The organism is Cupriavidus pinatubonensis (assembly GCF_019602855.1).
Lineage (GTDB): Bacteria > Pseudomonadota > Gammaproteobacteria > Burkholderiales > Burkholderiaceae > Cupriavidus > Cupriavidus pinatubonensis.
On record NZ_CP080766.1, the window covers coordinates 166715 to 222274 of the forward strand.

55 protein-coding genes and 1 pseudogene (2 of these 56 only partly in view) are annotated in these 55560 nt (G+C 65.7%); 36 read left to right on the plus strand and 20 right to left on the minus strand.

Translation table 11 applies throughout. The annotated features are described in order from the left end of the window. The 3 genes in view from K2O51_RS00835 to K2O51_RS00845 are tightly spaced (each overlapping or abutting the next) and all read left to right on the plus strand, a layout consistent with a single transcriptional unit that may run on beyond the window. A protein-coding gene (locus K2O51_RS00835) for an FUSC family protein (protein ID WP_220630365.1) crosses the window boundary here: on the plus strand, nt 1–1548 show its 3' portion. 534 nt of this gene lie to the left of the window's left edge; the window shows 1548 of its 2082 coding nt (coding positions 535–2082); its start codon lies beyond the left edge, outside the window; it ends in the stop codon at nt 1546–1548. Next, a complete protein-coding gene (locus K2O51_RS00840; protein ID WP_041680173.1) occupies nt 1535–1747 on the plus strand; it encodes a DUF1656 domain-containing protein in 213 nt (70 codons plus the stop codon). Before K2O51_RS00835 ends, K2O51_RS00840 begins: the two co-directional genes overlap by 14 nt. Further along, nucleotides 1744–2556 carry an HlyD family secretion protein gene (locus tag K2O51_RS00845; protein ID WP_220630366.1) on the plus strand — a complete coding sequence of 271 codons (813 nt, stop codon included), beginning with the start codon at nt 1744–1746 and terminating at the stop codon, nt 2554–2556. Before K2O51_RS00840 ends, K2O51_RS00845 begins: the two co-directional genes overlap by 4 nt. Nucleotides 2557–2611: 55 nt before the next feature. Here the strand turns inward: K2O51_RS00845 and K2O51_RS00850 are convergent, their stop codons facing one another. The 5 genes from K2O51_RS00850 to K2O51_RS00870 form a co-directional block, all read right to left on the minus strand. Further along, nucleotides 2612–2899, minus strand: coding sequence for a helix-turn-helix domain-containing protein (locus tag K2O51_RS00850; protein ID WP_011300217.1), 288 nt, complete (start codon nt 2897–2899; stop codon nt 2612–2614). Between the two features lie 5 nt (nt 2900–2904). Then, nucleotides 2905–4344 carry an aminotransferase-like domain-containing protein gene (locus K2O51_RS00855; protein ID WP_220630367.1) on the minus strand — a complete coding sequence of 480 codons (1440 nt, stop codon included), beginning with the start codon at nt 4342–4344 and terminating at the stop codon, nt 2905–2907. Between the two features lie 78 nt (nt 4345–4422). After that, nucleotides 4423–5643: a molybdopterin molybdotransferase MoeA gene (locus K2O51_RS00860; protein WP_220630368.1), complete on the minus strand. Its 1221-nt coding sequence runs from the start codon at nt 5641–5643 to the stop codon at nt 4423–4425. Beyond that, nucleotides 5637–6509, minus strand: a complete 873-nt coding sequence (gene fdhD / locus K2O51_RS00865; RefSeq protein WP_011300214.1) for a formate dehydrogenase accessory sulfurtransferase FdhD — start codon at nt 6507–6509, stop codon at nt 5637–5639. The genes K2O51_RS00860 and fdhD overlap by 7 nt, the downstream gene beginning before the upstream one ends. Nucleotides 6510–6544: 35 nt before the next feature. Beyond that, nucleotides 6545–8869 (minus strand): FdhF/YdeP family oxidoreductase, encoded by a 2325-nt coding sequence (locus K2O51_RS00870; protein WP_220630369.1) that lies wholly within the window; start codon nt 8867–8869, stop codon nt 6545–6547. Between the two features lie 606 nt (nt 8870–9475). On the opposite strand from K2O51_RS00870, the gene K2O51_RS00875 reads away from it, so the two are divergent. From K2O51_RS00875 to K2O51_RS00900, 6 genes are all read left to right on the plus strand, one after another. Beyond that, nucleotides 9476–10636 carry an efflux RND transporter periplasmic adaptor subunit gene (locus K2O51_RS00875; RefSeq protein ID WP_011300212.1) on the plus strand — a complete coding sequence of 387 codons (1161 nt, stop codon included), beginning with the start codon at nt 9476–9478 and terminating at the stop codon, nt 10634–10636. 27 nt (nt 10637–10663) lie between these two features. Continuing rightward, nucleotides 10664–13816 carry an efflux RND transporter permease subunit gene (locus tag K2O51_RS00880; RefSeq protein WP_011300211.1) on the plus strand — a complete coding sequence of 1051 codons (3153 nt, stop codon included), beginning with the start codon at nt 10664–10666 and terminating at the stop codon, nt 13814–13816. Beyond that, nucleotides 13813–15282, plus strand: a complete 1470-nt coding sequence (gene adeC, locus K2O51_RS00885; RefSeq protein WP_011300210.1) for an AdeC/AdeK/OprM family multidrug efflux complex outer membrane factor — start codon at nt 13813–13815, stop codon at nt 15280–15282. Before K2O51_RS00880 ends, adeC begins: the two co-directional genes overlap by 4 nt. 132 nt (nt 15283–15414) lie before the next feature. After that, nucleotides 15415–15756, plus strand: coding sequence for a cupin domain-containing protein (locus tag K2O51_RS00890; RefSeq protein ID WP_011300209.1), 342 nt, complete (start codon nt 15415–15417; stop codon nt 15754–15756). A gap of 345 nt (nt 15757–16101) precedes the next feature. Further along, complete coding sequence (gene pgl / locus K2O51_RS00895) at nt 16102–16797, plus strand: 6-phosphogluconolactonase (protein WP_011300208.1); 696 nt, start codon at nt 16102–16104, stop codon at nt 16795–16797. Nucleotides 16798–16997: 200 nt separating this feature from the next. After that, on the plus strand, nt 16998–17501 hold the full coding sequence (locus K2O51_RS00900; protein ID WP_235679790.1) for a hypothetical protein: 504 nt from the start codon (nt 16998–17000) through the stop codon (nt 17499–17501). Nucleotides 17502–17574: 73 nt separating this feature from the next. On the opposite strand, the gene K2O51_RS00905 is transcribed toward K2O51_RS00900, so the two are convergent. Continuing rightward, complete coding sequence (locus tag K2O51_RS00905; RefSeq protein WP_011300206.1) at nt 17575–18483, minus strand: LysR family transcriptional regulator; 909 nt, start codon at nt 18481–18483, stop codon at nt 17575–17577. Between the two features lie 180 nt (nt 18484–18663). On the opposite strand from K2O51_RS00905, the gene K2O51_RS00910 reads away from it, so the two are divergent. From K2O51_RS00910 to K2O51_RS00965, 12 genes are all read left to right on the plus strand, one after another. Continuing rightward, nucleotides 18664–20676, plus strand: coding sequence for an FUSC family protein (locus K2O51_RS00910; RefSeq protein ID WP_041680172.1), 2013 nt, complete (start codon nt 18664–18666; stop codon nt 20674–20676). A 43-nt stretch (nt 20677–20719) separates the two neighbouring features. After that, the gene (locus tag K2O51_RS00915; protein ID WP_376989560.1) at nt 20720–20875 is read left to right on the plus strand and encodes a DUF1656 domain-containing protein; all 156 of its coding nucleotides are present in this window, start codon (nt 20720–20722) and stop codon (nt 20873–20875) included. Next, nucleotides 20872–21756 carry an efflux RND transporter periplasmic adaptor subunit gene (locus K2O51_RS00920; protein WP_220630370.1) on the plus strand — a complete coding sequence of 295 codons (885 nt, stop codon included), beginning with the start codon at nt 20872–20874 and terminating at the stop codon, nt 21754–21756. Before K2O51_RS00915 ends, K2O51_RS00920 begins: the two co-directional genes overlap by 4 nt. 23 nt (nt 21757–21779) lie before the next feature. Further along, complete coding sequence (locus K2O51_RS00925) at nt 21780–23306, plus strand: efflux transporter outer membrane subunit (RefSeq protein WP_220630371.1); 1527 nt, start codon at nt 21780–21782, stop codon at nt 23304–23306. 166 nt (nt 23307–23472) lie between these two features. After that, entirely contained in the window at nt 23473–24678 is a 1206-nt protein-coding gene (locus K2O51_RS00930; RefSeq protein WP_140950394.1) for an amine dehydrogenase large subunit, read from the plus strand. Next, a complete protein-coding gene (locus tag K2O51_RS00935; protein WP_220630372.1) occupies nt 24675–25238 on the plus strand; it encodes a MauE/DoxX family redox-associated membrane protein in 564 nt (187 codons plus the stop codon). Before K2O51_RS00930 ends, K2O51_RS00935 begins: the two co-directional genes overlap by 4 nt. 34 nt (nt 25239–25272) lie before the next feature. Continuing rightward, nucleotides 25273–25860 carry a methylamine dehydrogenase accessory protein MauD gene (gene mauD, locus K2O51_RS00940; RefSeq protein WP_220630373.1) on the plus strand — a complete coding sequence of 196 codons (588 nt, stop codon included), beginning with the start codon at nt 25273–25275 and terminating at the stop codon, nt 25858–25860. A 19-nt stretch (nt 25861–25879) separates the two neighbouring features. Further along, entirely contained in the window at nt 25880–26395 is a 516-nt protein-coding gene (locus K2O51_RS00945; RefSeq protein WP_011300199.1) for a methylamine dehydrogenase light chain, read from the plus strand. Continuing rightward, nucleotides 26392–26847 carry a c-type cytochrome gene (locus tag K2O51_RS00950; protein WP_140950396.1) on the plus strand — a complete coding sequence of 152 codons (456 nt, stop codon included), beginning with the start codon at nt 26392–26394 and terminating at the stop codon, nt 26845–26847. The genes K2O51_RS00945 and K2O51_RS00950 overlap by 4 nt, the downstream gene beginning before the upstream one ends. A 1-nt stretch (nt 26848) precedes the next feature. After that, the gene (locus K2O51_RS00955; RefSeq protein WP_220630374.1) at nt 26849–27268 is read left to right on the plus strand and encodes a cytochrome C; all 420 of its coding nucleotides are present in this window, start codon (nt 26849–26851) and stop codon (nt 27266–27268) included. A gap of 34 nt (nt 27269–27302) precedes the next feature. Next, nucleotides 27303–28802, plus strand: a complete 1500-nt coding sequence (locus K2O51_RS00960) for an aldehyde dehydrogenase family protein (RefSeq protein ID WP_011300196.1) — start codon at nt 27303–27305, stop codon at nt 28800–28802. A 258-nt stretch (nt 28803–29060) separates the two neighbouring features. Then, nucleotides 29061–30503 carry an amidase gene (locus K2O51_RS00965; RefSeq protein WP_245001861.1) on the plus strand — a complete coding sequence of 481 codons (1443 nt, stop codon included), beginning with the start codon at nt 29061–29063 and terminating at the stop codon, nt 30501–30503. Nucleotides 30504–30518: 15 nt separating this feature from the next. On the opposite strand, the gene K2O51_RS00970 is transcribed toward K2O51_RS00965, so the two are convergent. Next, nucleotides 30519–31511, minus strand: coding sequence for a helix-turn-helix domain-containing protein (locus K2O51_RS00970; protein WP_140950399.1), 993 nt, complete (start codon nt 31509–31511; stop codon nt 30519–30521). 353 nt (nt 31512–31864) lie between these two features. On the opposite strand from K2O51_RS00970, the gene K2O51_RS00975 reads away from it, so the two are divergent. The 3 genes from K2O51_RS00975 to K2O51_RS00985 all read left to right on the plus strand — a co-directional run bounded on the left by K2O51_RS00975 (nt 31865) and on the right by K2O51_RS00985 (nt 32928). Beyond that, complete coding sequence (locus K2O51_RS00975; protein WP_181184430.1) at nt 31865–32197, plus strand: hypothetical protein; 333 nt, start codon at nt 31865–31867, stop codon at nt 32195–32197. 62 nt (nt 32198–32259) lie between these two features. After that, nucleotides 32260–32454, plus strand: a complete 195-nt coding sequence (locus K2O51_RS00980) for a hypothetical protein (protein WP_041680169.1) — start codon at nt 32260–32262, stop codon at nt 32452–32454. 93 nt (nt 32455–32547) lie between these two features. After that, complete coding sequence (locus tag K2O51_RS00985) at nt 32548–32928, plus strand: bleomycin resistance family protein (RefSeq protein WP_041680168.1); 381 nt, start codon at nt 32548–32550, stop codon at nt 32926–32928. 77 nt (nt 32929–33005) lie between these two features. On the opposite strand, the gene K2O51_RS00990 is transcribed toward K2O51_RS00985, so the two are convergent. The 3 genes from K2O51_RS00990 to K2O51_RS01000 form a co-directional block, all read right to left on the minus strand. Continuing rightward, complete coding sequence (locus K2O51_RS00990) at nt 33006–36860, minus strand: response regulator (protein ID WP_220630376.1); 3855 nt, start codon at nt 36858–36860, stop codon at nt 33006–33008. After that, a complete protein-coding gene (locus tag K2O51_RS00995; RefSeq protein ID WP_011300190.1) occupies nt 36861–37994 on the minus strand; it encodes a response regulator in 1134 nt (377 codons plus the stop codon). Between the two features lie 211 nt (nt 37995–38205). After that, nucleotides 38206–38529 carry a thioredoxin family protein gene (locus tag K2O51_RS01000; RefSeq protein ID WP_011300189.1) on the minus strand — a complete coding sequence of 108 codons (324 nt, stop codon included), beginning with the start codon at nt 38527–38529 and terminating at the stop codon, nt 38206–38208. Between the two features lie 340 nt (nt 38530–38869). Between K2O51_RS01000 and K2O51_RS35730 the strand changes: the two genes are divergently transcribed. The 4 genes from K2O51_RS35730 to K2O51_RS01015 all read left to right on the plus strand — a co-directional run bounded on the left by K2O51_RS35730 (nt 38870) and on the right by K2O51_RS01015 (nt 41973). Continuing rightward, on the plus strand, nt 38870–39268 hold the full coding sequence (locus K2O51_RS35730; protein ID WP_280640409.1) for an AMP-binding protein: 399 nt from the start codon (nt 38870–38872) through the stop codon (nt 39266–39268). A gap of 50 nt (nt 39269–39318) precedes the next feature. Continuing rightward, nucleotides 39319–40350, plus strand: coding sequence for an AMP-binding protein (locus tag K2O51_RS35735; RefSeq protein WP_280640410.1), 1032 nt, complete (start codon nt 39319–39321; stop codon nt 40348–40350). Nucleotides 40351–40476: 126 nt separating this feature from the next. Beyond that, a complete protein-coding gene (locus tag K2O51_RS01010) occupies nt 40477–40830 on the plus strand; it encodes an ArsR/SmtB family transcription factor (protein ID WP_011300187.1) in 354 nt (117 codons plus the stop codon). Nucleotides 40831–40917: 87 nt separating this feature from the next. Beyond that, on the plus strand, nt 40918–41973 hold the full coding sequence (locus tag K2O51_RS01015) for an alkene reductase (protein ID WP_220630377.1): 1056 nt from the start codon (nt 40918–40920) through the stop codon (nt 41971–41973). Between the two features lie 92 nt (nt 41974–42065). Here the strand turns inward: K2O51_RS01015 and K2O51_RS01020 are convergent, their stop codons facing one another. Then, complete coding sequence (locus tag K2O51_RS01020; RefSeq protein WP_220630378.1) at nt 42066–43079, minus strand: J domain-containing protein; 1014 nt, start codon at nt 43077–43079, stop codon at nt 42066–42068. 123 nt (nt 43080–43202) lie between these two features. Beyond that, nucleotides 43203–43928, minus strand: a complete 726-nt coding sequence (locus tag K2O51_RS01025; RefSeq protein ID WP_140950403.1) for an HD-GYP domain-containing protein — start codon at nt 43926–43928, stop codon at nt 43203–43205. Nucleotides 43929–44760: 832 nt separating this feature from the next. On the opposite strand from K2O51_RS01025, the gene K2O51_RS01030 reads away from it, so the two are divergent. Beyond that, the gene (locus K2O51_RS01030) at nt 44761–45180 is read left to right on the plus strand and encodes a hypothetical protein (protein WP_041680442.1); all 420 of its coding nucleotides are present in this window, start codon (nt 44761–44763) and stop codon (nt 45178–45180) included. A gap of 16 nt (nt 45181–45196) precedes the next feature. Here the strand turns inward: K2O51_RS01030 and K2O51_RS01035 are convergent, their stop codons facing one another. The 4 genes from K2O51_RS01035 to cls all read right to left on the minus strand — a co-directional run bounded on the left by K2O51_RS01035 (nt 45197) and on the right by cls (nt 48276). Continuing rightward, the gene (locus K2O51_RS01035; RefSeq protein ID WP_166487071.1) at nt 45197–45370 is read right to left on the minus strand and encodes a hypothetical protein; all 174 of its coding nucleotides are present in this window, start codon (nt 45368–45370) and stop codon (nt 45197–45199) included. Between the two features lie 86 nt (nt 45371–45456). Next, nucleotides 45457–45780, minus strand: a complete 324-nt coding sequence (locus K2O51_RS01040; protein ID WP_235679789.1) for a hypothetical protein — start codon at nt 45778–45780, stop codon at nt 45457–45459. Between the two features lie 314 nt (nt 45781–46094). After that, a complete protein-coding gene (locus K2O51_RS01045) occupies nt 46095–46751 on the minus strand; it encodes a TetR/AcrR family transcriptional regulator (protein WP_011300180.1) in 657 nt (218 codons plus the stop codon). 91 nt (nt 46752–46842) lie between these two features. Next, nucleotides 46843–48276, minus strand: a complete 1434-nt coding sequence (cls, locus tag K2O51_RS01050; RefSeq protein ID WP_041680441.1) for a cardiolipin synthase — start codon at nt 48274–48276, stop codon at nt 46843–46845. Between the two features lie 284 nt (nt 48277–48560). On the opposite strand from cls, the gene K2O51_RS01055 reads away from it, so the two are divergent. After that, the gene (locus K2O51_RS01055; RefSeq protein WP_084791943.1) at nt 48561–49376 is read left to right on the plus strand and encodes a response regulator transcription factor; all 816 of its coding nucleotides are present in this window, start codon (nt 48561–48563) and stop codon (nt 49374–49376) included. Between the two features lie 209 nt (nt 49377–49585). Beyond that, on the plus strand, nt 49586–50179 hold the full coding sequence (locus tag K2O51_RS01060; RefSeq protein ID WP_011300177.1) for an HAD domain-containing protein: 594 nt from the start codon (nt 49586–49588) through the stop codon (nt 50177–50179). A 68-nt stretch (nt 50180–50247) separates the two neighbouring features. Here K2O51_RS01060 and rocF read toward each other — a convergent pair whose 3' ends face one another. Beyond that, nucleotides 50248–51162 carry an arginase gene (gene rocF / locus K2O51_RS01065; protein WP_011300176.1) on the minus strand — a complete coding sequence of 305 codons (915 nt, stop codon included), beginning with the start codon at nt 51160–51162 and terminating at the stop codon, nt 50248–50250. Nucleotides 51163–51297: 135 nt separating this feature from the next. Continuing rightward, nucleotides 51298–51819, minus strand: coding sequence for an MgtC/SapB family protein (locus K2O51_RS01070; protein ID WP_011300175.1), 522 nt, complete (start codon nt 51817–51819; stop codon nt 51298–51300). A gap of 161 nt (nt 51820–51980) precedes the next feature. Here K2O51_RS01070 and K2O51_RS01075 point away from each other — a divergent pair, with 161 nt between their 5' ends. Further along, on the plus strand, nt 51981–52352 hold the full coding sequence (locus K2O51_RS01075) for a 5-carboxymethyl-2-hydroxymuconate Delta-isomerase (RefSeq protein ID WP_011300174.1): 372 nt from the start codon (nt 51981–51983) through the stop codon (nt 52350–52352). A gap of 290 nt (nt 52353–52642) precedes the next feature. On the opposite strand, the gene K2O51_RS01080 is transcribed toward K2O51_RS01075, so the two are convergent. Then, nucleotides 52643–53107, minus strand: a complete 465-nt coding sequence (locus K2O51_RS01080) for an HU family DNA-binding protein (RefSeq protein ID WP_011300173.1) — start codon at nt 53105–53107, stop codon at nt 52643–52645. A gap of 299 nt (nt 53108–53406) precedes the next feature. Then, nucleotides 53407–53664 carry a hypothetical protein gene (locus K2O51_RS01085; RefSeq protein ID WP_041680165.1) on the minus strand — a complete coding sequence of 86 codons (258 nt, stop codon included), beginning with the start codon at nt 53662–53664 and terminating at the stop codon, nt 53407–53409. A gap of 108 nt (nt 53665–53772) precedes the next feature. Between K2O51_RS01085 and K2O51_RS01090 the strand changes: the two genes are divergently transcribed. The 4 genes and pseudogenes from K2O51_RS01090 to K2O51_RS35035 all read left to right on the plus strand — a co-directional run. Then, nucleotides 53773–54003 carry a hypothetical protein gene (locus tag K2O51_RS01090; RefSeq protein ID WP_140950406.1) on the plus strand — a complete coding sequence of 77 codons (231 nt, stop codon included), beginning with the start codon at nt 53773–53775 and terminating at the stop codon, nt 54001–54003. Continuing rightward, nucleotides 53976–54449, plus strand: a pseudogene (locus K2O51_RS01095) (winged helix-turn-helix domain-containing protein); the annotation flags it as partial. The gene K2O51_RS01090 and the pseudogene K2O51_RS01095, both read left to right, overlap by 28 nt. A 34-nt stretch (nt 54450–54483) precedes the next feature. Further along, nucleotides 54484–55383 (plus strand): ATP-binding protein, encoded by a 900-nt coding sequence (locus tag K2O51_RS01100; protein WP_245001818.1) that lies wholly within the window; start codon nt 54484–54486, stop codon nt 55381–55383. A 47-nt stretch (nt 55384–55430) separates the two neighbouring features. Next, on the plus strand, nt 55431–55560 hold the start of the coding sequence (locus K2O51_RS35035; protein ID WP_245001819.1) for an ATP-binding protein. The gene runs 227 nt beyond the window's last position; 130 of the gene's 357 nt are visible here — the first part of the coding sequence; the start codon lies at nt 55431–55433; its stop codon lies off the right edge, out of view.

Here is a 55560-nt window from a genome sequence, read left to right on the forward strand (position 1 = left end):
GCTGTGGTGTTTCCTGTGCGGACCCGGCCGGCGCTGGCCTCGCGCGCGGCAGGCTGGCTTGCGCATGCATCGCGCTGGATCCAGGACATGCTCGGCACGGGCGCCAGCCCGGCACGGCGTCACGACAGCTTCAGCGTGCTGGCCGCCGATATCGTCGCCATGGAAGCGCAGCTTGCCCAGCTGGCCTATGAGACCGACAGCGGCCCGGCGCTTCGGCGCGCACGCGCGCTGCACCAGCGCATGGCCGCACTGTTGCCGCGCGTCATTGCGCTGGCAGATGCTGTCGCCGCCCTGCGCCGCTCCCCGGAAGGGCTGCCCGACACGGTGGCGCAGCGCCTGCGCGCCACCGTGACATGGATTGCCGGTGAAGCCGACGCCAGCCGACCGCTGAACGCTTGCCCAACAGCGGGTTCGATGCCGGCTGCCAATGCGGACTGGCACAAACGGCTGGTCGCGGCCACCAGCGAATACCTCGACGAGCTGTCCGACCTGTGGCAGGACTGCCGCGTGCTGCAAACCAGCCTGCGGCAAGGCGCCGGGGAGCCCGCGGTGCTTCGCTATCGCGTCGAGCCGGCCGGACAGGCCCGGCACCACGACCACGCCCAACTGCTGTTCCGCGCCGCCACCGCCGGCATGGCGACACTTGTCGCTGGCCTGCTGTGGATGGCGTCGGGCTGGGTGGACGGCGCGGGGCCGGTCGGGCTGGCGGCGCTGGCAAGCTGCTTTATCGCAATCGCCGAGCAACCGCGGCTGATGGCCGGGCGCGTGGTGGTGTGGAGCATCGCCTGTGCGCTGCTGGCCTGGTACTACCAGTTCGTGGTGCTGGTGATGGCCCATGACTTCAGCGCGCTCGGGCTGTTGCTGTTCTGGCCTTATCTCTTGATCGGCGCGCTCACGACGCAGTCGCGCTATGCCCTGTTCGGCGTGCTGCTGGCAGTCACGGCGGCATCGTTCGCCGGCACGCCGCAACTGACCGCTGCACGCTTTGCCGACATCTTCAACAGCAGCCTCGCGAGCCTGGCGGCACTGTGCTTCTCCGCGCTGTGGGCGGCACTGATGCAACCCTTCGGCAGGCAGCTCGTGGCATACCGGCTCGCCCGGGCCAACTGGAGCGAGATTGCGCTGGTGGCGCATCCGCGTGCGCCGGTCAACAGTGCGCGTCTGAGAGGCCGCATGCTCGACCGGCTGCTGCGCCAGTGGCCGGCCGTGGCCGGCCGGCATCGCATGGGTGGTGGCGTCGGGACATTCCTCGTGGAATCCGCGGCGCTAGGTCTGCGGCGCGCCTGCGCCGATCTGCCCGCGCCACGCCGTCGCGCGGTCGAACGCGCACTGGCGGGCGTGGCACGCCATTACCGCGATTGCTCGCGCGCCGGCCACGAACTTGCGCCGCCGCCGGCGCTGGCCGTCACGATCGACGCGGCCTGGACCACGCTCGCCGCGCCGTCAGGCAATTACCCGCGCGCCGCACTGGCGGCACTCGTCAGCCTGCGCCTCGCACTGTATCCACCCCAACCCCTGACCGATGGAGGTGCGCATGCACGCCACTGACTTCAACGTGTACGGCGTATTCGTCCCCGCCACGCTGGCCTGGATGCTGGCCGCGTTCGCCGTCACGGCCGGCGTGCGCACCGTGCTCGACCGCCTCGGCTTCTACCGCTTCGTGTGGCACCGGTCGCTGTTTAACTTTTCCCTCTACATCCTCGTACTGGGCGCGCTGGTCGCGCTCGTCTGGGAGGTCCCATCATGAATCGAAAGCTTTCCCTTTTTGTCCCCGTCGCTGTCACGCTGATCGCCGTGGGTGCGGCGGTACTGACGGCATGGCATCTGTGGCAGTACTACACCGGCGCACCGTGGACGCGAGACGGCCGGGTCCGTGCGGAGGTGGTACAGGTTGCGCCCGACGTATCGGGGCTCGTCGCACAAGTCCTTGTTGCCGACAATGCGCAAGTGAAGCGCGGCCAGTTGCTGTTCGTGGTGGACGAAGCGCGCTTTCGCGTGGCCCTGAAACAGGCGCAGGGCGCGGCCAACGCCGCACGTGCAGCGCTGGTGCGCGCCGGCAAGGCGGACATGGCCACCGCACAGGCGCGCCTCGACCAGGCAGACGCGGCAGTGGACGCGGCCAGCCTCGACCTGGCGCGCTGCCGCGTGGCCAGCCCGGTCGACGGCCACGTCGCGGACCATCTGCCCCGCACCGGCGACTTCGTGAATCGTGGCCGGCCCGCGCTCTCGGTGGTCGCCAGCGGGTCGCAGTACGTCGAAGGCTATTTCGAAGAAACCAAACTGCCCGCAATCCGCGTCGGCGCCGCGGCCGACGTACGGATCATGGGCCAGAGCACGGCGCTGCGCGGGCATGTCGTCAGCATCGCCCCGGGCATCGACGACCAGGACCGCAGCAGCGGGCCGAACCTGTTGCCGACCGTCAACCCGACGTTCAATTGGGTACGCCTTGCCCAACGTATCCCGGTCCGCGTTGCGCTCGACGAGGTGCCGCCCGGCATGCATCTGGTCGCCGGCCAGACGGCCACGATCCGGGTAAGAAGCGCGTCGCATGACTGAAAGCAAGCGGCAATGCCGTGTGCAGCCGTTGCCCTTGCAGAAGACTGAACGGGATTCAGAAAGGATCGGGAAACAGCTGCGCGGCAAGCGCCGCGCCTTCCTGTGTCAGGCTGGCGTGCCCGCGGCCATCCGCTTCGACGCTGACATCGGCCAGGCCGGCCGCCTGTAATTGCGTGAGCACCCGGCGCAGTACGCTCATTGGCAACTGTGCGCGCTTGGCGATCTTGGGCAGCGACCACGGCGTGGCGCCGTTCTCGATGCCGGCCTCCCGCAGGACGAGCAGGACTTCCACAATGGCGGGATCGATGCCGTCGCCGTTCTGTTCGTTGCCGGGATCAGACATCGCGTTTACTCTCCTCGCCCGCTCGACCGCTTGGCAAGCAGGTGCGTGGCAACCTTGCCCAACGTCTGGACGGCCGATTCGATACCTGGCGACCATTCAGCGCTGTAGTTCAGCCGGATGCAGTTGTCGTAGGTCGCGCCAGGTGCAAACATATGCCCCGGCGCAACGGTAATACGGTGTTCCAGCGCCGCGTGGTACATCTCCATGGCATCGATACCTTCGGGAAGCTGCACCCACAGGACATAGCCGCCGGCCGGACGCGATGTGGTCGTGCCCTCCGGGAAAAACCTGCGCACCGTAGCCGCCATGATGCTGGCCTGCTGCGCATAGGCCTTGCGCACGCGCCGCAGGTGGAAGTCGTAGCCGTCGTTCTTCAGGAACTCGGCGATCGCCAGTTGCGGGATGGCTGGCGTGGTCAGCGTGTTCAGGAACTTGAGCCGCTCGACGGCGCCGCGGTAGCGGCCCGGCAGCGCCCAGCCGATGCGGTAGGCGTTGGTCAGCGTCTTGGAAAACGACGAGCAGTGCAGCACGATGCCGGCGGTGTCGAACGCCTTGAGCGAACTCGGATGGGCCTCGCCATAGTACAGCTCGCCATAGACGTCATTCTCGATGACAGGGATGTCCTTGCTCGTGAGCATTTCCACCAGCGCGCGCTTCTTCTCGTCGGGCATCTGGAAGCCGAGCGGATTCTGGAAATTGGGCATGACCATGCAGGCGGCGACGCTTTTCTCGTCGATCAGCCGTGCCAGCGCGTCAATGTCGATGCCCTCGACCGGATCGGTCGCGACTTCGATCGCGCGCATGCCCAGCCGCTCGATCGCGTGCAGCATCGCGTAGAAAGTCGGGGACTCCACCGCGATCGTATCGCCGGGCTTTGCCACGGCCTGCAGGCAGAGGTTGATGGCCTCGGTCGCGCCGATCGTGACGATCAGCTCGTTCGGGTTTACCGCGTAGCCGTTCTCCAGGTAGCGGCGGGAAATCTGACGGATCAGCTCAGGTCTGCCCGGCGGCAGATCGTCCAGCATGGTCCACTTGGCATAGCGCCGCGCGATATTGTTCGCGTACTGGTTGATGCGTTGCCACGGGAACAGCGCGGCATCGGGATAGGGTGAGCCCAGCGGGACGGCGTCGTCCGAGCGGATCGAGCGCAGTGTGGACAGCACCAGTGCGCTGACGTCGACCGCGGAAGGCTTGGCGCTTGGCCGCGACGGCAGCAACTCGACCGCGGTCTCTCCGGAACGCGGACGCACGAAATAGCCGGATTGCGGCCGGCTTTCGATGATGCCGCGGCTTTCCAGCAGCACATAGGCCCGGATCACCGTAGTGATGCTCATGCGGTGGTGCTGGCTGGCCTGGCGCACGGACGGAATCCGCTCGCCGGGCAGCAGCACCCCCTGCTTCACCAGCGCTTCGATGTCGGCAGCCAGTTTTTCATAGAGTTTCACGCCGCGCTCCCCTCGGTGGCCGATCCGGTTGCGCCTTCCCGGGCACCTGGGCGCCGGGTCTCCGTCCGCAGGCAGTCCTTAGCCAAGCCAACGATGGAGATCATAGTACGGCAACGACACATGGTGGAGCTGGCCGGCGTTCTTCGGACCTACCCGGACAAAGCCGCTGGCCTGCCCGAGCGCCGACACGGCGGCTGCGCCCTGCTGCGCGGCGACGTGGACCAGGCCTTCCTGGCTGCCAGGGTCGCCGGAGTAGCCAACCTCTCCCACCCGCCAGAACGCATCGCACGGCGGCACGCGTGCGCCGGCCAGTGCCGCGCGGACCCGGCTCACCGGCGGAAACAGCCGGGTCCGGCCTTGCAGCCGGCGCAGCAACGGCGTCACCAGCAGCGCAAAGGTGGTATAGGCCGCCGCCGGATTGCCCGGCAGGCAGACCACGGGCTTGCCGCGCAGGCGTCCGATCGTCACCGGCTTGCCGGGCCGCATGTTGACGCCGCGGCAAAGCAGCTCGCCGCCAGCCGAGGCCAGCGCCGCGGCCACCAGATCACGCTGGCCGACCGACGCACCCCCGGTCACGAGGACAAGGTCGGCATGGCCGGCCAGCTCGCGCAATGCATGGTGCAGCACGCGCTCGTCGTCACGCACATGGCGGTGGCAGCGCACGACGGCTCCCATGGACTGCACGAGCGACTCGAGCATCGGCCCGTTGACGTCATGCACCTGGTAAACGTCGCGCGGTTCATCGTTGGCCGCCACCTCGTCGCCAGACGTCAGGATGGCAATTTCGACCAGCCGGCAGACCGGCACATGGACAAGCCCCTGCGAGGCCAGCGCGGCAATATGGCCGGCTTCGATCAGCGTTCCGGCTGGCAGCAGCATCTCGCCACGGCGGACATCCTCGCCCTGGCGGCGGATATGCTGGCCAACGAGCGGCGTTCGGTTACAGGTTACGCCGCGAAAATTTTCCTCGGCATCTTCCTGCGCGACCACGGCATCGGCCCCGGCAGGGATCACCGCGCCCGTGTAAATGCGGATGGCATGGCCGGGACGCAGCGCCTGCGGCCGGGTGCCGGCGTACACCACCTGCTGCACAGGCAGGCATGCGCCACCCTGCCAGTCCTCGCAACGCACCGCATAGCCATCCATCGCACTGCGGTCGGCCGACGGCGTGTCGGTCACGGCGACTAGGTCGCTGGCCAGCACGCGGCCGGTTGCCAGCCCCAGCCATAAGGTTTCGGTCTCGCGCACCGGCTCTGCGGCATTGGCGAAGATTGCCTGTGCCTCGTCGAAGCTCAGCATGCTGCCGCTCCTTCGAGAACACCTTCGGCCTGAGGACCGCAGCTGTCATCGAATGCTGCGCCGGTATATTCGACATAGCCGTCCTTCCGGCAAAAGCTAAGCAGGCGCAGGCCGGCCTGCGCCGCAATCCGGATGGCCAGCGACGTCGGCGCGGAAATGGTCGCCAGCATCTGGATGTTCATGCGCGCGGCCTTGCGCACCAGTTCATAGCTCGCGCGGCTCGACAGGAAGACGAAGCCGTCGTTCATGTTCACGCGCTGCATCGCCAGATGGCCGATCAGCTTGTCCAGGCCGTTATGCCGGCCGACATCCTCGAAGACGTGCAGGATTTCCCCGTGCGCATTGCACCATGCCGCCGCGTGGACGCCGCCGGTTTCACACATCAGCCGCTGGTGCGAAGGCAGCGCGGCTGCCACGCGGCCGATCATTTCCGGCGTCGGCTGCAACCGCGTTGCCGGCATCCGCATTGGCGTGGGCTCGAGGTCGAGCAGTTCGAGGCTTTCGATGCCGCAGACACCACAGCCCGTGCGGCCGGCCAGCGCGCGCTTGCGCGCCTTCATCGCGGCGAAGGCCTGTTCGCTGATCTGGAGGTGCACTTCGGCGCTGTGCGCGTGGACCCGCACATCGATGTCATGGATCTGCGCGTTGTGGCTGACGATGCCTTCGGTCAGCGAGAAGCCCACGGCAAACGCTTCGAGATCCAGCGGCGTGGCCATCATCACCGCATGCGAGATGCCGTTGTACACCAGGGCCACGGGAAGCTCCTCCGCCACGTTGTCCATGGCGGGCTTCACCGCGCCGCCCTTGTGGCGGACGATGCTGCGTGCGGCATAGCCGTGGTGTTCAACGAGTTCAGTGCATTCCATGATGGTCTCGCAAGGATAGGAGCGATACTTCTACGTCAGGCAGCGGCAGCCTGGAGACGCGACGGCGTCAGCAGCACGGGCACTGACTTCGACGTCGGCGTGCCGCAGCCATCGCCGATGCTTTCGAGCGGCACCAGCGGATTGGTCTCGGGGTAGTACGCACCGACGCAACCTTCGGGAATGTCGTACTGGACCAGTTCGAAGTCCTGTACCCGGCGTTGCACGCCGTCGTCCCAGACGCTCGTGATATCGACACGCTGCCCGGCCGAGAGTCCCAGCCGCGCCAGGTCGGCCGCGCTGATGAACACCACGCGGCGCAGCCCGAACACCCCGCGGTAGCGGTCGTCGAGGCCATAGATTGTCGTGTTGTACTGGTCGTGCGAGCGCGTGGTCATCAGCACCAGCAGCTTGTCGCCGTACTGCTCGCGCGCGCGGTGGATCGGGGTGTCCTTGTCGATCGCATGGACGAGGAACTGCGCCTTGCCCGACGGCGTGTGCCACTCGCGGTTGCACGCGGCAGGCGTCAGGTGGAAGCCGCCTGGCACGGCAACGCGTTCGTTGTAGTTTTCAAAGCCGTCGATCACCATCTCGATCGCATCGCGGATGCGCGCATAGTCCTGCACGTACCAGAGCCAGTCGATCTTCTCCGAGCCCAGCGTCGCCGCGGCCATGCGCGCAACGATGGCGGTCTCGGACAGCAGGTGCTGCGACGCCGGCTTGTTCATGCCGAACGAGATATGCACCATGCAGACCGAATCCTCGACGGTCACGCCCTGTGCCACGCCGTCCTGTTCATCAATCTCCGTGCGGCCCAGCGTCGGCAGGATCAGCGATTCCTTGCCGTGTATCAGGTGGCTACGGTTGAGCTTGGTGGCAATGTTCACAGTCAATGCACACTGGCGCAGGCCTTCGTGCGTACGCGGCGTATCGGGAGTAGCCGTCGAGAAGTTGCCGCCCAGGCCGATGAAGACTTTCACCTTGCCCTCCAGCATCGCCTCGATGGTTTCCACCACGTCATAGCCATGGTCGCGCGGCGGCTCGAAGCCGAAGGCAGCCTTGAGGCGGTCCAGGAACGCATCGTCCGGCTTTTCCTCGATGCCGACGGTGCGATCGCCCTGCACATTCGAATGCCCGCGCACCGGCAGCAGGCCGGCCCCGGCCCGGCCGATGTTGCCGCGCATCATCATCAGGTTCGACAGGATCTGCACGGTCGGCACCGAATGCTTGTGTTGCGTCAGGCCCATGCCCCAGCACGCAATCACGCGCTGGCCGCGCGCATAGACACGGGCCAGCGCATCGATGTCCGGCAGCGGGACGCCTGATTCCGCGACAATATCGGCCCAGCTCTCCACGCGCAGGTCCTCGACGAAGGCACCGAAGCCGATCGTGTGCTCGCGCACGAAGTCGACGTCGATCAGTCGCGCCTGGCCGTGCCGGATCGCTTCGTCGTCGAGTTCGACCAGCCGCTTGGCCATGCCCTTGATCAGCGCGAAATCCCCGCCGAGCTTCGGCTGCACGAACATCGACGCGATCTTCGTGCTGGAGCCGGTGAGCATTTCGACTGGATGCTGCGGGCTGGTAAAGCGCTCCAGGCCGCGTTCGCGCAGCGGATTGATCGACACAATGGTCGCGCCGCGCCGTGCGCACTCGCGCAGCTCGCCGAGCATGCGGGGGTGGTTGGTGGCAGCGTTGTGGCCGAACAGCAGGATGGTGTCGGCATGCTCGAAGTCGTCGAGCACCACCGTTGCCTTGCCTACGCCAATGGTCTTGGGCAGGCCACGGCTTGTGGCCTCGTGGCACATGTTCGAGCAGTCCGGGAAATTGTTGGTGCCGTAGGCGCGCACGAACAACTGGTACAGGAACGCTGCCTCGTTGCTGGCACGGCCCGATGTATAGAACGCTGCCTGGTTCGGGTCCGGCAATGCGCGCAGGTGGCGACCGATCAGTGCAAACGCTTCGTCCCACGCAATGGCGCGGTACTTGTCGGTCTGCGCGTCGTACACCATCGGGTGCGTGAGGCGGCCGTGCTGCTCCAGCTCGTAATCGGTCTGTTCGAGCAGCGACGTGACCGTATGCTGCGCGAAAAACTCGGGCGTGACACGCATGCTGGTCGCTTCCGCGGCGACGGCCTTGACTCCGTTCTCGCAGAACTCGAAGGTCGAAGCGTGCTGTCGATCGGGCCATGCGCAGCCGGGGCAGTCGAAGCCATCGGCCTGGTTCTGCTTGAACAGCATCTTGTACTTGCCACCGGCAACCTGCTCCTTGACGAGGTTGATGGCAACGTACTTCAGCGCACCCCAGCCGGCGGCGGGATGGGTGTATGGGGCGATGTGGCCTTTCTCGGGCTTCGGCGAGCTCATGGCGTGTGTCCTGTCTGGCGGGGGGCGGTGACTGGCCTGTCAATCGGTTTGGCCAGATCCTGTAGCGTCAGAGTAGGTTCGGCGCGCGCCCTGCGGTGCGTACAGACAGGAGCACAGTTCAAGAGCACAGTTGAGAAGTGCCTTGCCAGCGCCGCCCACGGCCGGAGAAAAAGGCATGAGCGGACACTTGGAGGACCGGCGGGGCGGCTCGGGAAAAGAAAAAAGCCCGTGCGGGGACGGGCATAAGGGCTTGAGGACCTGAGTCGGGTCTCTCAGGGTGGATTGTCACAGCTTGCACTCCGCGGCAACACCCCCGGACGGGTGAAATGCAGGTCCAGATCGCTGGAAAGTCGCCCGCAAACCTGCGATGAAAGATTCTGAAATATTGAAAGCTGATAATGCCCGGAACGTTTTCGTGAGTCGAGATAGACTTCTCGGCTACGCCGGGCAACTTCCGGGGCGTCCGCACGTCCTGGCATGCCGTCCACAGCCGGCGGCGAGGCGTCGGGCATGGCATTTGCTAAGCCTCCCTATCCGGCTCCGGACGGCTGTCGTGATTGACCGCCGAACACCTTGATTCGCTTGATTTTTTCGCAGGAACTCGCAATGCAACGATCACGCGGCTGCCGCGCCTGGGGTCCGGTTACGCTGGCCATCGCCCTGTCCACGCTCGCCGGATGCGGCGGAAAAAAAGAAGCCGCCGCCCCGCCCCCGCCCCAGGTCAGCGTGGTCACGCTGAAGACCGAAGCAGTCACGCTGGATACCTCGCTTCCCGGCCGCACCACGGCCTACCGCATTGCCGAAGTCCGGCCCCAGGTGGACGGCATTATCCTGCGGCGGCTGTTCAAGGAAGGCAGCGACGTGACCCAGGGCCAGCAGCTCTATCAGATCGACCCGTCTACCTACGATGCGACCTACAAGAGCGCCAGGGCAACGATGGAGTCATCGCGGCTGCTGGCGCAGCGCTACGGACGCCTGGTTGGCGACGAAGCGGTCAGCAAGCAGCAGTATGACGAGGCCAAGGCCGCGTGGCAGCAGGCCCAGGCGACGCTGGACCGGGCCGAGATCAACCTGCGCTACACCAAGGTGCTGGCGCCCATTTCGGGGCGGATCGGCCGTTCCAGCGTGACCGAGGGCGCGCTGGTTACCAACGGGCAGGCGGCGGCGCTCGCCGTTGTGCAGCAGCTCGATCCGATCTACGTCGATGTGACGCAGCCTTCCGCATCGCTGCTCCGGCTGCGGCGCGAACTCGCCAACGGCGCGTTGCAGAGCGCCGGCACCAATGCGGCGCAGGTCAACCTGGTGCTCGAAGACGGCACGAAATACCCCGAGACCGGCCGGCTGGAGTTCTCCGAGGTCGCGGTGGACCAGGGCACCGGCTCGGTCACGCTGCGCGCCGTGTTCCCCAACCCGCGCCACGAGCTGCTGCCCGGCATGTTCGTCCACGCGCGCCTGCGCGAAGGCGTGAAGACCGACGGCCTGCTCGTGCCCCAGCAAGGCGTTACGCGTGACCTCAAGGGCCAGGCCACGGCGCTGGTGGTCAACGCGAAGGACGAGGTCGAACTGCGCCAGATCCGCACCGACCGCGCCATCGGCGACAAATGGCTGGTGGCCGACGGCCTGAAGGCCGGCGACCGTGTGATCGTCGAAGGCGTGCAGTTCGTCAAGCCCGGCGCGAAGGTCCGCGTCGCCCAGGCAGACAGCGGCACAGGCAACCCGCCCGCGGCCGCCGCCGGCGCATCCGCCGCGGTCGCGGCCAAGCCCTGAGCGCGTTACGAGGGCGAGGGAGTATTCATGTCCAATTTCTTTATCGATCGCCCTATCTTCGCGTGGGTGATCGCGCTGGTCATCATGCTGGCCGGCGTGCTGTCGATCCGCTCGCTGCCAATCAGCCAGTACCCGGCCATTGCGCCGCCAACCATCGCCATCTCGGTCAACTATCCGGGCGCTTCGGCCGAGACCGTGCAGGACACGGTGGTCCAGGTCATCGAGCAGCAGCTCAACGGCCTCGACCGGCTGCGCTACATCTCGTCGGAAAGCAACGCCGACGGCAGCATGACCATCACGGTCACGTTCGAACAGGGCACTAACCCGGATATCGCGCAGGTGCAGGTGCAGAACAAGCTTGCGCTCGCGCAGCCACTGCTGCCGCAGGAAGTGCAGCAGCAAGGTATCCGCGTGACCAAGTCGGTGCGCAACTTCCTGCTGATCGTGGGACTGATTTCGACCGACCCCAAGGTCACGCGGGAAGACCTGTCGAACTACATCGTCTCCAACATCCAGGATCCGCTGTCGCGCACCTACGGCGTCGGCGACTTCCAGGTGTTCGGTTCGCAGTACGCCATGCGCGTGTGGATCGACCCCGCCAAGCTCAACAGCTACCAGCTCACGCCGCTCGATGTCAGCAACGCGATCAAGGCGCAGAACGTGCAGGTCGCTTCCGGCCAGCTTGGCGGGCTGCCGGCCGTTCAGGGCCAGCAGCTCAATGCGAGCGTGATCGGCAAGACCCGCCTGCAGACCAGCGAGCAGTTCGGCAACATCCTGCTAAAGGTGAACCCGGACGGCTCGCAGGTGCGGCTGAAGGACGTGGCCGAGGTCGGCCTGGGCGGCCAGGACTACAACATCAACGCGCAGTACAACGGCCAGCCCGCTTCCGGTATTGCCGTGCGTCTGGCGGCCGGCGCCAACGCGCTGGAAACGGTGCGCGCGATCCGCAAGACGCTCGACACGCTGGAGCCGTTCTTCCCGGCCGGCATGAAGGTCGTCTACCCGTATGACACCTCGCCGGTGATCTCGGGCTCGATCCACGAGGTCGTGAAGACGCTGATGGAAGCCATCGTGCTGGTGTTCCTGGTGATGTACCTGTTCCTGCAGAACTTCCGCGCCACGCTGATCCCGACGATCGCCGTGCCCGTGGTGCTGCTGGGCACGTTCGGCGTGCTGGCCGCGTTCGGGTACACCATCAATACGCTGACCATGTTCGGCATGGTGCTGGCCATCGGCCTGCTCGTCGATGACGCAATCGTCGTGGTGGAAAACGTCGAGCGCGTGATGGCCGAGGAAGGCTTGCCACCCAAGGAGGCGGCGCGGCGGTCCATGGGCCAGATCCAGGGTGCGCTGGTCGGCATTGCCATGGTGCTGTCGGCGGTGTTCCTGCCGATGGCGTTCTTCGGCGGCTCCACGGGCGTGATCTACCGGCAGTTCTCGATCACCATCGTGTCGTCGATGGTGCTGTCGGTGCTGGTCGCGCTGATCCTGACGCCGGCCCTTTGCGCGACCATGCTGCAACCCATCGAAAAGGGCGACCATGGCGAGAACAAGGGCGGCTTCTTCGGCTGGTTCAACCGCAAGTTCATCTCCACCACGCAGGGCTATGAGCGCGGCGTATCGACGATCCTGAAGCGCCGCCTGCCGTTCGTGCTGATCTACGTGGCAATCCTCGTGGCGATGGGCTTCCTGTTCACGCGCATTCCCACGTCCTTCCTGCCCGAAGAAGACCAGGGCGTGCTCTACGCACAGGTGCAGACACCGGCCGGCGCCACCGCCGAGCGCACGCAGAAAGTCTTGGTCCAGATGCGTGAATACCTGCTGAAGGAGGAAGGCGGCGTGGTGGACTCGCTGTTTACCGTCAACGGCTTCAACTTTGCGGGCCGCGGCCAGAACTCGGGGCTCGCCTTCATCCTGCTCAAGCCGTGGGAAGAACGCACCGGCGACAACACCAGCGTGTTCGACCTGGCGGCGCGCGCACAGCGCAAGTTCGCGAGCTTCCGCGACTCGATGTCATTCGCGTTCGCCCCCCCTGCCGTGCAGGAACTGGGCAACGCCACGGGCTTCGACTTGTACCTGCAGGATCAGGCCGGCATCGGCCACCAGGCCCTGATGAACGCGCGCGACAAGTTCCTCGCGCTCGCGTCGAAGAGTCCGGTACTACAGCGTGTGCGCCCCAACGGGCTCAATGACCAGCCGCAGTACCAGCTGGTGATCGACGATGAAAAGGCGCGCGCGCTCGGCCTCTCGCTGGCCGACATCAACAGCACGGTGACGATCGCGTGGGGGTCGAGCTATGTGAACGACTTCATCGACCGCGGCCGCGTCAAGCGCGTCTACGTGCAGGGCCGCCCCGATTCCCGTATGAACCCCGACGACGTGGATAAATGGTTCGTACGCAACGACAAGGGAGACATGGTGCCGTTCTCCGCGTTTGCCGAGGGCAAGTGGGGCTTCGGCTCGCCGAAGCTGCAGCGCTACAACGGCGTGCCGGCCGTGGAGGTACTGGGCGAACCCGCTGCCGGCCGCAGCTCCGGCGAAGCCATGAAGGCAATCGAGGAGATCATGAAGCAGATGCCGGCCGGCGTGGGCTATGCATGGACCGGACTCTCGTATGAAGAGCGGCTGTCGGGTTCGCAGGCGCCGGCGCTCTATGCGCTGTCACTGCTGGTGGTGTTTCTGTGCCTGGCTGCACTTTATGAAAGCTGGTCGATCCCGTTCTCGGTGATGCTCGTGGTGCCGCTCGGCGTGATTGGCGCCCTGCTCGCCACCATGGCACGCGGCCTGTCCAACGACGTGTTCTTCCAGGTCGGCCTGCTGACCACCATCGGCCTGTCGGCCAAGAACGCCATCCTGATCGTGGAGTTCGCCAAGAGCCAGTACGAGCACGGCAAAGGCCTCGTCGACGCCGCCATCGAGGCGTGCCGCATGCGTTTGCGCCCGATCGTGATGACCTCGCTCGCGTTCATGCTCGGCGTGTTCCCGCTGGCGATCTCCACCGGCGCCGGCGCGGGTAGCCAGCATGCCATCGGCACTGGCGTGATCGGCGGCATGATCACCGCGACGGTGCTCGCGATCTTCTGGGTGCCGTTGTTCTTTGTCGCCGTCAATTCGCTGTTCGCACGCAAACGCAAGCCGAGCCAGCCTGACACCCCCGCGGAAAAAGGCGCGCTGCAATGAAGAAGACTTTGACCTGTGCTGCCGCCGTCGCCCTGCTGGCCGGCTGCAGCTTGATTCCCTCCTATGAACAGCCGTCGCTGCCAGTGGCGCAAGCCTACCCGCAAGGCGCCGCGTATCCGACTGCCGATGCCGCCGCCGGCGCACAGCAGATGCGTGCGACCGATCTTGGCTGGCGCGATTTCTTTGCCGACGCGCGGCTGCGCCGCCTGATCGAAGTCGCACTCGACAACAACCGCGACCTGCGCGTGGCGGCACTGAACGTCGAAGCATTCCGTGCGCAATACCAGATCGAACGGGCCGACCTGTTCCCCGCGATCGGCGTGGCCGCGCAGGAAACGCGCCAGCGCATTCCCGCGGACCTGTCCACCACCGGGCGGCGCATCATCGCGAGCCAGTATGGCGTGTCGCTCGGCACGACCGCATGGGAGCTTGACCTGTTCGGCCGTATCCGCAGCCTCAGCGAAGCGGCACTGGAGCAATATTTCGCAAGCGACGAAACCCGGCGCAGTGCTCAGATCGCGCTGGTGGCCAGCGTGGCCAACGCCTACCTGGCACTGCTCGCCGACGACGCGCAGCTCACGCTCACGCGCAGTACGCTGGCGAACTACGAACGCAGCTATGGCCTGACGCGCCGCAGCTACGAGGAAGGCATTGCCTCGCGTCTGGACCTGCGGCAGTCGCAGACCGCCGTGGAAAACGCGCGTGCCAGCCTGGCGCGCTACACGCGCCTGGTCGCGCAGGACGAGAATGCGCTGGTGCTGTTGCTGGGCACCGGCATGCCGGACGACCTGCCGGCGCCGTTGCCGCTCGACCAGAAGCTGACGGCGGACGTGCCTGCCGGATTGCCATCCGACCTGCTGCAGAACCGTCCCGACGTGCTTGCAGCCGAACACCGCCTGCGCTCGGCCAACGCCAATATCGGCGCGGCACGCGCGGCGTTTTTCCCGCGCATCGCCCTGACGGCTTCGGCGGGCACGGCCAGCAATGAACTGTCCGGCCTGTTCAAGGCCGGATCGGGCACCTGGCTGTTCCAGCCGCAGATCAGCCTGCCGCTGTTCACGGCCGGCAGCCTGCGCGCGAGCCTCGACTACGCAAAGATCCAGAAGGACATCAACGTCGCGCAGTACGAGCGCACGATCCAGACAGCCTTCCGCGAAGTTTCCGACGGCCTCGCCGCGCGCGGCACGTATACGAGCCAACTCGAAGCGCAGGTGCGTTTTGTCGAAGCGGCGCAGGATGCCTACAACCTCGCAGACCGTCGCTACCGCACCGGCGTGGACAGCTACCTGGCGGTGCTGGATGCGCAGCGCTCGCTGTACAACGCCCAGCAGCTCCTGATCGTCGCACGACAGGAACAGCTGACCAGCGAGGTCAATCTCTACAAGGCCCTCGGCGGCGGCTGGCATGACCAGACCGGCCCTGCTGCCGACACCGGCGGCCAGCCGGCGCCCGCGCCCGCGTCCTGATCCCCGGCGGGGCCAGCCGGCGCAAAGTTGGCTGGCCATTGTTGCGCGGGTCCGGCGGGACCTTCATGGCTCCTACAATGACGAGGTCGCATGTCATTCCCGCCAGATAACGCCGCAACGAGGAGTCCCGCCATGTCCCTGCCCCACCTGTCTTCCGGCGAAGTCGCCAGCGTGCTGCCGCTCGGCAAGCAACTCACGCAGACTCCGAGTGCCGCACTGTTCAAGGAACACCGGCTGGAAGTGATGCGCATGGTACTGCCGGCGGGCAAGCAGGTCGGATCGCATTCCGTCGCCGGTCCATCGACCATCCAGTGCCTGGAAGGCGAAGTGGAGATCGGCGTGGACGGTGCCCAGCGGCGCCTGCATCAGGGGGACCTGCTCTACCTTGGGGCCGGCGCGGCACATGATGTCAACGCCATCACCAACACGTCGTTGCTGGTGACCGTCGTGCTGGTCGACCGCGGCGGTTCCTGAGCCGCTTTTCGCGCCGCAACAGCGCGCTACACCGCTCGTCGACGCTTCCTTCGTTGCGCATGAGCGTGAATTGTGAAGCCGTCTGCATGCTGCGGCAGTACGGAGTGGACTCGGCGCACCTTCGCGAACGTGTCAGTGCATGCCCGATTGTGCAGCGCACCGTTTGGCACCTAGAATCGATTCATCCGACAAGCGCTGTGCCCGGCAAATCGCCAAACCAGCCAAAAGCGCGACCCGAAACGTGGACCGGAATACCGGCATGAGCATGCCGTCCGGCCGCACGCGAGCCAGGCGTTGCACCCCGCCGTGGATCGCCTTGCCGCCACCTGCAGGGAGGAAGAGCCAATGCGCCAAATCGAACTGAACGATGCCTGCGCGCACGCCGATGCCATGGCGCGCGCCGTGGCGTGCGAGCTGGAACGCACGCTGGCCAGCAAGGAGGAAGCTTGCCTGGCCATCTCGGGGGACCGTTTGCCGCTGCCGCTGTTCGCGGCATTGCAACAGCGCCCCTTGCCATGGGATCGCATCAGCGTCATGCTCGTTGACGAGCGCATGGTCCCCATCGATCACACAGACAGCAATGCACGGCTCGTCTGCGACGTGCTGTTGCGCCAGGCCGCTTCGCGCGCGACGTTCCAGCCGCCCGTGCCGACGTTCTGTACGGAGATCGAAGAGATCGACACTTCGGCCGTCGTGGCCGAACTGAACCGCAATTACCGCCAGCCTGACGTGGTCGTGCTCGGCATGGGCGACGATGGCCATACCGCGTCGCTGTTTGCGGATGCGCCCGAACTGTCCGTAGGCCTGTCGCTGAACGAGCCCCCGGGCTACCTCGCCATGAGCCCGCGCGCGGCACCGCACCGCCGCGTCAGCCTGAACCTGCGTGCGTTGCTGGGCGCGCGGCGTGTGCTGCTGAGCTTCAGCGGGCCGTGGAAGAAACAGGTATTCGATGCCGCCACCATGGAGCCCACGCCGATGCTGCCGGTCAGCTACCTGCTGCACCAGGACAGCACGCCCGTGGATGTCTACTGGACCCAATAGGCGTCTCGTTCTGGCACCCTGATTCCCGCAATGCAAATACAGGCCTTGTTGCGCCGTAGGACAACGCCTGACAACAATCGGCACCGCCGCGCGCTACAGTGGGCAACGCGTGTTACCAGATGTTTCTCCCTGCGTTGCGGTCTTTCATGCCTTTCCCCTGCCTCCCTCTCGATAAACGGCGGGCATCATGCCTGCTCGCCGTGCTGCTCCTCACGACATCTACGGCCGGTTTTGCCGCACCTACGCTTTCCGGCCTGGCCAGCCTGCTGCTGGGCACCGTACGTGGCAAGCCAAGCGGGATGGCAGGCGTCACGCGGCTGACCGCGCGCGATGCCGAACGCCAGCTCGGCCTGGCGTGCGCGGAGCTGGCGCGAGCCACTCCGATCGCGCTCGATAGTTCAACCCGCCTGACCGGCTGCGCCACGCGGCCCGGCAAGATTGTGGAGTTTCACCTGCAGGTGACCGGCGTCGAACCGAAGCGCGAGGACACCAAGGCCTTCATGGTGTCGGCCCGCCCGATCCTGGAGCGCGGCGTTTGCCGCAACCCGGATGTCCCTGTGCTGGGCAAGCTTGGCGTGACGCTGGACTACCGCTATGCGGCGGGACAGGAGCCGCTGGTCGTGCTGCACATCCCGCCCGGAAGATGCGACACGTCGGGCGCATCGAGCGCCACGTCCCTCTATCCTTCACCAGAAGTCCGATAGGACGATCACCGCCCACCATTGCTGTGCTCGCCAGCAATTCGGCCTGCCCCAAGCCCACCGGGACAAGACAGGTTCACGCCGACAGCGTCTTCCCGCCCAGTACTTCGTCGCAGACCGCGAGCCATGCCCGCGCCGCGTGCGAAAGATAGCGGCCCGGCAGCCAGGTATGCGCCAGTGCCCAGTCCATCGCCGGCTCCGTCAGCCGCGCCACCGCAAGGTTGTCGCGGTCCTGCAACCGTGCCAGGAAGGGCTGAGGCAGGAACGTCGTACCGAGCCCGGCAGCCGCCATTGACGCCAGGAAATCCCAGTGGCCGCTTTGCGCGACCACGCGCGGCTCCATGCGCGCCTCCAGGAACGCCAGGCGCAGCTTGTGCGTGAGCGAGAACGCGTCAGTCAGCAACACCAGCGGTTCATCGCGCAGCGCCGCCAGGCTGACGGTCTTGCCGCGCGCCCAGGCCGCCTTGCGCGGCCCCACTGCCCAGATCGGATAGTTGGCGAACGGCTGGGTGGCCAGTTCCACGCCGTCGTCCACCGGCAGCACCGTGGCACCCACCTCCAGTTCGCCGCTGGCCACCATCTGTTCGACCAGATGGCCGCCATGCTCGGCCAGATGCAGTTCGAGATTCGGATAGCGTTTGCGGAATGCGCTGACCGCGGGCGAAAAGAACAGGTTGACCATGGGCGGAATGCCGACGGTCAACTGTCCGCGTCCCAGCGATGACAGATCCGCCACCTCCAGCGTGAGCCGGTGCACAACGCCGAGCGCTTCCTGGCCGCGCTCATACACCACACGGCCCACGTCGGTCAGTCGCACCGTCTTGCCTTCGCGGATCAGCAGCGGCTGCCCGACCTCGTCCTCCAGCTGGCGAACCATCTTGCTGATAGTCGATTGCGTGACGAATAGCGACGTGGCCGCCTGCGTAAAACTCCTCAGTCGCGCAGTTTCGACAAAGTAGCGTAGCGCGCGGATATCAATAGGCATGACGGTGTCTGCACTTCCATGAAAATATTGAATGATTCCAGGAATTTTAAATCATGATTGGAATGGCCGCCATTTGACTACACTTCGCTTCCACGCTCCGCTTGCGCCTGCGTCCGGCAACAGGGCCGTACCAGGCGGCGCACGATGCGCCCCCAAACCAGAACACTAAAACTCGATCTCATGGCCATGCGGCCGAATGCAAGACAGTGGCTGTTTTCGCTGAAAGCATTCCTGGCCGCCATGCTCGCGCTCTATATCGCGCTTGCGCTCGGCCTGCCGCGGCCGTACTGGGCCATGGCGACGGTGTACTTCGTCTCGCATCCGCTGACAGGCGCCACGCGTTCCAAGGCCGCGTATCGCGTCGCCGGCACCGTGCTGGGCGCCGCCGCCGCCGTGGCGACCGTGCCGCTGCTGATCAACATGCCCATCGTGCTGATGGGCGCCATCTCGCTGTGGATCGTCGCGCTGGTCTACCTGTCACTGCTGCAGCGCTCGCCGCGCGCGTATGTGTTTCTGCTGGCGGCGTACACGCTGCCGATCGTGGCGCTGCCGGCGGTGGACCAGCCCGCGCAGATCTTCGACCTGGCCGTCGCGCGCATCGAAGAAATCGTCATCGGCATTGTCTGCGCGGGCCTGGTCGGGTCGATCATCCTGCCGGCCAAGGTCGCTCCGGCCCTGCGCGCACGCGCCGCGAGCTGGCTGGCGGATGCCGCGGCATGGGCTGACGACATCCTCTGCGCGAATCCTCGGGCCGACGCAGGGCGCCATCGCCTCGCCGCCGACATCCTCGCGTTGGATCAATTGATCGCCCAGCTTTCGTACGACACCGAAAGCGCCGGTTCCTTGCGCCATGCGCGCGCCTTGCGGGCACGCATGACCACGCTGATGCCGTTGCTGTCCGCGCTGTCTGCGGTGCTGCAGGCGCTACGCATGCATCCGGCCGGCGTGCCGGCACCGCTCGCGCAGGCGTTGTCGGCGCTCTCGCAATGGCTGCGCGGTGGCCTGGCTGGCTCGCCGCCGCATGCGGATCGCCATGCGCTCGCCAGCGCCGCCGCAGACAGCTGGCACGCGCAGTTGCTCACGGCGGCAAGCAGCCAGCTCACGCAACTGGCCGCGTTGTGCAGCGACAGCGCAGCGCTCCAGCATGGCATCGGCGACCGGCCCGACCAGCCGCTTCCGAAACTGAGCGATTCCCCCGCCGCCGCAACCATGCCGGCAAGGGGTGCCCTGCATCACGACCACGGCATGCTGCTGTTCGGTGCCGCGTCCACCGGGCTGGCGGTGTTCTGCGCCGGACTGCTGTGGATCTTCTCGGGCTGGACAGACGGCGCCGGGCCGGTGGCAGTGTCCTCCATCGCATGCTGCTTCTTCGCGACCATCGACGAGCCGCGGCCGGTCGCGCGATCTTTCCTGCGCTGGAGCGCGGTCTGCTTCGTCGTGGCCTCGTTCTACCTGTTCCTGGTGGTACCGCATGCGCAGAACTTCGAGGCGCTCGCTGGCATGCTGGCCGTGCCCTACCTTGGCATCGGCATGCTGATCACACGGCCCGGCTTCAACCTGATTGCCATGCTGCTGTCGGTGAACACGGCATCGTTCGCCAATATCCAGAGCGTCTACGACGCCAATTTCCTTGGCACGTTCAACGGCAGCCTTGCCAATGCCGCGGCCATGCTGTTCGCACCGTTGTGGGCGCTGGCCACGCGTCCGTTCGGCGCAAGCGTGGCCGCGCGCCGGCTGATCCGCGCTAGCTGGCAGGACCTGGCCGGCGCCGCCGCATGGCCGGGTGCGGACCATGACGCGAAGCTTGGCGCGCGCATGCTGGATCGCCTCGGCCAGTTGGTGCCACGGCTTGGCGCCGTGCGCGCCGGCCCGGATGGCTTCAGCGAACTGCATGTTGGATTCTGCGCACTGGCGCTGCGGCGCGCGCTGCCGTCGCTACCCACCGTCGCACGGCGGCCCGTCCGGCGTGTGCTGGCACTGGTGGCGCGCCACTACCGTGCACGCCTGCGCAGCGGCCATGCCGCAGCGCCGTCCCCCGAATTGCCCGCTTGCATCGACTTGGCTATCGCCCAGATCGCCGCGCTGCCGGGGCATCGGGACGAGGCGATTGCCGCGCTCGTCGTACTGCGTGTCACGCTGCACGAGCCACACGTCCCCGGCGTACCGGATACAGGAGCCGGCGTTGAACACTGAAATCGACCTTTACGGCGTGTTCGTGCCTGCTCTGCTGGTGCTGATGCTTGCAGCGTTCGCGGCCACCACATGCGTGCGCGTGCTGCTCGCGCGGCTCGGGTTCTACCGGCACGTGTGGCATCGCTCCCTCTTCAATCTCTGCCTCTATGTGATCGTCCTGGGCGGCGTCGTCGCCCTCGGTCTGAGGCTGCCGACATGACGTTCAGATTCCGCCCCCTCTTTCGGCTGTTGCCCACGCTGCTGGCACTGCTCGCCGCTGTCCTGGTGCTGCGGCACCTGTGGGATTACTACACGGCCGCGCCGTGGACGCGCGACGGCCATGTGCGCGCCGATATCGTCCAGATCGCACCGGACGTCTCCGGCCTGGTGACGCGCGTGCTCGTGCACGACAACCAGCAAGTGCGGGGCGGCCAAGTGCTGTTCGAGATCGACCGCGACCGCTACGCGCTGGCCCTGCAGCAGGCGACAGCGAATGCCGCGGCATTGCGCGCGACACTGACGCAGGCAAGGCGCGAATCCGCGCGCAACCGCTCGCTCGACGGGCTGGTCGCTGGCGAAGTGGCCGAACAGAGCCGCGCCCGCGTCGAACAGGCCGAAGCCGCACTGGCACAGGCCGACGCCACCGTACGCCTTGCGCGCCTGAACCTGGAGCGCACCAGCGTGCTCAGCCCCGCCGACGGCTATCTCAATGACCGCCTGCCGCGGCTGGGCGACTACGTTTCCACCGGACGGCCCGTGCTGTCCATGGTCGATTCCGCGTCGTTCCATGTGGAAGGCTATTTCGAGGAAACCAAGCTGCACCGCATCCACATCGGCAGCCCGGTCGACGTACATATCATGGGCGAGCCACACCATCTGCGCGGCCACGTGCAGAGCATCGCCGCCGGCATCGAGGACCGGGACCGCAGCGCCGGCTCCAACCTGCTGCCGAACGTAAACCCGACGTTCAACTGGGTGCGGTTGGCGCAGCGCGTGCCCGTGCGCATCACGTTTGATGCGGTCCCGCCTGAGGTGCGACTGGTTTCGGGACGCACGGCCACAGTGTCCGTGCAGCAGCCAGTCGCGGAGCGCAAGCCGTGAGGATATGGCGATGGATATGGCTAATGCCACTGGTGCCGGCCTTGTTCGCGTGCACCACAGTCGGACCGGATTACCACTTACCGGACACCGCCGCCGTACGCGCCCCGGAAGCCAACGGGAAGCTGCTGGGCAGTGCGAATCCCGCTGTATCGATCGGCCCGGTCCCCGATGCGTGGTGGCAACTCTACGACGATCCCCGGCTCGACCGCCTGGTCCGCGAGGCGCTCGCGGCCAACACGGATATCCGCGTGGCATCGGCCAACCTGCGCCGGGCCACGGCTGCGTTGCACGAGGTAGAGGCGGAGAATCTGCCGCAAGGCGGCATCAGCGCGAGCGTCTCCCGCGCCCAGTTGTCGGGCCAGAGCTACCTGCAGACGACCAAGCCGCCGGTGTTCAACCTCGGGGACTTCGGGCCCGGCGTGTCCTACCTGATCGACTTCTTCGGCAAGCTTGCGCGGGCCGATGAAGCGGCGCTGGCGAACATGCAGGCCAGCGAAGCAGCCCTCGACGCCGCCCGCGTTGGCGTGGCGGCCCAGACGGTGCGCGCCTACGTGCAAGGCTGCGCGGCCAGCCATGAACTGGAAGTGGCCCGGCACCAGATTGCGCTGCAGGAACGTGCGGTCGATGCCACGCGCAGACTCGCATCTGCCGGCCGGGCCGAACCCACGGACACCGTGCGCGCCCAGGCGCGTGTGGAGGCCTTGCGCGCCGCGCTGCCCCCGCTGGCAGCCGCGCGCGAAGCCGCCGGGTTCCGACTGGCGCTGGTGCTCGGCAAGCCGCCGGCAGCCCTGCCAGCAGAGGACATCGAATGCCACGAGGAACCGCCGCTGACACAACCGCTGCCGGTTGGCGACGGCGCCGCGCTACTCAAGCGCCGGCCCGACATCCGGCAAGCCGAACGCGAACTGGCCGCTGCCACCGCGAAGATCGGGGTGGCCACGGCCGACCTGTATCCAAGCATCCGGATCGGCGCGTCGGCCGGGCTGACCGGCTTGCTGAGCGAGCTGGGCAGTGGGCCTACGGTCCGCTGGAGCATTGGCCCGATGCTGAGCTGGAATTTCCCCACCAATGGCGTGCGCCCGCGCATTGCACGCATGGAAGCCGGTGCAGATGCCGCGCTCGCGCATTTTGATGGTGTGGTATTGCGAGCATTGCAGGAGACCGAAACCGCACTCAGCGCCTACGCGCGCGAGCTGGAGCGACAGCACGCGCTGCAGCTCGCGCGCGACCAGGCAGTGGAAGCCGCCCGGCAGGAACGGCGGCGTTACGAGGCTGGACGTACGCCATACCTGGCGCGGCTGGATGCAGAGCGAACGCTGGCCGATGCGGAAGCTGCGCTCGCGGAGTCGGACAGCCTTGTTGCCATGCGTCAGATCGACCTGTTTCTGGCGCTTGGCGGAGGGTGGCAGCAGCCTGAGGGGGCTCCGCGAGCGGAGGAACGCGGCCACGACGCCTCTCTTCCATTGCCAAAATCGGATACTCGCCCGGACGCCGTCGTGCTCCTGCACGGTGCAGCGCCACCCGCAAGGCCCTCTTCGCCCCCCGCCTGAGGCCAAATCTCGCGCCAATTCAGCGCTTTGGCACGGCTTATCCGCGTCCGCAACCTTGGTTCACCCTAGTAATTCCCCCGGTATGACCGTTGCCGATCCTGGCTAACGCCTGAGCGACCGCCTTTTCTAGACTAAGGCTCCATTCCAATACAGACAGGAGCCTGTCGTGAACAACGCCAGCAGCGCGCCCAGGCGTGCGCCGCGGGAAGCCGGACGCAGATCCCGGCGCCTGATCCCCCTCTTGCTTGCCGCAGTGCTCGGCGCGGGCGCGGGCGCGGCCGTGGCCGAAGACCTGCCGCCCGAGACACTGACGGTGGCGCCGCTGGCGCCCGCCGACGAGAACCGGCTGTATATCTCCGACGTGGCGTTCCGCCACATGGTCGACGGCCGGCTGCATATCGTGGACGGCAGGAAGATGAAGTACCTGGGCCTGCTGCCCACGGGTTTCGGCGGGCAGTCCGTGCTGTCGCCGGACAAGCGCTCGATCTATGTCGTTTCCACCTACTACCCGCGCCTGACCCGCGGCGAGCGCACGGATGTCGTCAGCATTTACGACGCCGATACGCTGGCCTACCGCAGCGAGATCGTGATCCCGCCGCGGCACGCGCAGTCGCTGAACTACCGCGGCATCATCGCGGTATCGGCGGATGGCCGATTCCTGTACGTGCAGAACGCCACACCGGCAACATCGGTCAGCATCATCGACCTCCAGGCCGGCAAGTTCGTCGCGGAAACGCAGACGCCCGGCTGCTGGGGCATCTTCGCGACGGCGGCATCGAGCCAGCGCTTCCGTACGCTGTGCAGCGACGGCGCCATGCTGACCGTATCGCACGACGCTCAGGGCCAGCCCACCGGCCAGAAGCGCAGTACGCGAATGTTTGATCCCGACGCCGACCCGGTCTTCCTGCACTCGGAACGCATCGGCGACACGCTCTACTTCATGTCGTTCAACGGCAACGTGTACACGGCTGACCTGTCAGCCGACGCGCCGGCATTCGGCAAGCCGTGGCCCATCCTCTCCGCCGCCGATGCCAGGGGCGGCTGGAAGCCGGGCGGCTACCAGCTCTTCACGCTGCACGCGGCCACGCAGCGGCTCTACGTCGGCATGCATCCGCGCAGCCGCGAAGGCTCGCACAAAACCCCGGCCGCCGAGATCTGGACCGTCGACCTTGCCGAGCACAAGCGCGTAGCACGTGCACCAGGGCAGAACGCGCTGGCGCTGACCATCACGCAAAGTAGCCAGCCGGTGCTGTATGCGCTCGATGCCGCCAAGTCGGGCGTGGTCGCGCTGGACCCCGCCCGAAACCTGAAGCAGGTCGCGCGCATGGACAACGTCAGCGAGAACTCCGTGCAAGTGGAGGCGCACCAGTGACTGCCTACGATCTGATCGGCGACCCGGTCGTCACGGCGGCATGTAGCGCAGCCGCAGCCCTGGTACTGCTGCTGTCGGTCGCACCGAAGCTGCGCGAACCGGCTCGCTTCCATGGCGCCGTCGATGCATACCGCCTCGTGCCGACTGCGTGGTCGCGCGTTGTGGCGATCGGCTTCATCGGCGCTGAGGCCCTTGCCGTGCTACTGCTCGCGCTGATGCCGCTGCAGGCGGCTTCGGCTCTCGCGGCGATGGGCGTAACTGGCCTGGCAACGGGCGCCGTGGCCATCAACCTGATCCGCGGCCGGCGCGATATCCGCTGCGGCTGCGGCGGCGCAGACGACAGCATGCCGCTGTCCGCTGGACTGTTGGGGCGCAATGCCGTGCTGCTCGCCGTGCTAAGCATCGCGGCAGCATCTGCCGCAGTCGGCAACGGCCGGGCCATGTCGGCGCTCGACTATGCCGCCGCAGGCTTTATCGCTCTCGCCCTGCTGCTCATGTGGCTCGGCGCCACGCAACTGCTCGTCAACGCCGGCCGTGTGCGTGGACCGGTACGAGCCTGAATCCCCTTTTCCTCTCTTTCTTCGTGAGACTGCCATGACTGCACTTGTCATTGCCAATATCGTGCTGTGGATCGCCGTGCTGGCGCTGTTGTTCGGGCTCTACGCCCTTGCCCGCCAGGTCGGCATCCTGTATGAACGCGTCGCCCCGATGGGCGCGCTGATGATCGACGCCGGCCCGCGCGTTGGCCAGCCGCTGGAGCCGTTCGCGCTGCAGGACGTGCGCGGCACCTCCGTCACCGTGGGCGGCCATCAGGCGGCCAGCACGCTGCTGTTCTTCCTGTCGCCGACCTGCCCGGTCTGCAAGAAGCTGATTCCCGTCCTGAAGTCCATCCGCGCGAGCGAAGGCAACTGGCTGCGCATCGTGCTCGCGTCCGACGGCGAGCAGCCCGAGCATCTGGCCTTCCTGCGCCAGGCCGGCCTGGGCGATTTCGACTACGTGCTGTCGCGCGAACTCGGCATGCATCTGCAGATCGGCAAGCTGCCTTACGCGGTGCTGCTGGACGAGCACGGAACGCTGCGCGCCAAGGGCCTGGTCAACTCCCGCGAACAGCTCGAGAGCCTGTTCACGGCGATGGACCTGAACGTGGCGTCGGTGCAGCAGTTCCTGGAAACGCATGCCTGAGCGGCAAGGAGACACGACGATGTGGTTTGACAAGCTTTTCGAACGCCAGACCCGCCGTGCCGCCCAGCGCACCGGGCGACGCAGCATGCTGGCCACGCTGGGCAAGGCCATGGTGGGCACGGTGGCACTGCCGGTGCTGCCGTTCGACCGCAGCGCGCATGCCGCGGCCGCACACGGCGCAAAGACCGGCAAGGCCGTGGACGAAACCTCGTGCGACTACTGGAAGTACTGCGCCGTCGACGGTTTCCTCTGTTCGTGCTGCGGCGGCAGCTCCACCACCTGCCCGCCGGGCACCGAGCCATCGCGCGTGTCGTGGGTCGGCACGTGCCGCAACCCGGCGGACGGCAAGGACTACATGGTCAGCTACAACGACTGCTGCGGCAAAACCACCTGCGGCCGGTGCGAGTGCAACACCAACGAACGCGAGCGTCCGGGCTACAAGCTCGGCGTGCACAACGACGTGAACTGGTGCATGAGCAACTCGAGCACGATGTTCCATTGCACCACCTCGATCATTCTCGGAGTTCAGGAATGAAATTCCGCTCGCACCCAATGTGGCTGGCGCTCTTGCTCGCTGGCGCCGCAGCCACGGCCAGCGCGGCAGATCTCGTCGCACAAGGCAAGGAAGTGTTCGCCGCCAACTGCGCAGCCTGCCACAACAACGATGCCAGCGGCATTCCGGGCGTGGCGCCGCCGCTGGCCAATGCGCTGCGCGAACGCCTCGGCTCTGCCGCAGGCCGGACGTATCTGGCCAATGTGCTCGTGCACGGCATGGCCGGCCCGATCGAATCGCAGAGCCAGTCATTCAATGGCGTGATGCCGGCCTTCGGCACGCTGCCCGACGAATCGCTGGCCGCCGTGCTGGCGTGGCTCGGCACGCAGAACGGCCAGGCTACGGCCACCGTTGGCCCCGACGCGCTGGCCCAGGCACGCGCGCAGCGCAAGACGCCGGGCGCCGTGCGCAAGCTGCGCGACGCGGCGAACTGACATGCAGCGCGCCGCGATCCGTCTCGTCCTGGCATGGCTGGCCACTGCGGTGGTGGCCGGCGCCGCGCAAGCCGAAGGCCGGCTCGAGCGCGGCCACGCCAACTACGTGCTGCACTGTTCCGGCTGCCATCTGCCGGACGGATCGGGCAAGCCGGCGGCAGGCATTCCGGACATGCGCGCCACCCTGCCGCAACTGCTGGCCACGGCCGCCGGGCGTGCGTTCCTGATCCAGGTGCCCGGCACCTCGGGCTCATCGCTGACGAATGCCGAGGTCGCCGAACTGATGAACTGGATGCTGCCCGCACTGACCGGCCGCCAGGACATCGCCCCGTTCACCACCGAAGAAGTCACACGCTATCGCAATGACCGTCTGGACGACGTGGCCGCGCACCGCGCCGCCATTCTCGGCACCAGCCGCTGAACCGACACATCCATCAAGACATCCGAGGAGACCCATGGATACCCGTACCGAACTGCTTTCCGCCGCCACCCGCGCCTTCCTGCAGCGCCCGAAGCGCATGCTGATCGACGGCCAGTGGTGCGCCGCAACCGATGGCGCCGTGTTCACCACGGAAGACCCGGCCAGCGAGACCACGCTGGCTGAAGTACCCGCCGCCGGACCGGCCGACGTCGATGCAGCCGTGCAGGCAGCGCGCGCGGCCTTCGAACAAGGCCCGTGGAACGCCATGCGCCCGTCGGACCGCGAACGCCTGCTGCTGCGCCTGGCCGACCTGGTGGAAGCCAATGCCGAGGAACTCGCGCAGATCGAAGCGCTGGACAACGGCAAGCCCGCGACCATGGCTCGGGCGATCGATGTGGCCGGTGCCGCGGGCTTCCTGCGCTACATGGCAGGCTGGGCCACCAAGCTACACGGCGAAAGCCTCGACGTGTCGGTGCCGCTGGTGCGCGAGCGCGAGTTCGTCGCGTTTACGCGCCAGGAAGCCGTGGGCGTCGTAGGCGCCATCATCCCGTGGAATTTCCCGCTTCTGATGGCCGCGTGGAAGCTCGGTCCGGCACTGGCCTGTGGCTGCACCGTGGTGCTCAAGCCGGCCGAGGAAACGCCCCTGTCGGCACTGCGCCTGGGCGAGCTCGTGATGGAAGCTGGCTATCCCGCAGGTGTCGTCAATATCGTCACCGGAGACGGGGCACGCTGCGGCGCGGCGCTGGCCGGCCATCCGCAGGTCGACAAGATCGCGTTCACCGGGTCGACAGAAGTCGGCAAGCTCGTCGGCGGCGCAGCAATGGAGCGCTTGGCGCGCGTGACGCTGGAACTCGGCGGCAAGTCGCCCGTGATCATGCTCGACGACATGTCGCCGGAGGCCGCTGCCACAGGCGCCGCACAGGCCATCTTCTTCAACCAGGGCCAGGTGTGCACCGCCGGCTCGCGGCTGTACCTGCCACGCTCGAAGTTCGATGCGACCGTGCAGGCACTGGCCGATATCGCCAACAGCCTGCGCCTGGGGCCGGGCCTGGAGCCGGACACCGGCATGGGTCCGCTGGTTTCGCGCCGACAGCACAAGCGCGTGGCGGGCTATGTGCAGGCCGGTGTGGATGCCGGAGCGCAACTGATCTGCGGCGGCAATGCCGACCTGCCGCGCGGCCACTTCTTCAAGCCCACGGTGCTGGCGCGTGCACCGGAGACGTCATCGGTCGTGCAGGAGGAAATCTTCGGGCCCGTGGTCGTGGCACTACCCTACGATGACATCGACGAAGTGGTCGGCCGCGCCAATGGCACGCCGTTCGGATTGGCGGCGTCGGTCTGGTCCAATGATCTTTCGCGCGTGCATCGACTGGTGCCGCGGATCAAGGCCGGCACCGTCTGGGTCAATTGCCATAACCTGCTCGACAACGCGATGCCGTTCGGCGGCTTCAAGCAGTCCGGGCTCGGCCGCGAAATGGGCCGCGCCGTGTTCGACCACTATACCGAGACCAAATCGGTCATGATCGCCGTGTAATTGCCGCCGGCTGCCGACGGGTTTCCCACCATGACAAGACAGACCATGAACGATACTGCCCCCTCATCGTCCACTCCGCAGCCCACCCCGCAGCCCGGCCGGCGACAGTGGCTGAGCCACCTGGCCGGCGCCGCCGTGACCACGGTTGCCGCCGCGGCCATGACCAGCCGGACCGCCAGCGCCGCCCCTGCGGGCACGGCACCTGCCGCGTCCGGCCCCGGCACCGCCGGCGGTGGGACGCCAGACCCGATCGTGCTGATGCCGGCGTGGCAGCTTTCACGCGAGATCCGCGGCGGCCGCCTGTCCTGCCGCCAGGTCATGAATGCCTACCTGGCGCATATCGACCGCGTCAATCCGGTGACCAACGCCATCGTCGCGCTGCGGGATCGCGATGCCCTGATGCAGGAAGCCGCCGCTGCCGACGAGGCGTTCGCCGCGCGCAAAGTGGCGGGATGGATGCAGGGCGTGCCGCAGGCGCCGAAGGATCTGGCCCTCACGCGCGGCATTCGTACCACGTTCGGCTCGCCGATCTTCAAGGACAACGTGCCGACGTCCGACGCAATCATCGTAGAACGCGTGCGCAAATCCGGCGCGATCCTGCTCGGCAAGACCAATACGCCCGAGTTCGGCCTGGGCTCGCAGACCTTCAACCCGGTGTATGGCCCCACGCGCAATCCGTACGACAGCACGCGCACCGCGGGCGGCAGCAGCGGCGGCGCCGCGGCGGCACTGGCCATGCGTCTGCTGCCTGTGGCGGACGGCAGCGATTTCGGCGGTTCGCTGCGCAACCCGGCCGGGTTCTGCAATGTTTATGGCTTCCGTCCTTCGGCGGGACGCGTGCCCTATGGGCCCACGCCGGAAGTCTTTATCCAGCAGCTCGGCTATGAGGGCCCGATGGGCCGCACGGTCGCTGACGTGGCCTTGCTACTCGCCACCCAGGCCGGCCCCGACCCGCGCACGCCGCAGGCGCTCGCGCCAGACCCAGTGCTCGCCACGCTGACGCCGGACAACGTCATGGCCGCGCTGTCGACGAACCTGAAGGGCAAGCGCGTGGCATGGCTCGGCGACTGGGACGGCTATCTGCCGATGGAAGACGGCATCCTTCAGCTGTGCGAGCAAGCCCTGCAGGCCTTCCCGGCCTTTGGCGTCGGTGTCGACAAGATCAAGCCGCCTTTCTCACCCGAGCGCCTGTGGAAGACCTGGCTCGTGCACCGGCACTTCCTGGTCGGCAACGGCATGCTGCCGTTCTACCGCGACGAAGCCAAGCGCGCGCTGCTCAAGCCCGAAGCGATCTGGGAAATCGAAGGTGCGCTCAAGCTTAGCGGCGCGGACATCTATGCGGCCAGCGCCGACCGCAGCGCGTGGTATCAGGCTGTGGAAGGCGTCTTTGCCAAATTCGACTACATCGCCGTGCCGACCGCACAGGTCTTTCCGTTCGATGTGCGTCAACCGTGGCCCAAGGAAATCGCTGGCCGGCAAATGGATACCTACCACCGCTGGATGGAAGTCGTATTCCCGTGGACGTTGTCGGGCTGCCCGGCAATCAGCGTGCCGGTCGGCTTCGGCAAGAACGGGCTGCCGATGGGCATGCAACTCATTGGCCGTCCGCGCGATGACCTGAGCGTCTTGCGCCTGGCTCGGGCATACGAGCAGGAACGCGACTGGGTGGGCCGCCACCTGCCGCGCGCGGTGATGGCCTGACGACGGAAAGACCGGTCAGCGGCGCGCGAGCGTCGCTGACGGCAGTTCGCCGAAGAACGCGCGGTACTGCGCTGCAAATCGCGGCAGATGCTGGAAGCCGAAGCTTGCTGCAGCCCCGCCGACGGACTCCGCCGCGCCGGTGCGAAGCGCCTGGCGTACGCCGTTCATGCGTACGGCGCGCACGAAATCGAGCGGCGACAGCCCGGTCACCTCATTGAAGCTGTACTGCAGCGTGCGCCTCGACACGCCCAGCCGTTCGCACAGCGACAGGATGCTCCACGGCTGGTCGGGGGCGCTGCGGATCATCTGGTAGGCGTCCGCCACCAGCCGGCGCCGCGCGGGGATGGTCGGCAGTGGTTCGTTGCCGTCAATGCCTTCGCCGACCAAGGCGGTCGCGGCCGCCAGTAGCAAGGCGTCGCGCATCGCGCTTTCGACAAAGCGGTTGCTGAATACCTCGGCATCGATGGCGGCAGTGGCCAGTACCGACAGCAGTACGGCCCGGAATTCGCGGCTGGCGCCTTTCGTCACCTGCCGTACGGGCGCCATCCGTTCCAGCCGGAGCGTCTCCCCGCCAGCCAGCGCCATGGCGCGCTGAAGCGCCGGCATCGGCACGGTCAGCCCGGCGAGATCGAGTTGCAGTGGCGTGCGCATCGCCAATGCGCGGCCGTTGCCGGCACACAGCAGTGTCTGGCCGTCCATCGCGTAACCGGAGAACCAGCCACCCTGGCACTGCACGTCGGGCAAGGCCAGCGAGACATAGCCGCGCGCCGCTTCGCCCTCCTCAAGCAGGCTCTGCGACGTCAGTTCGCGGAAGACATGGACATCACCGTATGTCACCTGGGATACCTCGGCGCGAAAGACGCCGGGCGTGAGTTGCTGGTAACGCTGTTGCCAGCCGTCCAGTTCCGCGGCGGCCGCCTGCGCTTCATCGGCGACGATGTGCCGCAGCGTGCGCGCGGCCGCCGGTTCCTGCGGGGACGGTGAAGATGGCGTCGGGGCTTGATTCATGGGGGCGCGACGTGAAACGCTCTACCCGCGCGCGGCGGTTCGGGCCAGCCTTGTTCCGCGCGGGTGCAGCGGTTCAGTGTAGCGAATGCCGCTACCGGCAATGGAGCGGGTCAACCCTGATTCGCAAGGCATGCAAACGCTTCACGATGAAAAAACCGACTGGAAGACCGCCATTTAAATCATCAACGGAATAACGTTGCGTGACTACACTTGCTTCCGTGCCGCACAACAAACACTACGGCACCGCTCGCAAGGCGACCCGGACGGCATGTGGCGCGGCAGATCCGCCACGCCGCGCCCCCATGATTCCCAAGGGGAATGCCGCCTCCAATCAGTCAGAAGAAGCAGCAGACATGCACAACAAGATCCTCAAAGCCCTCCTCCTTACCGTCGCTACCGTTGGTGCCAGCGCCATGGCCGGCCACGCCGCCGCCCAAGGCATGCAGGACCGCGGCATCTCCGGCGACCGCTACGGCTACATCATGCGCCAGGGCAACCCGGACCCGTACACCGACGGCGGCAATGTTCTCGGCAAGCGCGACCCGTACACCGACGGTGGCAATGCCCTCGGCAAGCGTGACCCGTTCACCGATGGCGCCAACCACCCGGCGACCACGTTGAACATCGCCGGCATGGACCAGCGCGGCGTGTCGGCCTCGCCCGCACACACAGGCGCCAACGCGTAAGCGCTCCCGCAGGCTCCGTCCTCCACGGCGCCTGCGCAAACTTCCCTCCTCCAGAGATTGCAATGAAGAACATCCTGCTGGCGCTGCTCGGCGCCGCGGCTGTCACGGCGGCATGGCCAGCCATGGCCGGCCCAGACTGGGCCGTCATCGAGCGTGGCCGCGCTGCTGCGCGCGCGGCGCACCCGTGTGCGGAAAGCCATCAAACTTCGGCCAAATCGACCTCCGCAAGCGCGCCGGGCGCTCCTCACCACGGCTGATCACGACGGCGGCCGCGATGCGACGCTGCCGCCGCCATGCCGAACCCGGCTATTCTGTGGGGCACCTTTGCCCGCATACAGAAGGAATGCCGCATGCCCCAGCCAACCGATCTGCGCGCCTACGCCTACGTCCTCGCAGTACCGGATCTTCCCCGCAGCGCTGCGTATTTCGAGAACGCGCTGGGCTTTTCCACCGACTGGCAGGACGGCGACAACTGGCGCGCGCTCAGCCGTGGCAGCGTGCGCGTCATGCTCGGGCATTGCCCCGATGCTCTCCCGCCATCGCAGACTGGCGACCACAGCTACTTCGCGTACTTCCACGTGGACGATATCGACGCACTGCATGCCGAACTCGCATCGCGCGGCGCCATCATCGCGCAGCCGCCCGCCGACAAGCCATGGGGCATGCGTGAAATGGCGCTCGCTACGCCGGACGGACATCGGATGATGGTGGGACAGGAACTGGTCCGTTGAGCGAACGCTAGAAGTTCTCCATTTCCGGCACTACCCGAGCCGGCTCTGTCTATGCCCCGGAGCCTGCGTGGCCAGGCTTAACCGGCGCTATCCGCCAGCACCTCCACTGCACTCTCGTAGTCATAGTTCTCTACCGCCTCGCACAGGCGGCGGAAACGGTCCCCTGCGAGCATGTCGGCCAGTCGCTGGCGATTCGCCGCAAACGTCAGGCTGGCTTCGCTGGCGCCGTCCGCAAGCTGGCGACGCAACCGGTCGAGCACGTCCGTCATGCTGGTCACCTGCGTGGCAACCGGCGCGGCGGGTTCGGGTGTTTCCGCCGGCAGGTGCTGGCGCAGCGCCATGCACAGGCTCGCGTGCGCCTGTTCCAGACCATTCAGCAGCGCAGATGCATCGTCCGCTGCCATGCCCATCAGCGTGCATTCCAGCGACGCGGCGGCGCCCGCCACCTGCCTGGCGCCGAGATTGCCGGCCAGCCCGGCGAGCGCATGCGCAAGACGCGCGGCCTCGACACGCTCGCCGGCCTGCAGCAAAGCGCCGATCTGCTGCGGCGTCTGGGCGTAGCCGGACAGCAGGCGTCCCAGCAACTGGCGGAACGTGTCGATCCGCCCGCCGACACGGGCAACCGCGCCGTCGACGTCGAGCAGGCCCGTGCCCGCCAGTGCCCGCATCCAGTCCGGGGCAGCCTCTTCCTCTTCCGCTTCCGGCTCGACCACTTCAATGATCTCGGCCACCGGATTCGCCACGTTCTCGTGCCAGGCCGCATCGTGCAAGTTGCCCCCTGTCCTGGCCGGCGCGCCAGTCAGCCAACGGTGCAGCGTCGTGAAGAATGTGGCGGGGCTGATGGGCTTGGCGATGTGGTCGTCCATGCCGGCGGCCAGGCAACGGTTGCGGTCTTCGGGCAAGGCATTCGCCGTCATCGCCACCACGGGCATCGACGCCAGCCGCGGATTGGCACGGATGTGGCGTGTAGCCTCGAAGCCGTCCATGACCGGCATCTGCATGTCCATGAGCACGAGGTCGTAGTCCTGCACGGCCAGCAGTTCGAGCGCGATCGCACCGTTCTCGGCCGTATCGGGCGTGATGCCGGCCTGCTGGAGCAGGTGCGTGGCCACCTCGCGGTTGATCTCGTTGTCTTCGACGAGCAGCACGCGTGCGTGCGGCAACGTCCAGCTCGGCCCGGTTACAGAACGCGGCGCGCCCTTGTCGGCCATGCGTCCCGGCTCCGAGGCCAGCACGCGCATGGTGGCGTCGAACAGCACCGAGGGACTGACCGGCTTGTGCAGCGTGGTCTCGAAGCCATTGCGCTCGCCTTCGCGCACGACTTCCTCGCGCCCGTTGGCAGTAATCATCAGCGGGCGCGGGCGCTGGCTCTGCAGCGACATGGCCGCCAGCTTGCGCACGGTCTGGATGCCGTCCAGGCCCGGCATGCGCCAGTCGATGAACACGGCGTGGTAGGGATCAGCGATGGCATCCGCATGCTGGATCGCGGACAGCGCTTTCTCGCCCGATTCGACTTCGTCCGCGCGAAACCCGAACCCGCGCAGCATAGATCCGATCACCTGGCGCGCATAGCCATGGTCGTCCACCACCAGCAGCCGGCGTCCGGCGAGTTCCGGCTGCACCAGCAGCGCCGGCGCGCGCCGGGTGCCTGGCAGCAACGATAGTTCGAACCAGAACGTGCTGCCCTTGCCGAGCTCGCTCTGCACGCCGATCGTGCCGCCCATCAGCGTCACCAGCCGATGGCTGATAGCCAGACCGAGCCCGCTTCCGCCATAGCGCCGCGTGGTGGAACTGTCGGCCTGCTCGAAGCTGCGGAACAGGCGAGGAATGGCATCGGCGTCGATGCCGATACCCGTGTCGCGCACCTCGAAATGCAACCGGACACGCGATTCGGCGTGCTCGCCGGCGCAGCGCGCCACGCGGATGACGATCTCGCCGCGCTCGGTGAACTTGACTGCGTTGGTGGTGAAGTTGATCAGTACCTGGCGGATGCGCAGCGGGTCGCCGCGCAGGGAATCCGGCACATCGGGCTGCACGTCGACCACAAGCTCGAGCTGCTTGGCGGCAGCGCGCTCGCTGACCAGGTCGCCCACCGTGCGCAGCAGGCGCTCCAGCGAGAAATCGATCTGCTCGATCTCCAGCTTGCCAGCCTCTATCTTCGACAGATCGAGGATGTCGTTCAGGATGCCGAGCAGGTGCTGGCCCGAACGCTGGATCTTCTCGACGTAGTCGCGCTGCTGCAGATCAAGTTGCGTGCTGAGCGCCAAATGCGCCATGCCGATCACCGCATTCATCGGCGTGCGGATTTCATGGCTCATGTTGGCGAGGAAGCTCGCCTTGGCCTGCGCGGCCGATTCGGCCTCGTGCTTGGCCTTGGCAAGTTCCGCGTTGGCGACGGCAAGCTCGCGCGTGCGCTCCCACACCTTGTGCTCGAGCGTCTGCGACATCTCCTTCAGCTCCCGGTTGGCGCGTTCCTGGTCCGTGATGTCGATGCCCACCGCGCCCACGCCAACCACGGCATTGCTGGTCGGATCGTGTACGGGGAACCGTATGACTCGCAGCTGGCGCGAGCCCTCGGGGGCTTCCATGGCGTAGATCTGCTCTTCCGCGCGGCCGGTGGCCATCACGCGCGCTTCGATCTCCCAGCGCTCCCGGGTGCCGTCTGGCATGACCGCGAGCTCGCGGTCGGTCTTGCCCAGTACCTGATCACGCGTGAGGCCGAGCAACTTTTCCATCGAGGGATTGAGCTGCAGGAACGCGTGGTTGCGGTCCTTCAGGTGCATGATCGCGGGCGAGTGGTCCAGCAAGGCGCGCAGCCTTTCCTCGCTCTGCGCCAGGCGGTGCTGGCTTTTGCGCAGCGCCCAAGCTGCCACGCCAATCAGCAGCATGATCGCCGCCGCCATGCTCGCCACCACGGTACGCGTGGACAGGTAGGAACTGAGCGCTTCCTCCATGTCCTGCTCCAGGATCAGGGCGCTGCCCAGCGCCGGTATCCAGAGCCCGGCACCGGCCACGCGCTTGCCGCGGTAGTCGTGGTAGCCGAACGACACCTGCAGGGTTTCCGAATGCAGCACCTGCTGCGCCATGCGCGTGAGCGGTGCGTCGTCGTCGACACGCCACCGGCCGTCGCCGAGGTCGTGCGGCACGCGTACGCGCAGGTTGAACATGGACGCATCGCCCGGAGACAGCAAGCCTTGTCCGACCAGGCTCTCGTCGAAGCGGCTCGGAGAATTGAGCCGGCCGTCGCGGTCGATCACATAGAGTTCGCCGGTGTTGCCGAAGCGCGCGGCCTTCAGTATCTGCAGCATCACCGCATACGGGTCGATGCGCAGGCACAGCGCGCCCACGACACGGTCGTTGTCCCACAGGCGCGAGCACACGATCTGGAACGGGCTGCGGCCCACCGGGCCAACCGGCCCATCCGCCAGGACCGGGCCCGGGTATGGCGCCGACAGCGACGCGCCGTTCTCGCGCGCCCGTAGGGCTGCTGCCGCGGCTTCGGGCTGCAGCGGCTGTCCGTTGCGCTCGACCAGATCCGAGACGATGATGCGGTTGTCCATCGAGATCAGACCGTAGCCGATGTAGCCGTTGGAGCGGTACAGCGGCGTAATCCAGTTGACGAACTCCTGGACGCGCTCGGGACTGGGATCGGCACCATTGGCCAGCAAAGGCCGGGCAAGGCGGACCGTATCGTCGAGCGTGCTCATCGACACTGCGCGGCGGCGCTGCTCGCTGGCCCAGGTTTCGAGCTGGCGCGCGGTGGTGTTGACGGTCGCGCCCAGCCGTGCGCCAACGCTCACCTGCTCGTTCTGGCGCACCATCGACATGGCGGCAAACGCCACGAGCCAGACCGCGAGGATCAGCAAGGCGCCGTAGGCAAGCAGGGAGCTGCGCAGCCAGAAGCCTGCGGGTGGATTGGGCTTGGAAATCATTCAGATGGCGGGCAACAAGTCGCGCTGCGGCTCGTGTTCAGGATCGGCAAAGCGCAGGGCAATGGCGTGGAATTCGTCGGCGATGCTGTGGAAGGCGTCGACCATGCCGGGATCGAAATGCCGGCCGCGGCCTTCCATGATGATGCGCACGGACTCCTCATGCGAAAAGGCCGGCTTGTAGACGCGACGGGAAATCAGCGCGTCATAGACATCGGCAAGCGCCATCAGGCGCGCCGCTACGGGGATGTCATCGCCGGCAAGTCCTTCCGGATAGCCGGTGCCATCCCACTTTTCATGGTGATAGTGTGCGATCTCCCGCGCGTAGCGCAGGAAGGAGTTGCGCGTCCCGCACTGGGCTTCGGCGTCGGCAATGGCGTCGCGCCCCAGCATAGTGTGCGACTTCATGATTTCGAACTCTTCCGCGGTCAGCTTGCCGGGCTTGAGCAGGATGCGGTCCGGAATGCCGACTTTGCCAATATCGTGCAGCGGCGCCGACTTGAACAGCAGGTCGATTGTCCTGTCGTCGAGTTGCGCGCTGAAGCGCGGGTCATCGCGCAACGCGCGCGCCAGGGCCCTCACGTAATGCTGGGTCCGGCGGATATGGTTGCCGGTCTCGTTGTCGCGGGTTTCGGCCAGTGCCGCCAGCGCAATGATGGTGGCATCCTCGATCTGGGTAATCTCGCGCGTGCGCCGCTGCACCTCCGCTTCGAGATAAGCCGAGCGGTCACGCAAGAAATCGTGCGCCTGCTTGAGCGCGAGCTGGCTGGCAATGCGTGCGCGCGCCACCGGCGGGCTCACCGGCTTCATGATGTAGTCCACGGCACCGACCTCGAAGCCGCGCGCTTCGTCGAGTTCATCCGTGCGTGCGGTCAGGAAGATGACCGGCACATGGGCCGTAGCGGGATTGGCCTTCAGATGGCGGCACGTTTCATAGCCGTCCATCTCGGGCATCGAAACGTCCAGCAGGATCAGGTCCGGCGCCGACGACGCGGCTAGTTGCAGCGCCTTGGCGCCGCGCGTGGCTACGCGCACACGGTATTGGTCCTGCAGCATTGCCACCATGGCGGCAATGTTTTCCGGAATGTCGTCGACGACGAGTACGGTTGGTCGCTGCTCTGGGCTGTCGGCGCTCATTTTCAATGCTTAAGGTTGGCTGGCCGCCCGCTGGCATGCGAAGCGGACCGGCACCGGATTCAGGAACCAGGCGCCCATGGGTGCGCTGCCACACCGCAGGTATCGCCCTTCGGAGAATCGGCCCGAATGAGCAAAACTTGTTCCCTCCTGAAGCGGGGATTGCCAGCACGCTTATGATCGCGGCGGACTTTGCAAGGTGTTCGCGGTGCGCTCAGGCGATAGCCGCCATGGCCTCCAGGATGGGCGCGGCATCGCTGGGTCTGACCAGGCGCGACACCTCCCGCCCATCGCGCAGGAACACCAGCGTGGGCCACAGCTTGACGCGAAACGAGCGGCCCAGCGGGCGGCCGCTGCCGTCTTCCACCTTGATATGCCGCACGCCAGGATAAGAGGCAAAGGCCTGCGCCAGTGCAGGCTGGGCGCGCTGGCAATAGCCACACCAGTCTGTGCCGAACTCCAGCAGCGCGGGACCTTGCAGAGTGTCGATTTCCTCGCGCGGGGGCGCGTCGGAAAGATAATGATCCTTCGTAGGCATCGCAGCGTCTCCTCCCACAATGGGGGTAATGTCTTATTGATGTCGTTCTGTTTATGCGGCCGGTTGCCCTGCTGCCAAGCAACAACCATACCGGCCGCGGAGTTTGCCATGCCGTCAGGGTTCAGGCCAGCGTCCCTGCCCTCACGCGCCCCAAAGGCGCCGGTCCGATGCGCATATCCAACACGGGTCTCGCATAGCCCGCCCCGCACGTGCAGCTTCCTGCATAAGGAAAGAGCAAATCGTTATTTCACGCCCGTGTAATGAGCGCCTTATAGTTGACGGTTCATTCGAAAACAAGACGACCTGCCGGCATCCTGCCACGGCCCCGCGGAGTGCAACATTGACTGACGGCCTTACCCTTGGCGACACCCTGTCCTGGCCCGCCCGCTACCTGCCGCGCAAGACCGCGCTGGTGACCGGCACGGGCACTGCGCGGCGCGCGTGGACTTATGCCGAACTGGATACGGAGGTCAACCAGCATGCCAACGCCCTGCTCTCGGTCGGGATCGGCAAGGGCGATGTCGTGGCGGCCTTTCTCTACAACACGCCGGCCTTTGTCTTCACGCTGCTCGCTTGTGCACGCATCGGCGCCGTGTTCAACCCGGTCAACTACCGGCTGGCCGCGCAGGAACTCGCCTACATTCTGAACGACGGCAATGCCCGCGCGCTGGTGTTCGAGAAGGAAGTCGCATCGGTCACCGAGAAAGCCGCGGCCCATGCGGCCGGCACCCGCTGCTGATCTACGCCGACGATGGCGAGGCGCCGTCGTTTGCCACGCACGATCTCGCTGTGCTGGCCGCCGTCCAGCCCGCCACGGCGCCAGATGTCATCGTGCATGAAGACGATCCCTGCATCCTCATGTACACCAGCGGCACTACGGGGCGACCCAAAGGCGTCGTGCATACGCACCGCAGCAAGCTGTTCCACAACGCGATGATGCATCAGGCGATGGGGCTGACACGTGAGGACGTGGGCCTGTCGGTGGCGCCGCTCAACCACACCGCCGAGTTGCACACCAGCTTCCTGCCACGGCTTCAGGTCGGTGCCACGCAGGTGCTGCAGCGGCGCTTCGACGCCGGCGAGGCATGGGATCTCGTTGAGACCGAGCGTGTCACGCATTTCTTCGCCGCGCCGACCATGGTCGGCATGCTGCTGAACCATCCCGATACGGAGCGGCGCGACCTGTCGTCGCTACGACTGGTGGAATATGGCGGCGCATCCATGGCGCCGCACCTGATCCGCGAATGGGACCGCAAGATCGGCGCCGGCCTGGTACAGGTCTACGGCACCACCGAGATGGGTCCTTGCATGTCGGTGCTCTACCCGCAGGAGCAACTGAGCCACGCCGGTTCGGCAGGCCTGCCGTCACTGGGCCACGATCTTGTGGTGGCGCGCCTGCGCGATGACGGCGAGCCGACCGACCCGTCGCAGCCGTGCGAGCCCGGTGAAGTCGGCGAAGTGCTGGTGCGCGGGCCTTGCATGATGCGCGGCTACCTGAACCGCCCCGACGCCAATGCCCACGCGCTGGCCCATGGCTGGTACCACACCGGCGACCTGGGCAGCCTCGACGAGGACGGCTACCTCTGGATCCGCGACCGCATCGACTACATGATCAACTCGGGCGCCGAGACGCCTGGAAGTCCGTGTCGACAAGATCGACGCCCGCCTCGAAGCGATGGATGCCAAGATCGATGCCCGCTTCGAAGCCATGGACAGCAAGATCAATCGCATACTCGAATCGGTCAGACGCCGCTGATCGCTAGATCATACCGTCATAGTATTCGCCGTCGTGCCGGACGGCCCTCCAGGCTTGACGTATGACACAACGCAACTCATCCCACGTCCATCACTAGCTTCTGACAGAAAAACCCACGCTCTGCGAGGGGTCATGCAGGCTTCGTACGTATATCGTATAGTGGCGATATACATTTTGATGCCTCCCGATATATGGTTCGTGAATCACCGAAACAACGTGCACCGGACTCCGCCTCCGCGAAGCCGGAACTCGACGTCGATGCGATCCACAAGGCCCTGGCCAATCCCATGCGACGGAAGATACTGGCCTGGCTGCGAACGCCAGAAGCGTATTTCTCCGCGCAGGAACACCCGCTCGACATGGGTGTTTGCGCCGGGCTGATCGACACGCATTGCGGTCTGTCGCAATCGACAGTCTCGGCGCACCTTGCCACGCTGCAGCGTGCCGGGCTGATCCGCGCGCGGCGCATCGGGCAATGGGTCTTCTTCAAGCGCGACGAAGAGACCATTCAGGCGTTCCTCGACCATATTCACCAGGACCTTTGAGTTCGTACCGGCATGGCGCTTGCCGTCGTGCCAAAGCACTGCTGTGCGCTTCTCCCACCCATACGAAAATACGCAAGGCCAGACCTCATGCCTACCCTCTTCGACCCCATCCGCATCGGCGACCTCGACCTGCCCAACCGCGTCATCATGGCGCCGCTGACCCGCTCGCGCGCCGTCGGCGGCAAGCGTGTGCCGAACGCACTGATGGCCGAGTATTACGTGCAACGCGCGTCCGCCGGCCTCATCATCTCGGAAGCCACGGCGGTGACGCCGCAGGGCGTCGGCTATGCCGACACGCCGGGCATCTGGACCGACGAGCAAGTCGCGGGCTGGAAACACGTGACCGACGCAGTCCATGCCGCTGGCGGCCGCATCTTCATGCAGCTCTGGCACGTCGGCCGGATCTCGGACCCGATCTTCCTCGACGGCGAACTGCCTGTGGCGCCGAGCGCGATCGCGGCGCAAGGCCACGTGAGCCTGGTGCGCCCGAAGCGTGCCTACGTCACGCCCCGTGCGCTGGAAACCGAGGAAATCGCTGGCGTGATCGCGGCCTACCGGCACGGTGCCGAAAATGCCAAAAAGGCCGGCTTCGACGGCGTTGAAATCCACGGTGCCAACGGCTACCTGCTCGACCAGTTCCTGCAGGATTCGACCAACCAGCGCACGGATGCCTATGGTGGCCCCATCGAAAACCGCGCGCGGCTGCTGCTCGAAATTACCGACGCATGCATCGACGTGTGGGGTGCCGACCGCGTCGGCGTGCACCTGTCGCCGCGCGGTGACGTGCACTCGATGGGCGACTCCGATCTGGCGGCGACGTTCGGCTACGTGGCGCGCGAACTGGGCAAGCGCCGCATTGCCTTCATCTGCGCGCGCGAGGCAATCGGCGACAATCGCCTGGGTCCGGCCCTGAAGGCAGCTTTCGGCGGCGTCTATATCGCCAACGAGAAAATGACCAAGCAGACCGCCGAACACGTGCTGGCCGCCGGCGAAGCCGACGCCGTCGCATTCGGGCAGCTCTTCATCGCCAACCCGGACTTGCCGCGCCGCCTTGCGCTCGACGCATCGCTCAACGAGCCCCGGCCGGAGACGTTCTACCATCCGGGTGCCGAGGGATATACCGACTATCCGGCACTGGTGTGACGAGCGGCAAGAACGGCCGTTAGACCCGGTTCGCACGGGCAAGGGCTACCGCTCTTGCCCGGTTTCCGTAGACCCCATCGCCGGGGTAGGCCCTAGAATTCGCTTTCTTCGATTTCCTGCGCCTGGGTATTGCCGTTGCGCACCGGATAAAGCGTCAGCGACATCCGGCTGTATCGCGTGGCATTGCCTTCCGCTATCTCTTCAAGTTCAAACGGGTTCGACTTGGCAATTTTTCCCGTATCCAGGTCCATGTAGCGAACGTCGAAGCTGCCGTGCTCGATATTGGAAAACTCGAATGACGTGCCAGCCTTGATCAGCGCGAAACGCACCGGGATGGTATCGCCACCACCAAGGGAAAACACTTTCAGAAAGACATCCGAAGAATTACGGGAATTGTCCACAGTCAATGACGACAATCCTCCGGTCTTGCGGATAGGGTAGCCTGGAATATAGCTGGTCCACGCGGGCCAGGCCTGGCCGTTCGGCGCGGTGGGCTGGCGCACGTACTGGGGTAGCGGCGCAGGCGACTTCGTCGGCGTCGCGGCCGCGTCGCGCGGCTCCCCAGTCATGGCGGCAATGGTCGAGACCGAAGGTGTCCAGCCCTCTGCCTGCCGGGAGCCATCCGCCGATTGGTGCGACGTCGGGATGATCAGATAAATCGCAGCCCCTGCCACCACCAGCACAAATAACGCCTTGGAGGCAGTGCTGGCGCCTGCCGGATTCACTGCGCTCCCACTGTCCGCGTTCTTGCGCGATGTCCTGGAATCCGCAGGAGGGGCCTGTCGCGCACCGCTACCGCTTCGGGACGCCGGATCCGCAGAAGTCCCCGACGCTGTCGAAGCCGGTCTCGCCCGCTGGCCGGCGTTTGCAGTCGCGCCCGCTTTCGCCTTTTCCTGCGACAGAATCCACGCATCATGCTGGGCACGCTTTGCCGGATTCATCAAAACCTCGTAAGCGGTGTTGATAATAGTCATGACCCGGTGAGATTCGGGCGAGTCATGGTTACGATCCGGATGATGCTTTTGACTTAATGCCTTGTATGCCGCACGAATGACCTCCGGGGGGGCGTCACGAGAAATCTTCAGATTATCGTAATGGGTATGCATTCTCGTGCCGGCGCTAAAAGGTCGGCACAGATTTTACCGTCCGGGTCGCGACAAGTGAATCTCCGTTGGTTGGGAAACCCTCACCAAATTGTGATAGCTGCCGAGGCGTACCTCGAACGGTAACTAGACCAATGCTTCAAAGTGCAACGGGGTGGCGACAACCTTGGTGACCAAGCGGGCCGCGGACCGAAAATCGGTACGTGACAGCCCGTAGAACCCTGCAATCACTGCCGTGTCGTTGCCGAGAGACAGCAACTCGTTCGCCGTGGCACGAGCACTGAGCAGATCCGGAAAACCTTCCTGGAAGACCTCCACCACTTCCGGATCAAAATGCGAGCCGCTACCTGACGCAATAATGGCCCGCGCTTCCTCGTCGGCCATGCGGGGCCGATAGCAGCGCGTTTCGGTCATGGCGTCGAATGCATCGACAACGGCCACGATACGCGCGGCCAACGGGATGCGCCGAGCGGCCAGGCGGTCCGGGTAGCCGCTGCCATCAAAGCGCTCGTGATGGTGCCTGGCAATTCCGGCAGCAAACTGATGCAGCGGGTCGGCACTGGTTGACAGCAGGTCCGCGCCCATCCCGGAATGCCGCTCCATGATGCTTCGTTCGGCTGGCGTCAGCTTGCCCGGCTTCAGCAGCACGCGGTCTGGAATGAGAAGCTTGCCAAGATCATGGACCGGAGTAGACAGGCGGATATGGTCTTGCGTCAGGCGATCCATTTCCATCAGGCCAGCCAGACGATCGGCAATGAAGGCGGTCCGGATGAAGTGGCCGGATGCGTCCGGATAACGCGAGCAACCGGCAAGCGCAAGGCTTGCGAGCGTAATAATCGATCGGTAATTCATTCTGGCTGCGATTTCGCCAGCCATTTCGGCCCGCGAAATTTCGAAACTCAATTTCTTGTTTTTTTGGCCATCGGCCGGGGCTGCAGCGCGTGACGCCGCTTGCTTCAGATTTGGCGATGCATTCTTCGATCACCGCCTATCCCGACTGCATTTTGAGGACTTCCGAGTGTATCAACCGAGTGGATATCTCGACACACGCGCAATGAAAAATCCCTGAATCGCAGCCCATGAAGCTGGCGTTTGTTGATGTGTATCAAGTAATTTCGACACGCCGTTGGCGGCTGGGTAACGTTGCCGATCAATGTTTTATTACGTATTACGTAAACTCTCTACTTATCGATCATATTGTTTAGACATAATTATGCTTATGTCTTGAGATTGTCACTCCTGCCACTTTCGTTCGAAAGTACGGCAATTTGCGGCTCCAAGAGACGCGCCAAGCGGGCGTGATCGTGCTTCATGAGAACCGGCGGGCACGGGTTCGCCCGACGAGCAGCGGCAGGTGTTTCCGGAGAAGATCATCGACGAGCTTTGCAACCTCTTCCGTTGCCGCGCGACCGAGGTGCAACGGGGGAGCGTCACGCGCCGCTCATGACCTCGTAAGGCATCCGTATATCGTTGGCGCGAGGCTAACGGGCGCAAGGCCATGCATGCCCAGCAATACGGGTATATCGCTAGCGCGGCGCGCTGGCCGCCCTGCCTATACTGGCAGGCGCACCGGGCACTGACAGGGAACGGCCCGCTTGCGCCCTGAATTTTCGGCAGGCACCGCCGCTCCGTTCGTGGACGCATTTGGGCTGCCTGCTCGCGGGCCATGAACATGGAGAAGGGCATGCCCAACGAACAATTTCTAGCGACGCAGGAAACGCGCCGCTCGGGCCTTCAGGCCCTGCGCGCAGCGTTGCTGCAGGTTCACAAGGAAGTTATCGGCTATGACCGCGGCCAGTACGAACGCCTGAACGGTCCCATCCCAGCAGGGTTGTTCGTGCAGTTGGTGACGGAAGACGATTTTTTCCGCTGGATGGACCCGTTGTCCCGGCTCATCATCGAAATCGACGAGGAACTCGAGTCGCCGGAATACCATGATGAAACGTGCCGCGCAGTAGCACGGGCCACCGAACGGCTGTTCAGCGACAAGGGCGATGGCGCGTTCCGCAAGCGCTACCAGGAAGCGCTGCAGGACGAGTCCGGCGTCATCGTTGCGCACGGACGGCTGATGTCCGTGATCGGGCAACTGCGCCAGTTGCCCTAGTCTGCCATCCGTTCTGTCACGACGTCTTCGACGGACGCGGCTTGTCCGGATCGACGGCGATCGGGTCGCTGGCAGGAAACGTTTCCTTCAGGGCCTCGTCCAGTTCTCGTTCGATCCGCTCGTCGGCCGGCGCCGACTTCGGCTGTTGCCGACCGCCCTTGGGCGCTTTCTCGGGTAGTGGTTTGCGCATCGCAAGACTCCTCTGCTGGCAGTTCTGGGGTGTAAACAGGTAGCCGCCTCGCTGGCTAGGGCTCCAGAGCCCTTCGCCGTATGGCATTACCGCCCGTGTCCGCCACCGCCGCGACCACCTCCGCTACCGCGGCCACCGCTCCTGCCGCCGCCATACCAGCCACCGGACCCATGCCAGCCCCCAGAGCCGTGCCACCCTCGGTGTCCGCCATACCAGCAGCATCGGCCTCCGCCATAGACATAGGCAAAGCTCCCGTAGTAGCCGCCATAGCCCGGGCCGTAGTATGGATAGCCAGGCGTTACCGGATAGCCGCTGTAGTACGGTGAGCCCACCGGATAAGCCGGGTAGCCGAGATAGTCGGCGCCGTAATAGTCGGGGTAGACCGCGCAACCCGCCAATAGTGCTGCCATCGTGAAAACGCTGCCGACCGCGTATCGCATGATCCACCCATCACTTGTCAAGGGCGAAATGCCCGGTTGACATCCCGTTAGACCGTCTGGCCATCCAGCCGATCCCCTGAATCGAATATGTGCCGGCAACGAGACTCTGTGCCCGAAGACACATTTTGGGAACAAATTTAGGACTTATCCGATTTTCTTATGAGACTTAACCGAATAGATTTGCCCGTGCACCCATCCCGCGGGTGCCCCGACGAGCCAGGGGACCCCATCCTGGTTCCTTACGCTGCCACGATGGTCCCCGCCATCGTGGCATTTTTTTTGAATCAGGTTGCTGACTGAAGTCCTCGCTCCACCATGTCCAGCAAACGCTGGCCAAGCGCCGCAGCCTCTCCGGGCTCCCTCCCACGCAGCGGGCCGTCCAGCACCAGCATGGCAAGGCCGTGCACAGCCGACCACGCCAGGTACTCGGCGCCCTGCCGATGCGCAGCCGGCAGGATTCCCGCTTCGACCATTCTGTCCAGTGCGGCCGACAACAATTGGAAAGGATTCAGCCCACTGTGGCCGGCCTTTGCCGGATCCGCATCATCTTCCACCTGGTCCGGAACGGAAAAGGCCGTACGGAACAGACCAGGCTCGGACAGAGCAAAACGCAGGTAACCCGTCCCGACGGCGCGCAGGCTCGCGCGCGCCAGCGTCGCCGCACTACTAGCCGGGCGCAGGCCACCGAGTTCGGCTTCCATGGCAATCGCGAGCGCGGACAATGCTGCCGCGCGCACGGCCCGCAGCAAGTCTTGCCGGCTGGAAAAGTGCCGATACGCGGCGTTGGGCACCACGCCCGCCCGTCGCGTGGCTTCACGAAGCACGATGGCATCGGGCCCGCCTTCACGCGCCAGGTCAATGCCAGCTTCCAGCAGCGCTCGGCGCAGGTCGCCGTGACGATACGTCGTGCGGGCCGGCATCGTTGAGGCAGTCCGGCTCATCATTTCCCCCCTGTACATACTGTTCTTATCTTGCCAACCAATAGTGAACAGTGTACACAATAGGGCGCGGCGTTGCTTCCCGACACCTCGCTTACAGGATCGGCGCAAACAGCTTTGCCACGTGCATCGCCACACGCAATGGCGCAGGCGCCCGCAGGAATTCGTCTACGCCGATGCGCCGCGCCTGCGCAAAATCGGCCTCCAGCATGTCAGCGACCTGGCTGGCGAACTCGCGGTCCGCCGTCATCACCATCAACTCGAAGTTCAGCCGGAACGAGCGGTTGTCGAGGTTCGCCGTACCGACTGCCGCCGCGTCGTCGTCGACCAGGATGACCTTCTGGTGGAGAAAGCCCGGCTGGTAGCGATACAGCTTGATCCCCGCGGCCACGGCCTGATGCGCGTAAAGCGTGGAAGCGGCGAACACGACGAGATGGTCTGGCCTGGCGGGAATCAGGATACGCACATCTACCCCGCGCAGTACCGCCAGGCGCAGCACGGCAAAGACTGCTTCGTCCGGCACGAAGTATGGCGACGTGATCCACACCCGGTGCCGCGCAGCCTGGATGGCTTCGACGAAGAACAGCGAGCAGGTCTCCTGCGCGTCGGCCGGGCCCGTCGGCACGACCTGGCAGGTCATGCGCCCGCCCACGTCAGGAGGCGGCATCAGCAGGTATGGCACTTCGCGCGCGGCCCAGTACCAATCCTCGGCAAACGCCATCTGCAGATCCAGCACAGCGCTGCCGCGCACGCTGATATGGGTGTCGCGCCACGGCGCTAGCGGGGGCCGCTCGCCGAGATATTCAACGCCGACGTTATGCCCCCCCACGAAGGCCTGCGACCCGTCCACGACCACGAGCTTCCGATGGTTGCGGAAGTTGAGCTGGAAGCGGTTGACGAAGCCGCGGTGCGTCGAGAACGCGCGCGCCTCGACGCCGGCCGCCATCAAGGTCTTCACATAGCCACGCGGCAACGCGTGGCAACCGATGCTGTCGTAGAGAAAATAGACCTTGACGCCAGCCTGCGCGCGCTCACACAGCAATGCCTGCAGGCGCCGGCCGAGTACATCGTCATGGACGATGAAGAACTGCACGATCACCACCTGCCTGGCTGCGGCCACGGCTGCGAAGATGGCCTCGAACGTGGTCGTGCCGTTGACCAGCAGGCGCACATCGTTGTTGGCCAGGCAAGGCATGCCGGTCAGCCGCGGAAGCGCGCGCATGCAGGCTGGCTCCGGTGCGTGCACCACGCAGGCGCTGCGGGCGTCGCGGTCTTCAGGGGTCATGCCATGGCGGATCTCGCGCAGCCTGTCGTCATTGAAGCGGCGCGCATTGACATAGCCGGCGAAACGGCTCCTGCCGAAGATCAGGTAAGGCACCAGTGTGAGGTACGGCATCATCACCAGCGATCCCGCCCAGGCAATGGCCCCGGGCGCCGTGCGCACGGTCATGACGGCGTGCAATGCGGCCAGCACGCCAATGACGTGAAAAATCAGGATGACCGTCGCGACAACGCTCGGGCTTAGCATGTGCAGGCTTCCCAGGTGTCCGCCACGCGGAACCGGATCACGATGGTTCTTATTTTGGCACAGCGATATGCGTGGCGCGGCGCCCGGCCGCTGCTGCGTCGCGACAAACGCCTTCTGCGGCATTGCCTCGATCGAACAGTTCGCACATCTGAGCTAGCGCAATTTTCTGGCCGGAATCGGATTTGTCCGATTGTTCCGCCGCGTTTGCCTTTATACGCTCTCGACTCAGCACCTTCCGGCAAACCGACTTTTCTCATTTCCGCCGCCACTGTATGCCTGACCCCATGAATATCGCACTGCTGAGCGGTCAGTCCGCGCATCTGAAAGCCGTTCCCGAATTGCTGGCGCGCGCCGGCTTCCGATGCAACGTGTTTGCTTCCACTCGTGCGCTCATCCAGGGCGTCAGCCTTGCCTCGTACGATATGCTGCTGATCCATGACGAACTGCCCGACACAGCGGCGATTGACGTCATCCGCACTGTACGGTGCGCGCGCTCGCGCGATCTGCCGATCATGATGCTGGGCGGCAACGGTAGCGAGGAGGCCCTCGTCGAAGCGCTCGACGCGGGCGCCGACGACTACCTGAGCGGTCCGCAGAGTACGCGGGTCCTTCTGGCGCGAATGGCCGCACTGCGCCGCCGCGCCACAGGGGACCGTCAACGTCAGGGGCTGTTGGCGCGCGCGGGCCCGTACCAGCTCAACAGCGTCGGCCGCTTCGCAACGCTGCACGGCGAGCGCATAACACTGACCCCAAAGGAGTTCGATCTGGCCATGCTGCTGTTCACCAATGCCGGCCGGGTACTCGCTAACCGCCGCATCGAACAGGCCATCTGGCACCATGAACTGCCGCCCTTGTCGCGTGCGCTGGCCGGGTTGATGTCGCGCCTGCGCAAGACCTTGCGACTCAGTCCCGAGAATGGCATTTCGATCACGGTGGTCTATGCCCATGGCTATCGCCTCGACATCCATGAGGACAGCCCGACCCACCCACGGAAACACGGCAATCCGGCGTTAGCTCAACAGCAGCCTGATCTTCACACTGGCCTGCTGGCCGACGATCGGGCCCACGGAGTGCGCCCCGTAACGGATTCGGCGTGCTAGGTGGCGCTTGTGCGCTGCTGCCGACGGATAAAGTGGCAGTACAGATGTGTCTGCCGGAAACATTTGACATTGAGAGGTAACCGGCATTTACGAGTTCAGCGAGGAAGTTACAGATATGTTTCACTTGCGGCTGGCGCCGTTACGCGCAGCCATCAGGTTGCCGAGTAATCTTTGCTCACACCAACCCGATGTGTAACCCCAAGGAAATCATGTCTGAACGACTCATCATGCTGGACGTACCTGGCGTACTGTATTCCGACCGGTCTCAGGCCCGGCTCGGCGGGGTTCCCGATTCGGGTACTTTGCGCGATGTCCGCTTCTTCGACCCCATTGCGCTTGGCTATATTCGCCGGCTCTTCGGACTGGCGGGCGCACGGGTGGTGGTGTCGGACGCGTGGCGGCGCGGCACGCCTGCCGCCATCTTCCAGCAACTGGACCTGCAGGTGGAAGGCATGACACCTGCCGTGGCAGGCGGCCACGGCGCGGAGATTGCCGCTTACTTTGCGGGCCGTGCCATGCCGTCCACCTATGTGATCTTGTCCTGCGCGCCGGCGGACTCCATGAGTGACGCCCAGCGCGAACACCTCGTGAGCGTCGATCCGGCGCAGGGCCTCACCGTCGAGAACTTCCGGCGAGCGCTGGACATCCTCGGCGTGGCCTGTCCGTCCACGCTGATGCCGCCGCCGCGCCTCGATGCGGGGTTGCGTGCCAAACTGGCGCAATTGCAACGGCTTGCGCGCGAAGAACCCGCCCGTTTCACCGCGCCTGCGGAGTCCACCGCTGCTGCGGCACTGCACGCCTGAGCGAGTCATTTCCGATGCACAAGGGGCGCCACCATGGCGCCCCTTAGTTTTTGGCGTGCGAGCGCCCGTCAGCGCGCCCGCAGTAGCGTGGACTTGCCAAACAGGCTTTCCAGGAAATCGACCACCAGCCGTGCTGTCTCATTACGCACATCGCAGGCAGGGTTGAGCTCCATTACGTCCAGCGAAGACAATCGTCCCGTATCAGCGATCATTTCCATGCAGAGTTGTGTCTCGCGATACGTGGGTCCGCCCAGCACCGTCGTACCGACGCCGGGCGCGATGGCCGAATCGATGAAATCGACGTCGAAGCTCACGTGCAGGTGCGTGTCGTCATCAACGCCGGCGAGCGCCTGCTCCATGGTCTGGCGCATGCCGTACTCGTCGATATAGCGCATATCGAACACCTTGAGGCCCAGCGCATGCAGCCGCAGCTTTTCCTGCGCATCGACGCTGCGGATGCCAACTTGCCGGATTTCCTCGGGACGTACCGCCGGCGGCTGGCCGCCGAGCGTGGTCAGTGGCGTGGGGCCGTCGCCGCACAGGCAGGCCACTGGCATGCCATGCATATTGCCGGTCGGCGTACTGGTCCCGATATTGGCATCGGCATGGGCATCGAGCCAGAGTACGACGAGCTTCCGGCCTGCCTCCCGGCAATGACGGGCGACTGCACTGACCGATCCGACCGCCAGGCAGTGGTCACCGCCAAGCAGGACCGGCATCCGGCCCGCCTGGAGAATGCGCGTACTGGCCTCGAACACGCCGCGATTCCACGCCACCACCTCATCGAGATGGCGCAGGCCCTGTACCGGCGGCGCGAGCGGATTCACCGGACCAGCAATATTGCCGGCGTCGCTGACATCGAGCCCCATCCGCGCAAGCGCCGGGACGATGTCGGCAATGCGCAGCGCTTCGGGGCCCATCGTGCAGCCTCTGGTGCTTGCGCCGACATCCGTCGGCGCGCCAAACAGGGTAATCGGCTTCATGGCGCGACCTCCTGAGCATGTTTGGTGACGGCTGTACCGGCGCGAACGCCGGAATGTCGCTACCTTTCTCGTGTGTGGCACCGGGTAACGCCGCAAGGTTCCCGATCCGCCTGTCCAGAATGCTTCCTGGGCGCTTCAGGGCCAGACGTCGTCGTCGGGTTCATTGCCCTTCGCCTGCTTCCCCGCCTCGCCGTTGTCGCGATGGTTGTGCTTGTCACCATTGATCGGATCGAGCACACGATGCAACCGCATTTCAAGGCGCCCGCCCATCCACAGCAGCAACATGCCGAGCACAAGCGCCAGGCCGCCGACCGCGTAGTAGCCTGCCCCCGCCGCCGCACCGAGGATCGCCGACAGCCAGATTGCCGCCGCGGTGGTCAGCCCCTGCGGGCGCTGGTGCGAGCCATGTCGCGCGATCACGCCCACACCCAGAAACCCGATGCCGGTCAGCAACCCCTGCAGCACGCGCGAGACTGCGTCCATCTGAGGTCCATACTGCGTCACCAGGCAGACGGCTGTTGCCGCGCCGAGCGATACCAGCCCCAGCGTGCGCATGCCGGCGGCCTTGCCGCGCAGGTTGCGGTCGAGGCCAATCGCGGCACCCGCGACCAGGCCGCAGAACAGGCGCAGGAAAATTTCGAAGCTGATGGTTTCCATGTGTGCTGTTGTGATGAATCCAACGCCGCAGTCTTCGACGCAAGCTAGCTTAACTCAGGGGCGGGGCCGGGCGGGAGTAACGCTGCGGAATGCACGTATCATGACGATTCGCCCCGGCTCTCCACAGCGTCCGGCTCGTACTGTTTCCACCCCGATCTGCCATGCCCCACCTCGTGATCGAAATCACAGAAAACACGCGTCTCAACTGTTCGCCCGAAGAACTGCTCGATGAGGCCAATGCCGCGCTGCTTGCATCCGGCGAATTCGGCGAAGCCGACATTAAATCGCGTTGCATCATGCTGTCCACGTTTCGGCAGGGGGTAGAGGCTGCAGAGCGCGCGTTCGTCCATGCTCGCCTGTCCATCCTCGATGGCCGCGAACTGGCCGTGCGGCGCGCGCTTGGGCAGGCCGTGTGCGATGTCATTGCCGAGGCGGTCCGCCCAGCCACTGCGGAAGGTCAGAGCGTGCAAATCAGCGTCGAAGTGCGCGAAATGGAGCGCGCAAGCTACGCCAAGCAGATTGTCGGCGGCTGACGCGCGGCCAGTGCGAATCGGCGCGCCAAAAAGAAAGCCCGCGGCCATTGCTGGCAGCGGGCGGGGCTTCCGGGAAGACGCCGGGAGCCGGTGCCATGGGGAGCGCCCCCGCACCCATGGCGATGTGAATTCTAGGCGCATGCCCAAGGGCGCAATTTGACCATGGTTAAGTCGTAGCCAGTTCCCGAACGCGTGTCGGCGGAAACTCACCCATCGTCGCGCAGCCCGACATCGGGCATGAAAAAAGGAGCCGACCAGCGGCTCCTTTTCTTTGCGGATCAACTGGCCGATCAAGCGGCAGCAGCGTCCTTCAGCTTCTTCAGCGGGCGAACCTTCACCTTGACGCTGGCCGGCTTGGCCGGGAACCAACGCTCTTCACCGGTGAACGGGTCCTTGCCGAAGCGCTTCTTCTTCGCCGGCACTTGCTGCGCGGTCACCTTCAGCAGGCCCGGCAGCGTGAATTCGCCAGCGCCCTTCTTGTTCAGCGCGCCGACGATGGTGTTTTCCAGATGGGCCAGCACCGTCTTCACGGCCTTGGGCTCCATCTGGGTCTGGGCTACCAGGTGAGCGACCAGGCTCGACTTGTTGAAGGTGTCCTTCAGCGGGCGCGGGGTCACCGCGGCAGCCGGAGCAGCCTTCTTGGCCGGCGCGGCCTTCTTGGCGGCAGCCTTCACAGGTGCCTTCGTTGCCGCGGCCTTCTTGGCAGCGGGCTTGGTTGCAGTCGTCTTCGCGGTCGGTTTCGCTTTGGTCGCCATATCGATATACGAGAGTTGAACAGATCAGAGCCGGCTGTTCGAAGGCTTCGCATTGCGTTGCACATACCCCTTGCCGGCGCCACTGAATCATAGCGGAAACGACCGTGTGTCAAAGGGTTTTCATACATGCAAACGCTAAAACCCCGTGAAAACCCCGTGTTTTGTCGCAGCAATACCTCAGCAGAAGCGCGTAGAGGCACCACGTCCCCCCACTTTCGCAGTCTCAGGCGTCTTCTCGCGGAAGAGAAATCGGGGCTGCGCGCGCCGCGTCAGATGCGACAGGACTCTATTTTCAAGGCCTATTCGCCGAGCCACGCGGCAATCAGCGAGCCCACGGCCATGGTGCCCAGCGCAATCAACGGCAGGTTGGCATCGGCGCGCGACCACTCGCGTAGCAGAGCGATCAGGTCGACATGGATCCAGAACACGCTAGACACGCAGAGCACGGAAAACAGCGCGCCAGCCGCCAGGAAAGCTGCGCGCCGGTCCGGCGAGCGATGCTGCGGGGACGGTGAAACGGACTGTGACAGGGATGCGGTAGACGGATGGTGCGACATGGCTGGACTCCTGATACGGTTGGCAAGCATTGTCGTGAACGGCACCTGAACGCTGGCTGAGGCATCCGTTCAGCCTGCGTTCAGGCGTTTTGACGCAAACTTCAGGCCATGAAGACATTTCACGTCCGCCGCCCTGCCCGGCTTCGCCACGCAAGCCGCCCTGCTTTCGCGCTCGCGCTGGCCGGTGCTGCGCTCGCGCTTGCGCTTGGCATCGCCGCGCCGGCACATGCCGACAAGGACGCCGATCGCGCCCGCGCGGCGGTGCAGTCCGGGGAAATCCTGCCGCTGTCCCGCATTCTCGAAGCGGTTTCGCAGCGCACGTCAACGTTCCCGTGCTGATTCTCGCGGCGCGAGACAGCTGGACAGAGAAGGTTGAAGGCATCGACGCGGGCGCCGACGACTACCTGGCCAAGCCGTTCCTCATGGAAGAATTGCAGGCGCGCATCCGCGCGTTGATTCGCCGCGCGCACGGCATGCCGGCCCCCGAACTGAGCTGCGGCTCCGTCCAGCTGAATCCGCGCGCCGGCACCGTGACCGTGGATGGCGCCGCCGTGGTGCTGACGGCGCACGAATTCAAGGTGCTCGACTACCTGATGCACCATCCGGGCGCCATCGTCAGCAAGTCCACGCTGACCGAACATATCTATGCGCAGGACTTTGACCGCGACAGCAACACGATCGAAGTCTTCGTCGGCCGGCTGCGCCGCAAGCTCGGCGTGGACGTGATCGAGACCGTGCGCGGCCAGGGCTACCGGCTGCGACCGCCCCCCGCGACCGGGAATTAAGGCACCGCATGCGCAACTCTCTCGCGCTGCGCCTGTGGCCGCCATTTGGCTCGCCGCGGCGCTCGGCGCAAGCTGGTGGCTCCTTTCCACGCTGTTCGAGCGGCACGTCAACGATACCTACGTGCGCCAGCTGGAACACCAGTTCACCAGCCTGACCGCCGCGCTCGACTGGAGCCCCGACGGCTGGCTGCTGCTGACGCGCGCACCGGCGGACCCACGCTATGAACTCCCCTATTCCGGCGCCTACTGGCAAGCCCGAGCCCCCGGCGCGCTGCTGCGTTCGCGCTCGTTGTGGGACACAGAAATGCCGGAAAAGGCTGCGCACAAGGTAGCGGGAACGCCTGCCGAAGTTCGTCAGGGACCCAACCAGCAGTCGCTGCTGGTGGTGTCGCGCAGCATCGTGCTGGCTTCGTCCGACACGCCAGTGAGCGTTTCCGTGGCGCTGGATCGCACCGAACTGCGCGCCGCACGGCGCGCGTTCAACACCATGCTGGGCTGGTCGCTCGGAGCGCTTGGCATGGGCCTGATGCTGGCCGTGGCCGCTCAGGTGCGCTTCGGGCTGGCGCCACTCAAGCGCCTGCGGCAAGCGCTGGGCGCGATGCAGGCACGGCGCGAGAGTCGCTTGGGCGGCAATTGGCCTACTGAAGTCGAGCCATTGATCAGCGAAATCAACACGCTGCTGGACCACAACGCGCAGGCGCTCGAGCGGTCGCGGCAACAGGCGGCGGACCTGGCGCACGCGGTAAAGACACCGCTCGCCGTGCTCGCCAATGAGGCGTCCAGCTTGCCGAGCCCGGCTGCCGATGCCGTGTCCCGCCAGGTCGACGCCATGCGCCGGCAGGTCGACCGCCACCTGGCCCCCGCGCGCGCGCAGCAGGCGCCGCGGCGGCACGTGGCCAGCGCATCGAGGCCGGCCCCGCGGTACGCGAGCTGACGCGCGCCCTGACGCGCCTTCATGGCGCGCGGCAGCTCGACATCGGCGTGGAAGGCGAAGGACACTTCGCCGGCGACCGTCAGGATCTGGTGGAGATGCTCGGCAATCTGCTCGACAACGCCTGCCAGTGGGCACGCTCGCAGGTGCGCATCCACTTGCGCGAAGACACTGCCGCAG

What these genes read in the sequence shown, in the direction of transcription:
- adeC (WP_011300210.1), top strand. Translation starts at nt 13,813, where the DNA reads ATGAAGAAGACTTTGACCTGTGCTGCCGCCGTCGCCCTGCTGGCCGGC.
- K2O51_RS01030 (WP_041680442.1), top strand. Translation starts at nt 44,761, where the DNA reads ATGCCCAACGAACAATTTCTAGCGACGCAGGAAACGCGCCGCTCGGGC.
- K2O51_RS01085 (WP_041680165.1), bottom strand. Translation starts at nt 53,664, where the DNA reads ATGTCGCACCATCCGTCTACCGCATCCCTGTCACAGTCCGTTTCACCG.
- K2O51_RS00945 (WP_011300199.1), top strand. Translation starts at nt 25,880, where the DNA reads ATGTGGTTTGACAAGCTTTTCGAACGCCAGACCCGCCGTGCCGCCCAG.
- K2O51_RS00955 (WP_220630374.1), top strand. Translation starts at nt 26,849, where the DNA reads ATGCAGCGCGCCGCGATCCGTCTCGTCCTGGCATGGCTGGCCACTGCG.
- K2O51_RS00920 (WP_220630370.1), top strand. Translation starts at nt 20,872, where the DNA reads ATGACGTTCAGATTCCGCCCCCTCTTTCGGCTGTTGCCCACGCTGCTG.
- K2O51_RS00975 (WP_181184430.1), top strand. Translation starts at nt 31,865, where the DNA reads ATGCACAACAAGATCCTCAAAGCCCTCCTCCTTACCGTCGCTACCGTT.
- K2O51_RS00845 (WP_220630366.1), top strand. Translation starts at nt 1,744, where the DNA reads ATGAATCGAAAGCTTTCCCTTTTTGTCCCCGTCGCTGTCACGCTGATC.
- K2O51_RS00840 (WP_041680173.1), top strand. Translation starts at nt 1,535, where the DNA reads ATGCACGCCACTGACTTCAACGTGTACGGCGTATTCGTCCCCGCCACG.
- K2O51_RS00915 (WP_376989560.1), top strand. Translation starts at nt 20,720, where the DNA reads ATGCTTGCAGCGTTCGCGGCCACCACATGCGTGCGCGTGCTGCTCGCG.
- rocF (WP_011300176.1), bottom strand. Translation starts at nt 51,162, where the DNA reads ATGAAGCCGATTACCCTGTTTGGCGCGCCGACGGATGTCGGCGCAAGC.
- K2O51_RS00950 (WP_140950396.1), top strand. Translation starts at nt 26,392, where the DNA reads ATGAAATTCCGCTCGCACCCAATGTGGCTGGCGCTCTTGCTCGCTGGC.
- K2O51_RS01080 (WP_011300173.1), bottom strand. Translation starts at nt 53,107, where the DNA reads ATGGCGACCAAAGCGAAACCGACCGCGAAGACGACTGCAACCAAGCCC.
- K2O51_RS01055 (WP_084791943.1), top strand. Translation starts at nt 48,561, where the DNA reads ATGAATATCGCACTGCTGAGCGGTCAGTCCGCGCATCTGAAAGCCGTT.
- K2O51_RS00985 (WP_041680168.1), top strand. Translation starts at nt 32,548, where the DNA reads ATGCCCCAGCCAACCGATCTGCGCGCCTACGCCTACGTCCTCGCAGTA.
- K2O51_RS01045 (WP_011300180.1), bottom strand. Translation starts at nt 46,751, where the DNA reads ATGAGCCGGACTGCCTCAACGATGCCGGCCCGCACGACGTATCGTCAC.
- K2O51_RS00980 (WP_041680169.1), top strand. Translation starts at nt 32,260, where the DNA reads ATGAAGAACATCCTGCTGGCGCTGCTCGGCGCCGCGGCTGTCACGGCG.
- K2O51_RS00970 (WP_140950399.1), bottom strand. Translation starts at nt 31,511, where the DNA reads ATGAATCAAGCCCCGACGCCATCTTCACCGTCCCCGCAGGAACCGGCG.
- K2O51_RS00880 (WP_011300211.1), top strand. Translation starts at nt 10,664, where the DNA reads ATGTCCAATTTCTTTATCGATCGCCCTATCTTCGCGTGGGTGATCGCG.
- mauD (WP_220630373.1), top strand. Translation starts at nt 25,273, where the DNA reads ATGACTGCACTTGTCATTGCCAATATCGTGCTGTGGATCGCCGTGCTG.
- K2O51_RS01000 (WP_011300189.1), bottom strand. Translation starts at nt 38,529, where the DNA reads ATGCCTACGAAGGATCATTATCTTTCCGACGCGCCCCCGCGCGAGGAA.
- K2O51_RS01070 (WP_011300175.1), bottom strand. Translation starts at nt 51,819, where the DNA reads ATGGAAACCATCAGCTTCGAAATTTTCCTGCGCCTGTTCTGCGGCCTG.
- K2O51_RS00860 (WP_220630368.1), bottom strand. Translation starts at nt 5,643, where the DNA reads ATGCTGAGCTTCGACGAGGCACAGGCAATCTTCGCCAATGCCGCAGAG.
- K2O51_RS00890 (WP_011300209.1), top strand. Translation starts at nt 15,415, where the DNA reads ATGTCCCTGCCCCACCTGTCTTCCGGCGAAGTCGCCAGCGTGCTGCCG.
- K2O51_RS01040 (WP_235679789.1), bottom strand. Translation starts at nt 45,780, where the DNA reads ATGGCAGCACTATTGGCGGGTTGCGCGGTCTACCCCGACTATTACGGC.
- K2O51_RS01010 (WP_011300187.1), top strand. Translation starts at nt 40,477, where the DNA reads ATGGTTCGTGAATCACCGAAACAACGTGCACCGGACTCCGCCTCCGCG.
- K2O51_RS00875 (WP_011300212.1), top strand. Translation starts at nt 9,476, where the DNA reads ATGCAACGATCACGCGGCTGCCGCGCCTGGGGTCCGGTTACGCTGGCC.
- K2O51_RS01025 (WP_140950403.1), bottom strand. Translation starts at nt 43,928, where the DNA reads ATGAATTACCGATCGATTATTACGCTCGCAAGCCTTGCGCTTGCCGGT.
- K2O51_RS00965 (WP_245001861.1), top strand. Translation starts at nt 29,061, where the DNA reads ATGCCGGCGTGGCAGCTTTCACGCGAGATCCGCGGCGGCCGCCTGTCC.
- K2O51_RS00990 (WP_220630376.1), bottom strand. Translation starts at nt 36,860, where the DNA reads ATGATTTCCAAGCCCAATCCACCCGCAGGCTTCTGGCTGCGCAGCTCC.
- fdhD (WP_011300214.1), bottom strand. Translation starts at nt 6,509, where the DNA reads ATGGAATGCACTGAACTCGTTGAACACCACGGCTATGCCGCACGCAGC.
- K2O51_RS00870 (WP_220630369.1), bottom strand. Translation starts at nt 8,869, where the DNA reads ATGAGCTCGCCGAAGCCCGAGAAAGGCCACATCGCCCCATACACCCAT.
- K2O51_RS01060 (WP_011300177.1), top strand. Translation starts at nt 49,586, where the DNA reads ATGTCTGAACGACTCATCATGCTGGACGTACCTGGCGTACTGTATTCC.
- K2O51_RS01090 (WP_140950406.1), top strand. Translation starts at nt 53,773, where the DNA reads ATGAAGACATTTCACGTCCGCCGCCCTGCCCGGCTTCGCCACGCAAGC.
- K2O51_RS00910 (WP_041680172.1), top strand. Translation starts at nt 18,664, where the DNA reads ATGGCCATGCGGCCGAATGCAAGACAGTGGCTGTTTTCGCTGAAAGCA.
- K2O51_RS01035 (WP_166487071.1), bottom strand. Translation starts at nt 45,370, where the DNA reads ATGCGCAAACCACTACCCGAGAAAGCGCCCAAGGGCGGTCGGCAACAG.
- pgl (WP_011300208.1), top strand. Translation starts at nt 16,102, where the DNA reads ATGCGCCAAATCGAACTGAACGATGCCTGCGCGCACGCCGATGCCATG.
- K2O51_RS00905 (WP_011300206.1), bottom strand. Translation starts at nt 18,483, where the DNA reads ATGCCTATTGATATCCGCGCGCTACGCTACTTTGTCGAAACTGCGCGA.
- K2O51_RS01020 (WP_220630378.1), bottom strand. Translation starts at nt 43,079, where the DNA reads ATGCATACCCATTACGATAATCTGAAGATTTCTCGTGACGCCCCCCCG.
- K2O51_RS00995 (WP_011300190.1), bottom strand. Translation starts at nt 37,994, where the DNA reads ATGAGCGCCGACAGCCCAGAGCAGCGACCAACCGTACTCGTCGTCGAC.
- K2O51_RS01075 (WP_011300174.1), top strand. Translation starts at nt 51,981, where the DNA reads ATGCCCCACCTCGTGATCGAAATCACAGAAAACACGCGTCTCAACTGT.
- K2O51_RS00850 (WP_011300217.1), bottom strand. Translation starts at nt 2,899, where the DNA reads ATGTCTGATCCCGGCAACGAACAGAACGGCGACGGCATCGATCCCGCC.
- K2O51_RS00960 (WP_011300196.1), top strand. Translation starts at nt 27,303, where the DNA reads ATGGATACCCGTACCGAACTGCTTTCCGCCGCCACCCGCGCCTTCCTG.
- K2O51_RS01015 (WP_220630377.1), top strand. Translation starts at nt 40,918, where the DNA reads ATGCCTACCCTCTTCGACCCCATCCGCATCGGCGACCTCGACCTGCCC.
- cls (WP_041680441.1), bottom strand. Translation starts at nt 48,276, where the DNA reads ATGCTAAGCCCGAGCGTTGTCGCGACGGTCATCCTGATTTTTCACGTC.
- K2O51_RS00925 (WP_220630371.1), top strand. Translation starts at nt 21,780, where the DNA reads ATGCCACTGGTGCCGGCCTTGTTCGCGTGCACCACAGTCGGACCGGAT.